The sequence below is a fragment of the Phocaeicola vulgatus ATCC 8482 genome (genome assembly GCF_000012825.1).
GTDB classification, from domain to species: Bacteria; Bacteroidota; Bacteroidia; order Bacteroidales; family Bacteroidaceae; genus Phocaeicola; species Phocaeicola vulgatus.
In genome coordinates, this window is the sequence record NC_009614.1 from 3,170,809 (window position 1) to 3,228,479 (window position 57,671).

Annotated in this window: 57 protein-coding genes (1 of these 57 running past the window's edge); 26 read left to right on the top strand and 31 right to left on the bottom strand. The window is 39.9% G+C overall.

What is annotated here, in order from left to right; translation table 11 throughout:
* Positions 1-493, bottom strand: partial view of a site-specific integrase gene (locus tag BVU_RS12430; protein ID WP_005677642.1) — the start only. The gene continues 800 nt to the left of window position 1, outside the view; the window shows 493 of its 1,293 coding nt (coding positions 1-493); it begins with the start codon at positions 491-493; the stop codon falls past the left edge of the window.
* Between the two features lie 447 nt (positions 494-940).
* Here BVU_RS12430 and BVU_RS12435 point away from each other — a divergent pair, with 447 nt between their 5' ends.
* The 4 genes from BVU_RS12435 (at position 941) to BVU_RS12450 (ending at position 4,452) form a co-directional block, all read left to right on the top strand.
* Entirely contained in the window at positions 941-2,179 is a 1,239-nt protein-coding gene (locus tag BVU_RS12435) for a site-specific integrase (RefSeq protein ID WP_005841796.1), read from the top strand.
* Positions 2,180-2,254: 75 nt separating this feature from the next.
* Entirely contained in the window at positions 2,255-2,797 is a 543-nt protein-coding gene (locus BVU_RS12440; protein ID WP_005841798.1) for an ORF6N domain-containing protein, read from the top strand.
* A gap of 258 nt (positions 2,798-3,055) precedes the next feature.
* A complete protein-coding gene (locus tag BVU_RS12445; protein ID WP_005841800.1) occupies positions 3,056-3,508 on the top strand; it encodes a JAB domain-containing protein in 453 nt (150 codons plus the stop codon).
* Positions 3,509-3,918: 410 nt separating this feature from the next.
* The gene (locus BVU_RS12450) at positions 3,919-4,452 is read left to right on the top strand and encodes an antirestriction protein ArdA (RefSeq protein WP_011965627.1); all 534 of its coding nucleotides are present in this window, start codon (positions 3,919-3,921) and stop codon (positions 4,450-4,452) included.
* Positions 4,453-5,058: 606 nt separating this feature from the next.
* Here the strand turns inward: BVU_RS12450 and BVU_RS12455 are convergent.
* From BVU_RS12455 to BVU_RS12490, 7 genes are all read right to left on the bottom strand, one after another.
* Positions 5,059-5,880, bottom strand: a complete 822-nt coding sequence (locus BVU_RS12455; RefSeq protein WP_005847388.1) for a hypothetical protein — start codon at positions 5,878-5,880, stop codon at positions 5,059-5,061.
* A gap of 8 nt (positions 5,881-5,888) precedes the next feature.
* Positions 5,889-7,226: an AAA family ATPase gene (locus BVU_RS12460; protein ID WP_005847390.1), complete on the bottom strand. Its 1,338-nt coding sequence runs from the start codon at positions 7,224-7,226 to the stop codon at positions 5,889-5,891.
* A 241-nt stretch (positions 7,227-7,467) separates the two neighbouring features.
* A complete protein-coding gene (locus BVU_RS12465) occupies positions 7,468-7,887 on the bottom strand; it encodes a helix-turn-helix domain-containing protein (protein ID WP_005847393.1) in 420 nt (139 codons plus the stop codon).
* On the bottom strand, positions 7,884-9,956 hold the full coding sequence (locus BVU_RS12470; RefSeq protein ID WP_011965628.1) for a toprim domain-containing protein: 2,073 nt from the start codon (positions 9,954-9,956) through the stop codon (positions 7,884-7,886). Before BVU_RS12470 ends, BVU_RS12465 begins: the two co-directional genes overlap by 4 nt.
* Positions 9,949-10,284, bottom strand: coding sequence for a helix-turn-helix domain-containing protein (locus tag BVU_RS12475; RefSeq protein ID WP_005847397.1), 336 nt, complete (start codon positions 10,282-10,284; stop codon positions 9,949-9,951). Before BVU_RS12475 ends, BVU_RS12470 begins: the two co-directional genes overlap by 8 nt.
* Before the next feature lie 1,052 nt (positions 10,285-11,336).
* The gene (locus BVU_RS12485; protein ID WP_005847401.1) at positions 11,337-11,780 is read right to left on the bottom strand and encodes a PH domain-containing protein; all 444 of its coding nucleotides are present in this window, start codon (positions 11,778-11,780) and stop codon (positions 11,337-11,339) included.
* Positions 11,781-11,948: 168 nt separating this feature from the next.
* The gene (locus BVU_RS12490) at positions 11,949-12,383 is read right to left on the bottom strand and encodes a hypothetical protein (protein WP_005847403.1); all 435 of its coding nucleotides are present in this window, start codon (positions 12,381-12,383) and stop codon (positions 11,949-11,951) included.
* Between the two features lie 528 nt (positions 12,384-12,911).
* Here BVU_RS12490 and BVU_RS12495 point away from each other — a divergent pair.
* The gene (locus tag BVU_RS12495; protein WP_005848304.1) at positions 12,912-13,475 is read left to right on the top strand and encodes a Crp/Fnr family transcriptional regulator; all 564 of its coding nucleotides are present in this window, start codon (positions 12,912-12,914) and stop codon (positions 13,473-13,475) included.
* A gap of 117 nt (positions 13,476-13,592) precedes the next feature.
* On the top strand, positions 13,593-14,744 hold the full coding sequence (locus BVU_RS12500; protein WP_008670498.1) for an acyltransferase family protein: 1,152 nt from the start codon (positions 13,593-13,595) through the stop codon (positions 14,742-14,744).
* A 172-nt stretch (positions 14,745-14,916) separates the two neighbouring features.
* Here the strand turns inward: BVU_RS12500 and BVU_RS12505 are convergent, their stop codons facing one another.
* Both BVU_RS12505 and BVU_RS12510 read right to left on the bottom strand, forming a co-directional pair.
* Entirely contained in the window at positions 14,917-15,342 is a 426-nt protein-coding gene (locus BVU_RS12505; RefSeq protein ID WP_005847410.1) for a Fur family transcriptional regulator, read from the bottom strand.
* Positions 15,343-15,355: 13 nt separating this feature from the next.
* Positions 15,356-17,074 carry a heavy metal translocating P-type ATPase gene (locus tag BVU_RS12510; RefSeq protein ID WP_005847412.1) on the bottom strand — a complete coding sequence of 573 codons (1,719 nt, stop codon included), beginning with the start codon at positions 17,072-17,074 and terminating at the stop codon, positions 15,356-15,358.
* 97 nt (positions 17,075-17,171) lie between these two features.
* Here BVU_RS12510 and BVU_RS12515 point away from each other — a divergent pair, with 97 nt between their 5' ends.
* On the top strand, positions 17,172-17,990 hold the full coding sequence (locus BVU_RS12515) for an alpha/beta hydrolase (protein ID WP_005847415.1): 819 nt from the start codon (positions 17,172-17,174) through the stop codon (positions 17,988-17,990).
* 4 nt (positions 17,991-17,994) lie between these two features.
* On the top strand, positions 17,995-18,753 hold the full coding sequence (locus BVU_RS12520) for an SDR family oxidoreductase (RefSeq protein ID WP_005848295.1): 759 nt from the start codon (positions 17,995-17,997) through the stop codon (positions 18,751-18,753).
* 95 nt (positions 18,754-18,848) lie between these two features.
* Here BVU_RS12520 and BVU_RS12525 read toward each other — a convergent pair whose 3' ends face one another.
* The 7 genes from BVU_RS12525 to BVU_RS12555 form a co-directional block, all read right to left on the bottom strand.
* Entirely contained in the window at positions 18,849-19,097 is a 249-nt protein-coding gene (locus BVU_RS12525) for a cyclomaltodextrinase C-terminal domain-containing protein (RefSeq protein ID WP_005848293.1), read from the bottom strand.
* 174 nt (positions 19,098-19,271) lie between these two features.
* Entirely contained in the window at positions 19,272-20,432 is a 1,161-nt protein-coding gene (locus BVU_RS12530) for a sodium ion-translocating decarboxylase subunit beta (protein WP_005848291.1), read from the bottom strand.
* A gap of 1 nt (position 20,433) precedes the next feature.
* Positions 20,434-20,865 carry an acetyl-CoA carboxylase biotin carboxyl carrier protein gene (locus tag BVU_RS12535; RefSeq protein WP_005848289.1) on the bottom strand — a complete coding sequence of 144 codons (432 nt, stop codon included), beginning with the start codon at positions 20,863-20,865 and terminating at the stop codon, positions 20,434-20,436.
* 23 nt (positions 20,866-20,888) lie between these two features.
* Positions 20,889-21,818 (bottom strand): OadG family transporter subunit, encoded by a 930-nt coding sequence (locus tag BVU_RS12540; protein WP_005847425.1) that lies wholly within the window; start codon positions 21,816-21,818, stop codon positions 20,889-20,891.
* Positions 21,819-21,845: 27 nt separating this feature from the next.
* On the bottom strand, positions 21,846-23,399 hold the full coding sequence (locus BVU_RS12545; RefSeq protein ID WP_005847426.1) for an acyl-CoA carboxylase subunit beta: 1,554 nt from the start codon (positions 23,397-23,399) through the stop codon (positions 21,846-21,848).
* A gap of 102 nt (positions 23,400-23,501) precedes the next feature.
* Positions 23,502-23,915, bottom strand: coding sequence for a methylmalonyl-CoA epimerase (gene mce / locus BVU_RS12550; RefSeq protein WP_005847427.1), 414 nt, complete (start codon positions 23,913-23,915; stop codon positions 23,502-23,504).
* Positions 23,916-24,071: 156 nt separating this feature from the next.
* Positions 24,072-25,094: a GNAT family N-acetyltransferase gene (locus tag BVU_RS12555; protein WP_011965629.1), complete on the bottom strand. Its 1,023-nt coding sequence runs from the start codon at positions 25,092-25,094 to the stop codon at positions 24,072-24,074.
* A 45-nt stretch (positions 25,095-25,139) separates the two neighbouring features.
* On the opposite strand from BVU_RS12555, the gene BVU_RS12560 reads away from it, so the two are divergent.
* From BVU_RS12560 to BVU_RS12585, 6 genes are all read left to right on the top strand, one after another.
* Complete coding sequence (locus BVU_RS12560; protein WP_005848283.1) at positions 25,140-25,676, top strand: nitroreductase family protein; 537 nt, start codon at positions 25,140-25,142, stop codon at positions 25,674-25,676.
* Between the two features lie 2 nt (positions 25,677-25,678).
* On the top strand, positions 25,679-26,005 hold the full coding sequence (locus BVU_RS12565; protein ID WP_011965630.1) for a hypothetical protein: 327 nt from the start codon (positions 25,679-25,681) through the stop codon (positions 26,003-26,005).
* Positions 26,005-26,811 (top strand): Rossmann-like and DUF2520 domain-containing protein, encoded by an 807-nt coding sequence (locus BVU_RS12570; protein WP_008670504.1) that lies wholly within the window; start codon positions 26,005-26,007, stop codon positions 26,809-26,811. The genes BVU_RS12565 and BVU_RS12570 overlap by 1 nt, the downstream gene beginning before the upstream one ends.
* A 5-nt stretch (positions 26,812-26,816) precedes the next feature.
* Positions 26,817-27,335 carry a KdsC family phosphatase gene (locus BVU_RS12575; protein ID WP_005847432.1) on the top strand — a complete coding sequence of 173 codons (519 nt, stop codon included), beginning with the start codon at positions 26,817-26,819 and terminating at the stop codon, positions 27,333-27,335.
* 17 nt (positions 27,336-27,352) lie between these two features.
* Entirely contained in the window at positions 27,353-27,934 is a 582-nt protein-coding gene (locus BVU_RS12580; RefSeq protein WP_005847433.1) for a Maf-like protein, read from the top strand.
* A gap of 66 nt (positions 27,935-28,000) precedes the next feature.
* A complete protein-coding gene (locus BVU_RS12585) occupies positions 28,001-29,008 on the top strand; it encodes a 2-hydroxyacid dehydrogenase (protein ID WP_005847434.1) in 1,008 nt (335 codons plus the stop codon).
* On the opposite strand, the gene BVU_RS12590 is transcribed toward BVU_RS12585, so the two are convergent.
* Positions 29,005-30,174: a DUF3843 family protein gene (locus BVU_RS12590; RefSeq protein WP_005847435.1), complete on the bottom strand. Its 1,170-nt coding sequence runs from the start codon at positions 30,172-30,174 to the stop codon at positions 29,005-29,007. The two genes, BVU_RS12585 and BVU_RS12590, sit on opposite strands and share 4 nt — an antisense overlap.
* Before the next feature lie 118 nt (positions 30,175-30,292).
* On the opposite strand from BVU_RS12590, the gene BVU_RS12595 reads away from it, so the two are divergent.
* Positions 30,293-30,682: a DUF2721 domain-containing protein gene (locus BVU_RS12595; protein ID WP_005848274.1), complete on the top strand. Its 390-nt coding sequence runs from the start codon at positions 30,293-30,295 to the stop codon at positions 30,680-30,682.
* Position 30,683: 1 nt separating this feature from the next.
* Here BVU_RS12595 and BVU_RS12600 read toward each other — a convergent pair whose 3' ends face one another.
* Positions 30,684-31,859: an MFS transporter gene (locus BVU_RS12600; protein ID WP_005847437.1), complete on the bottom strand. Its 1,176-nt coding sequence runs from the start codon at positions 31,857-31,859 to the stop codon at positions 30,684-30,686.
* A 65-nt stretch (positions 31,860-31,924) separates the two neighbouring features.
* Here BVU_RS12600 and BVU_RS12605 point away from each other — a divergent pair, with 65 nt between their 5' ends.
* On the top strand, positions 31,925-32,440 hold the full coding sequence (locus tag BVU_RS12605) for a TlpA family protein disulfide reductase (protein ID WP_032939199.1): 516 nt from the start codon (positions 31,925-31,927) through the stop codon (positions 32,438-32,440).
* Between the two features lie 133 nt (positions 32,441-32,573).
* Here the strand turns inward: BVU_RS12605 and BVU_RS12610 are convergent, their stop codons facing one another.
* A complete protein-coding gene (locus tag BVU_RS12610; RefSeq protein ID WP_005848268.1) occupies positions 32,574-32,936 on the bottom strand; it encodes a hypothetical protein in 363 nt (120 codons plus the stop codon).
* A gap of 99 nt (positions 32,937-33,035) precedes the next feature.
* The gene (locus tag BVU_RS12615) at positions 33,036-33,323 is read right to left on the bottom strand and encodes a hypothetical protein (protein WP_005847440.1); all 288 of its coding nucleotides are present in this window, start codon (positions 33,321-33,323) and stop codon (positions 33,036-33,038) included.
* Between the two features lie 454 nt (positions 33,324-33,777).
* Here BVU_RS12615 and BVU_RS12620 point away from each other — a divergent pair, with 454 nt between their 5' ends.
* Genes BVU_RS12620 through BVU_RS12655 form a run of 8 tightly spaced genes read left to right on the top strand, consistent with a single transcriptional unit; the run spans position 33,778 to position 43,173 of the window.
* Positions 33,778-36,513, top strand: coding sequence for a TonB-dependent receptor (locus BVU_RS12620; protein WP_008782093.1), 2,736 nt, complete (start codon positions 33,778-33,780; stop codon positions 36,511-36,513).
* A gap of 21 nt (positions 36,514-36,534) precedes the next feature.
* Positions 36,535-37,749: a DUF4876 domain-containing protein gene (locus tag BVU_RS12625; RefSeq protein WP_011965631.1), complete on the top strand. Its 1,215-nt coding sequence runs from the start codon at positions 36,535-36,537 to the stop codon at positions 37,747-37,749.
* Positions 37,750-37,787: 38 nt separating this feature from the next.
* Complete coding sequence (locus BVU_RS12630; protein ID WP_011965632.1) at positions 37,788-39,338, top strand: DUF6850 family outer membrane beta-barrel protein; 1,551 nt, start codon at positions 37,788-37,790, stop codon at positions 39,336-39,338.
* 20 nt (positions 39,339-39,358) lie between these two features.
* Positions 39,359-39,943: a hypothetical protein gene (locus BVU_RS12635; RefSeq protein ID WP_005847444.1), complete on the top strand. Its 585-nt coding sequence runs from the start codon at positions 39,359-39,361 to the stop codon at positions 39,941-39,943.
* On the top strand, positions 39,927-40,502 hold the full coding sequence (locus BVU_RS12640) for a PepSY-associated TM helix domain-containing protein (protein WP_005847445.1): 576 nt from the start codon (positions 39,927-39,929) through the stop codon (positions 40,500-40,502). The genes BVU_RS12635 and BVU_RS12640 overlap by 17 nt, the downstream gene beginning before the upstream one ends.
* Positions 40,503-40,529: 27 nt before the next feature.
* Positions 40,530-41,417 (top strand): ABC transporter ATP-binding protein, encoded by an 888-nt coding sequence (locus BVU_RS12645; RefSeq protein ID WP_005847446.1) that lies wholly within the window; start codon positions 40,530-40,532, stop codon positions 41,415-41,417.
* A 23-nt stretch (positions 41,418-41,440) separates the two neighbouring features.
* Complete coding sequence (locus tag BVU_RS12650) at positions 41,441-42,112, top strand: hypothetical protein (protein ID WP_005847447.1); 672 nt, start codon at positions 41,441-41,443, stop codon at positions 42,110-42,112.
* A gap of 32 nt (positions 42,113-42,144) precedes the next feature.
* Positions 42,145-43,173, top strand: a complete 1,029-nt coding sequence (locus BVU_RS12655; protein ID WP_005847448.1) for a DUF4857 domain-containing protein — start codon at positions 42,145-42,147, stop codon at positions 43,171-43,173.
* Between the two features lie 568 nt (positions 43,174-43,741).
* Here BVU_RS12655 and BVU_RS12660 read toward each other — a convergent pair.
* On the bottom strand, positions 43,742-44,752 hold the full coding sequence (locus BVU_RS12660) for a GGGtGRT protein (protein ID WP_005847449.1): 1,011 nt from the start codon (positions 44,750-44,752) through the stop codon (positions 43,742-43,744).
* 18 nt (positions 44,753-44,770) lie between these two features.
* Positions 44,771-45,472, bottom strand: coding sequence for an iron-sulfur cluster assembly scaffold protein (locus BVU_RS12665; protein ID WP_005847450.1), 702 nt, complete (start codon positions 45,470-45,472; stop codon positions 44,771-44,773).
* Positions 45,473-45,708: 236 nt separating this feature from the next.
* Between BVU_RS12665 and BVU_RS12670 the strand changes: the two genes are divergently transcribed.
* Positions 45,709-46,218: a DMP19 family protein gene (locus BVU_RS12670; protein ID WP_005847451.1), complete on the top strand. Its 510-nt coding sequence runs from the start codon at positions 45,709-45,711 to the stop codon at positions 46,216-46,218.
* 169 nt (positions 46,219-46,387) lie between these two features.
* Here the strand turns inward: BVU_RS12670 and BVU_RS12675 are convergent, their stop codons facing one another.
* Both BVU_RS12675 and BVU_RS12680 read right to left on the bottom strand, forming a co-directional pair.
* Positions 46,388-47,767, bottom strand: coding sequence for a sodium/glutamate symporter (locus BVU_RS12675; protein WP_005847452.1), 1,380 nt, complete (start codon positions 47,765-47,767; stop codon positions 46,388-46,390).
* A 214-nt stretch (positions 47,768-47,981) separates the two neighbouring features.
* Positions 47,982-48,596, bottom strand: a complete 615-nt coding sequence (locus BVU_RS12680) for a hypothetical protein (RefSeq protein WP_011965633.1) — start codon at positions 48,594-48,596, stop codon at positions 47,982-47,984.
* 347 nt (positions 48,597-48,943) lie between these two features.
* Here BVU_RS12680 and BVU_RS12685 point away from each other — a divergent pair, with 347 nt between their 5' ends.
* Complete coding sequence (locus BVU_RS12685) at positions 48,944-49,699, top strand: hypothetical protein (RefSeq protein ID WP_005847454.1); 756 nt, start codon at positions 48,944-48,946, stop codon at positions 49,697-49,699.
* Positions 49,700-49,974: 275 nt separating this feature from the next.
* On the opposite strand, the gene BVU_RS22800 is transcribed toward BVU_RS12685, so the two are convergent.
* The 6 genes from BVU_RS22800 to BVU_RS12715 form a co-directional block, all read right to left on the bottom strand.
* Positions 49,975-50,052 (bottom strand): hypothetical protein, encoded by a 78-nt coding sequence (locus BVU_RS22800; RefSeq protein WP_229035905.1) that lies wholly within the window; start codon positions 50,050-50,052, stop codon positions 49,975-49,977.
* Between the two features lie 349 nt (positions 50,053-50,401).
* Entirely contained in the window at positions 50,402-52,108 is a 1,707-nt protein-coding gene (locus tag BVU_RS12690) for a fimbrillin family protein (protein WP_011965634.1), read from the bottom strand.
* A gap of 65 nt (positions 52,109-52,173) precedes the next feature.
* Positions 52,174-53,244 (bottom strand): fimbrillin family protein, encoded by a 1,071-nt coding sequence (locus BVU_RS12695; protein ID WP_005847456.1) that lies wholly within the window; start codon positions 53,242-53,244, stop codon positions 52,174-52,176.
* Positions 53,245-53,373: 129 nt separating this feature from the next.
* On the bottom strand, positions 53,374-54,513 hold the full coding sequence (locus BVU_RS12700) for a fimbrillin family protein (RefSeq protein ID WP_005847458.1): 1,140 nt from the start codon (positions 54,511-54,513) through the stop codon (positions 53,374-53,376).
* 43 nt (positions 54,514-54,556) lie between these two features.
* A complete protein-coding gene (locus BVU_RS12705; RefSeq protein WP_005847459.1) occupies positions 54,557-55,564 on the bottom strand; it encodes a DUF5119 domain-containing protein in 1,008 nt (335 codons plus the stop codon).
* A gap of 727 nt (positions 55,565-56,291) precedes the next feature.
* Positions 56,292-57,380: a tyrosine-type recombinase/integrase gene (locus BVU_RS12715; protein ID WP_005847461.1), complete on the bottom strand. Its 1,089-nt coding sequence runs from the start codon at positions 57,378-57,380 to the stop codon at positions 56,292-56,294.
* Positions 57,381-57,671 lie beyond the last annotated feature (291 nt).

The following is a 57,671-nucleotide window of genomic DNA, read 5'->3' on the forward strand; positions in this document are numbered from 1 at the left end:
TGAACTCTTTCAGGTGGTTCTTTACCGCAGCGAATTTTTCGTAGGTTGCGTCTGTCCAGTCGTTCTGTTTCCCGCATTCCCTTACAAACTCCTCGAACGCCTCCCAAAAGCTGATTTTAGGTCCTTCGGCTGTTTCCTGCTCTGTGACTGGTGCATCCTTCATCCTTGCATTGAAGCTGTCCTTTATCTGTGCGGGTGTGGGTAGTACGTTCTGTACTTCAAACTCTTTGAAGATGTTCTGTATCTCCGTATACTGTCTTAGCAGGTCTGCATTGATTTCGGATGCGCTTAGCTTCAGTTTGTTTGTGCATCCGTTCTTTACCCTTTGTTTGTCCGTATCCCATTTGGTAGCGTCAATGCGGTAGCCCGTTGTAAACTCTATACGCTGGCTTGCGAATATCACACGCATACGGATAGGCACATTCTCTGTGATTGGCACACCGTTTTTCTTCCGGCTTTCCAGTGCGAAAATGATGTTTCTTTTGATATTCATAATTGGGTGTGTTTGAAAATTGACACCCAAAAATACACCCAAAAAGTGAGATATGCAAAGATATTAAGAGATATTTTATTTTCTGTTTGCTTTGTAATAACTTGGTAATTAACAAGATATTACGAGTTTGTGATATTGTTTGAAATGATAGGTGATAGAACCTGTCTCTCCGCTGAACTAACCGGACAAAACCGGACAGAAAGCAGACAAGTCCCACAAATTCAACGATTTGTGGGACTTTTTTTATCCCCTTATGTCTGCCCTACCGGACATCATTTAGCCCTTAAAAGACAAAGTTAGTAACCTAACTCGTACCCCCGACAACTGAAAGTCCAAAAGGGGTACACTTAGTCCGAAATTGGCGAACTTCTGTCGCTATTTGGCGAGCCTGTATAAACTTCACTTTGAGCTAATTAACGTAGTTTTGTAACCTAAAAAAGTGAGTTTATGAAGAGTACATTTTCCGTTCTTTTCTTTGTGAAAAAGGACAAGCAAAAAATCAATGGCAGTTACCCTATTTTCGTCCGTATCACGATTGACGGTGTGGCAAGCCGTTTCAATTCCAAGCTGGACGTTCAACCCAAACTTTGGGACGGTAAGGCAGGCAAAGCCGCCGGACGTTCTGCGGAAGCTACCCGCATCAACAGATTGCTGGATGATATAAACGCATCCCTTAATACCATCTATCACGAACTGCAACGGCGTGACAATTATGTTACCGCCGAAAAAGTGAAGAATGAATTTTTAGGGCATAGCGAGAACCACGATACCATCCTTAACCTTTTCCAAAAGCACAATGACGATGTGAAACAGTTGGTCGGCATATCCAAAACGATTGCCACTTATCGCAAATATGAAGTAACCCGCCGCCATCTTGCCGAGTTCATCCAAAGCAAATATAACCTGTCGGATATTTCTATAAAGGAAATAACCCCGATGTTCATTACAGACTTCGAGTTATATTTGCGTACCACCTGTAAATGTGGTTATAATACGACTGCCAAGTTCATGCAGTTCTTCAAACGCATTATCTTGATAGCCCGTAATAACGGCATCTTGATAGGCGACCCGTTCGCCAACTATAAAATACGTTTGGAGAAAGTGGATAGAGGGTATTTGACAGAGGACGAAATAAAAATCATCCTCAAAAAGAAGATGGTTTCCGAGCGATTGGAACAGGTGCGTGATGTTTTTATCTTTTCCTGTTTCAGTGGTTTGGCTTATGTGGATGTTGCAAACTTAAAGGAAGATAATATCCGCAAGTCCTTTGACGGTAATTTATGGATAATTACGAAACGCCAAAAAACAAATACAGACGTGAATGTTCCCTTGCTGGATATTCCTAAAATGATATTGGAAAAATACAAAGGTAAATTGCCGAATGGAAAGGTACTTCCTATTATCAGTAATCAGAAACTAAATGCGTATTTGAAAGAAATAGCGGATGTATGCGGAATTAAAAAGAACTTGACATTCCACCTTGCAAGACATACATTTGCCACGACAACCACACTTGCTAAAGGTGTGCCCATTGAAACAGTCAGCAAGATGTTGGGACACACCAATATAGAAACGACACAGATATACGCCCGCATTACCAATAACAAAATCAGTAACGATATGCAGGGGCTTGACAAGAAGTTTGTCGGCATTGAAAAAATTTACAAAGAAGTATCAATGAAATAGTTGTATAGGGGATTTATCGCAATTAGTGATAAGTCCCTTTATGCTTTTAATTATTCACCATTAAATAGTAACATTATGGATTTACAAATCATTCAGAGCAAGATTTATGAAATCAGGGGTTGCCGGGTTATGCTCGATAGTGACCTTGCGGCACTTTATCAGGTGGAAACAAAAGCCTTGAAACAGGCTGTCAAACGTAATATTGAACGTTTTCCAAGTGATTTTATGTTTGAACTGACAAAGGAAGAAGTAGAATGTTTAAGGTCACAAATTGTGACCTTAAAGAATAATCCCGATGAAACGGAAGAAGAAACCAGTTCAAAACGTGGCAAACATACTAAATATTTGCCCTATGTTTTCACGCAGGAGGGGGTAGCCGCCCTGTCCGGTGTGCTACGCAGCCCTATTGCCATACAGGTGAATATTTCCATCATGCGGGCATTTGTAGCCTTACGTCAAATGATAACAGGTTATCAAGAATTACTAAAGCGTATTGAAGAACTGGAAGAAAGTACGGATGCACAATTCAGCGAAGTGTACCAAGCACTTACCCAGTTATTAAGCAAACCCGAACCGAAGCCACGCAAACCGATAGGATATAGAACCTATGATGAATAACTGTTTAAGGTATTCGGTTGTCTAAGGGGTGTCACCAGTGATACCCCTTTTTCAGTTCCCTAAAATAATGTATCCCAATCACAAATTTTAGCAAAGTTACAGCCCGGCAGGGACAAATACCAAATCCGAGCCGTTCCGGTTTTCTAAAAAATCTCCACACCTACGGGTCGTGTTTTTTGAAAAGATATGGTTGAAGTCCCCGCCAAACTGTGGGTGTCCGGCAAAATTTCTTATTGTTTAATTTAAAATTCAGTAGTCATGAAAACAACAGAATTTACCATGCCGGAAATCACTATCTCTTATAAAGACAATGTAAAAGCATCCGAAAGGGTGAAAATACTCTCATCCGAAACGTCCTACTCTTACCTGAAACCGTTCTATATCGAATGTATGGAACACCACGAAGAAAGTTATGTAATGTTCCTCAACCGTGCTAACAAGGCTTTAGGCGTTTCCCTTATCTCTAAAGGCGGCATGGCTGAAACTGTAATGGACGTGAAAATCATCCTGCAAACCGCCCTGAAAGTCCATGCTTCGGGCATAATCCTCTCACATAACCACCCATCGGGTAACCTACGTCCGAGTGAACCGGACAAACAAATCACCTCAAAAATAAAAGAAGCCTGCAAGGTCTTGGATTTACACTTGTTAGACCATATCATCCTGACAGAAGAAAGCTATTATAGCTTTGCAGACGAGGGGCTTATCTAAGCCCTTTTTTTTGTTACTGGCAACAAAAACACAATATCCTACTTTTAAAATAAAACCATTTTCCCTATTTCTCTTATTGTAAATCTTCCTCTTAGGCAGTCCCCAGCCGGAGCAGTCATTATCGTATCACATAGGCAAAGGTATTTCCGTGTTCTTCAGGGCTTTGCAAGGTCAAGCCCTAAAGGGTTTAAATAAAAATCGTCCTGCTGTACTTCGTCCAGAGAGTATTTTTCTTTAAAACCTTGCAAAGCCTAAACACTACCCTTTAAAGCCTATATGAAACGAAAACGACCGCCCTGACCGGAAACGCATAAAAAAAAAAGTCAGATTTACGAGAAACAGGAAAAAAGGTTATGAAACTTCAACTCCCTTACCTCTCAAATCCGCATAAATTTAAAAATACAGAAGTCATGGAAGCAGTAACATTATCAGAAGCAAGAGTTTATGTAGGTACTTACAACAAGTATAACAACGGTTCACTTTTCGGCAAGTGGTTAGACCTTTCCGACTATTCGGATAAGGACGAGTTTTTGGAAGCCTGCCGGGAACTCCACAAGGACGAAGAAGATCCGGAACTAATGTTTCAGGACATCGAGAACATACCCGAAGCCCTGATTTCCGAAAGTTGGCTTTCTGATAAGTTCTTTGAGCTACGGGATGCCATCGAAAAACTAAGCGAAACCGAGCAGGAAGCGTTTTTCGTATGGTGCGACCATCACAACAGCGATATAAGCGAAGAAGATGCGGACGACCTTGTTTCTTCCTTTGAGGACGAATATCAGGGAGAATATAAAGACGAGGAAGATTACGCCTATGAAATCGTAGAGGAATGTTACGACCTGCCGGAGTTCGCAAAAACCTACTTTGATTATTCGGCTTTTGCCCGTGACCTGTTTATGACTGATTACTGGATGGATAACGGTTTTGTTTTCCGTTGTGCCTGATTACTAACCGGGTGGAGCAATCCACCCATAACACACCAAGACAATGAAAGTATATAATAAGATAACGACTTTTTTACGATGGTTTATACTTGCTTTTATCATCTATCAGGCAGCCACCAGCACCGCCGGAATGTGGATAACCCTAATCATAGGCTTTTTTATTATCCGATTTGTTATCCGGATGTTTATCCCCACTATATACCTGTTTGTGTTTATTTTCATGGTGCTACTTTTGCTTCATATTTTCTGATAGCCTATTATAATTTATGATATTATGGAAACATTAAACGAAAAACAGGGTAAGCATTGCCCAAACATTAAGAAAGGTGGTATGTTATGCTCTTGTGATTTCCCTTCGTATTTATCATTTCCGCATGGTCTGTTAGAAATGAAACGAGGATATTCTTCTTGTCCTGTCATATTCTATATTCAAAAGGTTAATGCACAAAGTTAATAAAAAAAATATTATAGATAAAATAATATAGTCGTAACTATGAGGTGTCTGTTCTTGCAGAACCCCAAAAATGATTTAGATTCTAAAAAACAACCGCCATACTTCATGTCCAAAGTGATGGCGGTTATTTTATCCGATTGTTTATAATTGAATTATGCTATCATTCTCTGAAAGTAATTATAAAACCAATGGTACTCGATCAATAATTTCCAATATAAGTCAATCCTTAGATTCTTTCTTTCAGAAATGTCAATATCAATATCATCAATGATGTTAATTCTAATATCATTATCAGTCAAAGCCTTATTTACCTGATTTAAACTAATATTATTTATAACAATCTTTGCCCATATCTTCCTCATGAAAATCAAGGTTGAATGCATTAAATTTAGAGAGCTGATGGTTGACTCGTATTTTTCAAAATAAGTTAATGTACCATCAATTTCATATCGTACAATCTCTGCTGCTCTCGGAATGAAAAATAGTGGAACAATTTTATCATTTCCCCTAAAGTTATTGCAGCATTTATGTAGTATATATTTTTCTCCACCTTCAAAGACCTTTCCTTGACAAGAAGCAACTAAATTTTCATGTGCAATGCAATGGGGATAGGGAGGAGTATGTAGTTTGGGAGATATGGGAATCTCTTTATCTGGGCAATAATATATTTTCCCCCTTTTTAATCGTCCAAACTTACTGTAATATTTTACCTCTTCCTTACGCTTTTTGTCCTCTAAATGATGTGGCATTACATGTTCTAAAGTCACCTCATTAAAAGGAATTTTTCTCATGCAATAACAACAAAATCCTTGTTGTTCTTTGAGCAGTAAATACTTAAACGCTTTAATTCTTTTAAGTTCGTTGTAGTTTAAATTTACATATCTTTGAATATCATTGTTCCACTTATCTTTAATGAAAGCCTTGATAATTCGGTGTCCTTTCCTCTTATATTTGAATTTATTGATAAATTGCATATTCTTTATTAGTATTTGTCCTCTGCCAGTTGAGAGTTTATTTTAGAGATAATATTTATGTATTGTTCCTCCGAAACCATAGATTTAAGTTCTTCTTTCCTTTTTTCTACTAATTCCGGCTTACCTCTTCTTGAAAGCCTTAAGATGGCTTCTATTTCTTCTTTAACCTCATTGTCTGCATAAGGAGTTCCCATAAAATCATAAACAGCAGCAGAATAATCCACGCCATATAAATTAGGCAATGCATTTGGTGTATCTTCGTCTGCCTGCATTCTATAAATCATATTTCCCGTATCTTTGACTTTAAGATTGGAGAGTACCATTGGAGAATGTGTAGATACAATAAATTGAATACTTGGAAATGTTTTTTTCAGACGAGCTAACACTTCTTGTTCCAAAGAAGGATGTAAATGGAGGTCTATTTCATCAATTATGGCAATACCTTTTGGGTCTTCCTCGTTTGTTTTCCGTAAAATATATAATCTATAAGCCAAATCAAAAGCAATGGAGTATAGTCTTTTATATCCAGCAGGTAAATTATCAAAGATAACGTCCCGTTCATTTTTTAATCGCAGATATAATGATAGCGTCTTATCATCTACAACCGGAAAGAAATCTTTTATTTCAAAATCATCCTTTTCTTCTAACGCAGAATTGATAGGTTCAGAAAAAGTGCGCAATTTATTTTTTATATATTCTACTTCCTTAGAATTTAACGGGTCACTATCATTAAGGGAAATTTGTTTTAGCATGGAATTAATGAATCTATTTTGCCAGATAGATGTACATGATACTTCTGAATTCCATTTGTAATAAGCAAAATTCCTGATAATATATCCTTGTTCCTTAATAGCTTTTTTTGCAAAATCGCTGGTTCTTGTATCTATATGTGGAAATGAATCAGAATAGAAAACAAACAGTGGAAGTTGGTCGCTATTATGATATTCTGCCATAAGTGTACGATATGCTTGTTGATACTTGGAAACGAATAACGAAGCACCTGATGTAGAACGCTTATAGTATTCCCAATTCAAAGGTATATCATTAAATTCAGCTTCCATGTTGATTGTTAAATCAACTGCTGGTAAATCCGCATTTTGGGCTCGATAAAAATCTGTAGCTAATGTTGAAATGACTTTTAAATCGGGATTACCTGATATAAGTAAATCATCTCCCATTGTGCTATCATTGGAAAAAAAGACACTTAATCCATAACGAATGGCATTTAGTAGAGAAGTTTTTCCTGCGCCATTTTTACCAATAAAAACAGTAATTCCTGGTGTTAAATCAACCTCATAGTTTTTAAAGCAACGGAAATTTTCAATTGTTATTTTTTTAAGTATCATATTATTTTCTTTTTTTCTGTCTATGGATATAATATTCACAAAGTTAGTGATTTTCTAATATAAAACTTCATAATCTGATTATTGTTTGCAAATTTAGACTCTAAATTCCTTTTCTCCAAAACATTGTAACTACTATATACACAAGTTTACATGTGAATCTTATCCTTTCATCACTATAGTACGGGATATGCACATAACGTCAGGGTATCGGCAGAATTTTCTATATGGAAATTATAACTCTCTAAGCATCTTCTGTGAGTTTACCTTCATCCACCGGCTTATCTTCTTCCATAGGTTCATCCTTATCATCGGACAACATGCCACCCTCTATACGTTCATCTCCGTTACATTCCTTCGTTTTGCCTTTTTCTACATTCTCCCCGTCAAAATACCGACGAATAAACTCGTGCAAATCCTTTTCACGATAGTACGTTTTATGCAAGATCGTGTAATACTTCAGCCCGTTGTCTCTGTACCGTTGTAGTGTTCGTTTGCTGATGTTCAGCAACAGACAAACATCCTGATTATCGTACAGCCGTTCACCATTCAGGTAATTTTGCGGCTTCTTATTCTTCTTGTCCAGTGCGCCTACGACCTTTTCCACTTGTTCGAGCAACCGTTCCATATACGCCTCGAATGTTTCTTTATCCAATGGTATCATAAGCTCGCCTGTTTTAAATTTCCGATGATATAATAACTTTGGTTTGACGGGTCTTTCAGTATGATTTCCTTCTCCCGCATGAACTTGATATAACTTTTCGCTGTACGTTCCTTTACGTCCAGTATCGCTTGAATTTGTTCTGCCAAATCCACATAAGTAATAAAGTCCTGCCGTCCGAAAATATCCCGTGCCACTGCCACGAGTTCATCCTCTTTCCGCTTCTCCTTTTCCTCTTTCGGCTTTTCCCCCAGATACACGTGCATCCTGACATCTTTATCCCATGCAAACTGCATGATAGGCACATCCAACGGACTGCCGTCGCGCACTTTCAGCGCCTTCACCACCGACACCGACGGATCAGTATCTTTCTCTATCGAGAGGATAGCCGCCGCCTTTCGTTGCAACTCACTGCCCAAATGCCCCCGCAATTTCAGCCCCGAAGGAATAAAATGCAGGATAGTAACGATACAAGTATTGTAAATCCCCGCCAGCCGATACAATTCCTCCACCACGGCAATACTTTCCGTTTCATCATTCGCACCCTTTATCAAGTCCGCAATCCCGTCGATCACCACCATGTGAATCCCCCGGAACTGATAATGAAACTTATCCATGCTTTGGATAATCGCCTGCAAGCGTTCTTTCCGGCTCATTCCCGTCAGGCAATACGCTTTCAGGTATTCCGGCATTGTTTCCCGTCCGCAACGCTTTAAAAGGTTTGTAATGTTCTTGTACGTCTGCACCTCCGACTGTTCCGTATCATAGAACAGAATCGCCTTCCGCTTGCTGTTTTCACTGACCGACACCCCCAACGTGTCCATCGCCTTATCCTTGTTCTTTTCGGATTGTCCGATGGCACCGGCTATTAACGCCGTCACATAATTACTTTTACCGGTTCCCTCACCACCGGTAATACAGAGGATATTCCCTTGCGTGCCTAATGGCACATCATTCACCGACACAACCATTTGTGCCACAGGTGGCGGATTATTAAAATCCACCTCACAAGATTTTAGAGCAGACATAGTTTCGCTGTATATTGTATCCAGATAATCCAGAAATAGTTTAATCAAATCCTCCCGGCTATTTCCCAAACGGAAAAAGTCCGAAATATCCTTTTCCACCTTCGTTCCCGCCAATGGCAGCAACAATCGTTTCACCCCGTAGTTCTTCAACGCCAGTTCTTGTTTTGCCGAACTGTCCAGCCCCGCTTTGTCCACATCATAGAGCAGTACAATATGTTTGAACCGGAAAGAGAGCCTATGAATAATTCCCACGGGAATAGTCACCGTTTCCGAATTGAAGCAGATAGCATGGAACCCGTGAACCGTCAGGCTCATCACGTCCTTCTCACTACCCGTAATAAAGAGTAAATCCCCCTTAGCAGGCAACTGCTCCAACCCGAAGCAATAATTCTCCCCAAAATCCCCGGCATATAAAAAGCGCATCTCCGAGTGCGGGCGGTACACCTTCACATATTGCTTTGCAGTATATCCGAACACCGGTTCTTTATCCGTCGCCGCAATGCTGAACGGTTTCCCTTCGTTATTCTCGCTGCTGAACTTCTTCAGTGAAACCACCCGGAATAATCTCAGTACCTCTTGCGTGATGCCGCTTTTTCCCCAGAAGGCAAGTTCCGCAGCCGTAAAGCTCTTTTGCGCCAACGTATAAGGTCTTGCCTTTTTCACTTTGGATGGCGATGTTGCTGCCGTGACAGCAGGACTGATGGGAGTAATAGTCTTCGTTTCAATATAATTTCCCGATGATAATCCCAAATGCAGGTCACGATCGATTATTTTCATTATCTGAATGAAGTCTTTAGAATCTTTACAATCTAGTCCATTCAATTTTCCCACGAATGCGAAACAGTCGCCTGAATAGTCGTCATTACCAAAGTCCTTCATTTTATAAGTATCACTTCTTCGCTCATAATAGATGTTACAGGAAGCGTGCTTATCCTCATAAAGCGGATTAAGGAAATTACGTCCTACACGAAATGGGGTAGGGAGGTAGTGCTTGAATATAGCCATTCCTCTATCTGTCAATCGCAGAATATCATCTTTATTCATAGTTCCCATTGAATAAGAAGTTTCTACGGAACTCATCCAGCGTATGTGGATCACAAACGATTATTTTCTCATTTAGTCCTCTTTCTATTTCTGATAATTTGTATCTGCATCTTCCTCGTAACATGGAATAGCTGATTAGATTTTCTTTTCTTAATCGTTGCAGTGTCTTGGTACTTATACGTAGCAAGTTGGCAACTTCTTGATTATCCAACCATATCTCTTCCTCCTCGTTTGGTTTACTCTCTTTTTTGAATACATAGTCTGCAATCTTTTCTATTTTGCGGATTAGTTCTTTATAGGCAGTCGCCTCCATTGTTATTACGTCCATACACTTATCTTTTAAAGTTTGGCACAAAGTTCATCGAATTAAATCGGGGCATTTGCCAACTTGTTACCAACTTGGCATAACTTTTTTTACATGACGATTGGAAATGAGTGGGATGGAGTCGGGTGCAAGATAAAGTCCGGTGCAAGGTGCAAGCCTATTCATATATATAGGCTCGCACCTTGCATTGGAATATAAAAAATAGATAATTAATAATCAAACATTTGGAAGATGTTCATATTTTCCATACTTTTGAACCCGAAAGCTATGGTAGACGAATAGCGGACAAAAGTGGTCATTAGGACAAAAGTTTAGGTCGTTACAAATTCGTTACAGGAAGCAAAATAATGAAAGCTAATAAGCTGATATATACGGAAATAAAGAGAAGAGGTTCAGAACCCTCCCTCTCCGCTGGAAAGAATTACAAAACAAAGAAAATCCCCTGTAAATTAATACTTTACGGCGGATTTTTGTTTTTGGTGCATAGCAAAAATAAGCATATTTTTTCATTAGAAAGTTCGGGGTATTTATACCCTCATGCCCTCACTGTATGTATAATGGGTTTATTATGAATGACTTATATGATAATGGTAAAAAAAATGCTCTCACTTATACTCTCATGCCCTCACTACGTTTTGAAGTTGATTTTCACATAATATGCTTGCTGTCAGCCATATATTCTTTTTTATAGACAGTTCCTGCCTGGTATAAAGTAGGGCGTTTTCAAGCCTTTTCCTCGTAAGAAATGCGCATGAAAGAGGAAACTTCCACGAAATGATAGCTTACGGATTCGCGGCAGCGGTAAAAAAGAACAAGACATTTTAAAAAAAGCTCTTGTTCTTTTAAAAAAAGGCGGTTATCTTTTTTAAAAAGCTCTTGATCTTTTTTTAAAACGCCCTTGTCTTTGATATGGAATTTTATTCTGGACTGAGGCATTTTACATATACATACGCATAAGCTCGTACGTACGTAGGTATAGCCTTGTATGGATGTATGTGCAAAAGCGTGTTTATACCCGTTCTCTTTGTATTTCTTTAAATGCTTTTCACTTATTCTTATTGAATTTGTGCATTGATTTCGTTTCTGAACTTTATAGGATTGGTGATAAAGTCAAATTTGTTGGTGACCCCGCCTGTAGTAACTACAATAGAACCAAAACCGAGCATACGTCCCATGAGGCTTTGATTAATCCGTATTCCTTCGCATTTGTTTAAAACCAATTCAAGGGCATCCCGGTTTAAAATACCGGATTTTAGAATGACTTTCTTGTTTGTGACAACATATTCAGCTCCCATCTTAAGAAGAATTCTTTTTATCAATTGGAATAATCCTGACAACAATAGAAATATGCTGACATAATAGAATAATCCGGTTTGTGCGGAAGAAAAGAAGGCGCTTAATAATAGTAGTATTACCGGATATGCAAATATATACCAGTGAATATCTGCTTTGTATTTAATTTCTTCACCAGCTTGTAGATTGTTTTGGATATAGCTCATCGTTTTTGTAAATTAATAAATTGCATAATTTTATTATCAAGAGACAAATATACAAATAATCAGAATGGTATGAAATAAATCTAGATTTATTTTAAGGCTGAAACTTAAAATAAAAACAATTCTTACTTGTTCTTATTCTTGTCAATCTCTCTCTTATTATCAAATATTTTATTCTTGTACTTGCTGTTTCAAGAATTTGTAATCCTTATAATTTTTTCCTCTCTTTATTCGGAAAGTTAGTTTATGCCATTCATCTTTTGTTAGGGGGATATCCACGTTCATGCAAAAATAGCAGGTTTCGTAGCCAATAAGAGGAGAAATCCATATTTTTCCTATACATTCTTTCTTGCCGGAGTTGGAATAATATAAAAGACAGCGTACTCTTCTTATTTGTATGCTGTCTTCATTGCATACTTTTACCTCTATACGTTTACCTTTTCCGATGTTGTAGAATTGGGGAGCAGACATTTTTATTTTGTTTAAAATACTATCTTTATCATTTACACTGACTACGACGAACTTCTCTATATTGTTTGGCGATTGGGAGAAAGTGCTTTTTGTGGCAAACAACAATATTAAAAGTAATGTTATAATTTTTTTCATGTGATTGGACTTGTTGGTTAAAGCAGTAGCAGATTATTAATTAAGAATTTATTCTTCCGATAATAAATACTTCATACTGCAAAGTAAATGTTTTTTGTTTTAAGGGTTATAATTGTTAAAATGCAAAAATAGCCTGCATCCGCTAATATGTCAAGGGCTGTTTTTCATAAAAAATGTTCAATTCTTTGGTATTTCTTTGGGGTTTTCTTGGTATGAAATTTCTGATAGATTATATGAAAAGTGATTTGGAGGCTATTGAAATTCTTTTAGAGTGGTGCATTAAGCGATGGGATGTTTTAAAAGTCTGGTTGGCATTTTAATGCTTTATCTTTGTAATTTGAACAAAAAGTAATAAATAAAAGAGGTATATGGACATTCTTGTATGGAGTGGTCTTGGAAACTCCGATTATTTGGAAAAATGATGTCGTTTTCCAATATATATTTGTACTTTTGGCTGAAAAGAAAAAAAGGTATATCCCGTGTTTATATCGGGTGTGTTTATATGTATTTTAAATGGACTACGGTTTTATGACAAACATTATAGATAATATGCTCTCTTTGTGTCCGGTTTCTGAAGATACGATACAAGAACTGAAAAAATGTATGATTTTATGTCGTTTCCCTAAGAAATATCAGTTAATAAAGGAGAATACATTTTGTAAATCAGCTTATTTCATAGAAAAAGGAATGACACGTTCTTTCTGGCTTGTAAATGGAGAAGAAATAACAACCTCCTTTTCATGGGAAGGAGGTATTGTTTTCAGTATGGACGAGTTGTACTATAATAAGCCGAGCGAGGAATTTGTGGAAACGCTTGAAGATGTAGTTGTTTACAAAATATCATTAGCTGATTTAACCAGACTGTTTCAGACTAATATTGAATTGGCTAATTGGGGGAGGATTATTCATCAAAATGAGTACAGGCGTTTGCATCGTTCTCACAAAGAACGGCTGACTTTGCCAGCAAAGGAAAGATATGAGGAGTTTAAACAACAGTTTCCTCAGATATGCCAACGGGTGAAGTTAAGGTATATTGCATCTTATTTGGGTATAACACTTCCCACACTTAGTCGTCTCCGAGCTAAGAAATAATTTATGTATTGCTGATTTTTTGTCATAGGACAAATTTAAAAGCCTTTAAGTTGTGTAACTTTGCAGCATTATTAGTAACAGTTAAAAAGAATCAATTATTAAATCTATTAATTTATTATGGAAAAAATCTCTTCTGCAGCATTTACTGATACAAAGCCTCATTATGATCTTCTTGATGGATTGAGAGGAGTTGCTGCTCTTATGGTAATATGGTATCATGTATTTGAAGGTTTTGCTTTTGCTAGTGCCGGCAATATCGAAACTCTCAACCACGGATATCTTGCTGTGGATTTCTTTTTTATTCTTTCGGGTTTTGTTATCGGTTATGCGTATGATGACCGTTGGGGGAAGAATTTCACTATGAAAGACTTTTTCAAACGCCGTTTGATCCGTCTTCATCCGATGGTAATTATGGGTGCTGTTTTGGGAGCTATTACGTTCTGTATTCAGGGTTGTGTGCAATGGGATGGAACGCATGTCGCTATTTCCATGATTATGTTGTCTTTACTTTGTACAATATTCTTTATTCCTGCCATGCCGGGTGTGGGATATGAAGTTCGTGGTAATGGTGAGATGTTTCCGTTGAACGGACCTTGCTGGTCCCTGTTTTTTGAGTATATAGGTAATATTCTTTATGCGTTGTTCATTCGTCGGTTATCTAATAAAGCATTGGCTGTGCTGGTTGTGATGCTGGGTATGGCATTAGCGTCATTCGCTGTTTTCAATGTGTCTGGTTATGGGAATATGGGAGTGGGATGGACACTCGACGGAGTGAATTTCTTAGGTGGAACTTTGCGTATGCTTTTCCCATTTTCATTGGGTATGTTGATGTCGCGTAACTTCAAGCCTATGAAGGTGAATGGGGCGTTTTGGATATGTACTATTATACTGATTGCGCTGTTCTCGGTTCCTTATCTGGAAGGATTGGAGCCGATTTGCATGAATGGTATTTATGAAGCTTTTTGTGTAATTGTGGTTTTTCCTTTTCTTGTGTGGCTGGGGGCGTCGGGTACTACTACGGATAAGCAGTCTACAAAGATATGCAAGTTCTTGGGAGATATATCCTATCCGGTTTATGTAGTACATTATCCGTTGATGTATTTGTTCTACGCATGGTTGATTGAGAATAAACTTTATACATTGGGAGAAACTTGGTATGTAGCTGTGGGTGTTTTTGTTTTGAGTGTCATTTTGGCTTGCCTGTGTCTGAAACTGTATGATGAGCCTGTGAGAAAATGGCTGACTAAGAAGTTTCTTGCTCCCAAATAAAAATACTGTATTTCTTGATTGATGTTCATTAAAAGGGCGGATACTATATAAGAAAATATTACAGCTTTGAATAACAGACAATTAGATGAATGGCATCCGATCAGTAAATTCGGATGCCTGCATTGGATTATATCAACTGGGCTTTGGGGTTGATTTCCTTTTCTGGCAATAGTTATATATGCTGATGAGAGCATTCCGAACATAGACCTTTCAGGACATAATTGATACTTTGTACGGTGAATCCGGGAGGTAGTGTCACGATGGGCACGTGGATACTTTTCATACAAAACGTGCGGTGACAGTTCTCACAGTAGAAGTGAGTGTGGAGGTCGTCTACCTCACAATTGCAATCATTGCTGCAAACTGCATATTTTAACGATCCTGTACCGTCATCAATGCCATGAATCAGATGATGGGCTAAAAAAAGGGTTATGGTGCGGTAGATGGTTGATTTGTCTACCGTATCCAATTCGTTTTCCAAATCCAACAGTGAAAATGCTTCTTTGTGCTGCATCATGGTTTTTAGAATAAGCAGACGTATGGCTGTCGGTTTGATTTCCCGCTGTTCCAGTTTTTTTAAATAGATTGTTTCATTCATAGGTCAAATCATTTTATTCTTTCCATTTCTGTATTCTCATTGCATTAAAAATGGCGAGTAAAGCTACGCCTACATCTGCAAATATGGCTTCCCACATAGTGGCCATTCCGCCGGCTCCCAATAGCAATACTAACAATTTCACTCCGAATGCCATTGATATATTTTGCCATACGATGCGATGGGTCTGTTTCCCTATTTTTATAGCTTCCGCCACTTTACTGGGTTGGTCTGTTTGTATCACTACATCCGCAGTTTCTATAGCAGCGTCACATCCTAGGCCACCCATGGCAATCCCAACATCGCTGAGTGCCAGTACGGGAGTATCATTGATACCGTCTCCTACAAAAGCTACACGATTTTCAGAATTTGCTTTTAATTGTTCTAAATGTGCTACCTTACCTTCGGGTAGTAAATCGCCGAAAGCCTGTGTGACACCTATCTTTTCGGCTAAATTAGAAACAATTGTCTGTTTGTCTCCCGATAATATTTGAATATTATTAATATTTAAGTCTTTCAGTTCGCGGATGGCTTGTACAGCATCTGGTTTTGGTGTATCCGCCAATGAAAGATATCCCAAATATTTGTTTTCCATTGCACATAACACGATTGTTTCTGTCATGTCGCTGATTTCATAGGGAAAAGAGATGCCGTATTTTGATAATAACCGTGTATTTCCTACATATACTTCTTTACCGTTTGTTACGGCTTTTATTCCATATCCGGCAAATTCGGTTATTTTCAGTGACGAGTTAAGGGATATACTTTGTTCTTCTGCATATTTGACAATGGCTTTTGCGATAGGATGATTGCTGAAACTCTCTATAGAGGCGATAAGTTGAAGCAGTTCTTTTTGCGAAACACCTTCGGCTGCCGATATTGCCTGGACACTGAATACACCTTGGGTGAGTGTTCCGGTTTTATCGAATACTACGGTGTTTATTTGGGTTATGGCATCTAGATAATTACCCCCTTTGAAAAGAATCCCTTTGTGAGATGCGGCACCAATACCTCCAAAGTATCCTAATGGAATGCTGACCACTAATGCGCAAGGACATGATATGACTAGGAATACTAAAGCCCGATAGAACCAATCATCAAAAACAAAAATGAATTCAGGTTTTATCAGAGAGTATAAATAGGGGAGTATGACAACTAGTATCGCCAGTCCTGTCACTATCGGTGTATAAATTCGTGCAAAACGGCGGATAAATAATTCGGCAGGGGCTTTTCTTTCTGCTGCATCTTGTACTAAAGTGAGGATACGTGCTAACGTACTTTGATCATACGGTTTGTTTACTTTGATCCGTACCACTTTATCTGAAGCGATCATTCCTGCTAAAACTTCTTCTTGTTTATATAGAGTCCGGGGAACACTTTCTCCGGTTAGGGCGGCCGTATTAAATGAAGCGGAATCTTCCAGCAAAAATCCGTCTAGAGGTACTTTTTCTCCAACTTTTACTTCAATGGTTTCTCCTGGCTGTACTTTTTCCGGTACTGTTATTTTATATGTGTTGTTATATATTACAGTGGCTGTTTCGGGACGTACATCCAATAATGCTTTGATGTCGCTGCGTGCTTTGTGTACAGCTTTGTGTTGGAACCATTCACCTATGAGATAGAACAGAATAACGGCAATACCTTCCCAGTATTCTCCTAGATAGAATGCTCCTGATACAGCTATTCCCATTAAAGTGAATTCATTGAAAACTGATTCTAATTTTATTTTTTTCATTGTTTCTTTTTATTTATGACAACAAAGATAGCGGAAAGAAGATGCAACTAAATTGCAAATTATATTGTACCTTTACATCGGGTAATTTTTTATATACATGAAAAAACGATATTGGGCTTTTTTGATAGGAAGCTGGTGTTTGTCTGTAGGAATGCAGGCAGCTAAGGTGGATACTTTGTCGGTACATAGCGATGCAATGAATAAAGAGGTTCAGGTAATTACCATCTGTCCGGATAAAGCCATGGCAGGTGAAAAATGTCCCGTACTTTATCTGCTTCACGGATATGGGGGCAATGCGGGAACATGGCTCGGGATAAAACCGGAATTACCTCGGATAGCTGATAAGGAAGGAATCATTTTTGTTTGTCCGGACGGGAAGAACAGTTGGTATTGGGACAGCCCTTTGAACAAGGAGTACCGTTATGAAACATTCGTGTCAAAAGAATTGGTGAACTATATTGATAAGAATTTTACTACGAAAGCGGAGAGAGGGGGACGTGCTGTCACCGGGTTAAGTATGGGTGGTCATGGAAGTTTATGGTTATCCATCCGTCATAAAGATGTCTTTGGAGGAGGAGGTAGTATGAGTGGAGGTTTAGATATCCGTCCGTTTCCCAATAATTGGGAGATGAAGAAGCAATTAGGTGAAGAAGCGAGCAACAAGCAGAGATGGGACGAACATACGGTAATTAATCAGTTGGATAAGATAAAGAATGGTGATTTGGCTGTTATAATAGATTGCGGTTGTGATGATTTTTTTCTGGAAGTGAATAAGGCTGTACACGAAAAACTGTTGAAGAAGAAAATAAATCATGACTTTATCATCCGTCCGGGTGGGCATACAGGCAGGTATTGGAATAATGCCATAGACTATCAAATACTATTTTTCAGTAAGTTCTTTAATAAATCGAAATAATAAAATGGATAAGATTGTTTTTATCACAGGAGCTTCCAGCGGTATCGGTGCCGGATGCGCTCGCAAGTTTGCTTCACAGGGAGCAAGTTTGATTTTAAATGCCCGTAACGTAAATAAACTGAGTGCATTGAAAGAAGAATTAGAAAAGCAATATGGTGCGAAAATATATTTGCTTCCTTTTGACGTGCGCGACCGTAAAGCGGCAACGTCTGCTTTGGAATCATTGCCCAAGGAATGGCAATCCATTGATATATTGGTGAATAATGCTGGGTTGGTTATCGGTACGGATAAAGAACAGGAAGGCAGTCTGGATGAGTGGGATATTGTCATAGATACTAATATTAAGGCTTTGCTGGCAATGACACGCCTGATCGTACCGGGAATGGTGGAACGTAAACGAGGACATATTATTAATATTGGTTCTATTGCCGGAGATGCTGCTTATCCGGGAGGTAGTGTGTATTGTGCTACAAAGGCTGCTGTGAAAGCTTTATCGGATGGACTGCGTATAGATTTAGTTGATACTCCATTGAGAGTGACTAATATCAAACCGGGGCTGGTGGAAACAAATTTTTCAGTTGTTCGTTTCCGGGGAGATAAGGAAAAGGCGGATAATGTATATAAAGGCATTCGTCCATTGACGGGAGATGATATTGCGGAAACGGTTTATTTTGCAGCTTCCGTACCGGAATATATGCAGATTGCAGAAATGTTGGTTATGCCTACTAATCAAGCTACAGGGACAATTGTTTCACGTAAATAAAAGAGGTGGACAGAGATATAAATAAAGGCGGCCCTTTAATAAAAGCCGCCTTTATTCTTACTTTCTCATTTTACCTTCTTACCTTAAAAAAACAATTATAATTCAATAATCAATGATTGACGTGCACCGACTGTCATATTTTTGGTAAGGTCAATTTTTTTGCCACTGATAAGTTCTTTACCGCTTTTTGAATCATTTGTCATTATGCGGTAGTGGTCATTTGCCACCACTTGTTCGGCATCGGTGCTGTTTAGGACAATGAGTTCAGTTTTCCCAGAATTAGTACGTGCGTACATATATATTCCGTGTTGGGGAATATGGTACTTAACTGTTTTCTTTTCCATCTTCGTTTAATTTAGTTTGGTTTTACGGCGGCAAATTTATATGTTTTTCAGCATATCTTATATAACTAATCGTTCAAAAATCATAATAAATCATTCATTTCTTAATCTATATCAATAAAAAATCCTCTTCCACATATTAGTTGAAGAGGATTTTATTTATTGTTGTTCAATGAATTACATCAAGAACCCAAGTAAAATACCGGCAGCTACGGCAGAACCGATTACACCGGCTACGTTGGGACCCATGGCATGCATCAGCAAGTAGTTGGTAGGATCATATTCCAGACCGATAACCTGAGAGATACGTGCCGAGTCAGGAACAGCAGATACACCGGCATTACCGATAAGCGGATTGATTTTGTTATCCTTACCTAATACCAAGTTGAATATCTTTACGAAGATAACTCCCGAAGCGGTAGCAATGATGAATGACAATGCACCCAGCGCGAAAATCAAAATCGAATCAATGGTAAGGAATTCTGAAGCTTGCGTGGAAGCACCTACTGTCAATCCTAATAAGATGGTAATGGTATCAATCAGCGGACCGCGGGCAGTTTCTGCCAAGCGACGGGTTACACCGCTTTCTTTCAATAAGTTACCAAAGAAAAGCATACCCAATAGAGGCAGACCCGACGGAACCAGAAAACAAGTAAGCAACAAACCAATGATAGGGAACATTACTTTTTCTGTATGAGAAACGACGCGTGGTGGTTTCATACGGATCAAACGTTCGTGCTTGGTAGTGAGCAGACGCATGATAGGCGGCTGGATAACCGGTACCAATGCCATGTATGAATAGGCAGATACCGCAATAGCTCCCATCAGGTTAGGCGCCAGTTTGGATGAAAGGAAGATTGCTGTCGGACCGTCCGCACCACCGATGATGCCGATAGCACCAGCCTGCATCGGATCAAAGCCCATTGCCAATGCAATCATGTATGCACCGAAAATACCAAACTGTGCGGCAGCACCAATCAACATCAGTTTAGGATTTGAAATCAATGCCGAGAAATCCGTCATTGCACCGATACCTAAAAAGATAAGTGGTGGATACCATCCGGAGGTAACTCCTTGATATAAAATATTAAGAACAGAACCTTCCTCATAGATGCCGACTTTCAGTCCGGCTTCCATGTTGAAAGGAATATTACCGATCAAGATACCGAAACCGATAGGAATGAGCAACATCGGCTCAAATTCCTTGGCCACGGCAAGGTATATGAAGAATAAACCTATCAGGATCATTACGATATGACCAACAGTAGCATTGGCAAAACCCGTATATGTCCAAAAGTCAGCTAGGTTATTCCCTAAAAAGTTGATAAATTCTCCCATATTATTCAATAATTACAAGGTCAGTACCTTCGAGAACGGATTCTCCTTTACTTACATTGATTGCGGTGATCTTGCCGTCTTTGTCTGCATTGATGTTATTTTCCATCTTCATAGCTTCAAGGATAATGATGGTTTGCCCCTTTTTTACGGTATCACCCACATTTACCTTGATATCAAGGATTACCCCCGGCAACGGAGATTTAACGCCCGATTTACCTGTAGAAGTTGCAGCAGGCTTTACTACTGTAGCTGGTGCCGGAGCAGGGCTGGTTGATACAGGACGAACTACCGGTTTCACTACAGCTTTCGGAGCTTTTTCCATTTCCACTTTGTAAGGAGTACCGTTCACTTCAACATGAGCGATATTGTCTTCTATATCTCCAATGGCAACTTTGTATACGTTACCGTTGATCTTATATTTATATTCTTTCATCATTTTATCTTTTTATTGGTGACTTACTTTTTGTGGGGAGTTTCACGCAAGGTATAAATCTTGGAACTCCACGGTGAATAACTACGTTTTACACGGGTAATGGTAAGAACGGTTTCTTCCACGTCATGTACATCGCTTTGCATTTCATGCATGGCCATGGCGATAGCGGCGAATACTTCGCCCGGAGCTTCACCCAATTTCTTTTCTTTGGCTTCTTGCTTGTCGGTAATACCTTTTACCTTCATGGCATTGCGCTTGCTCAGGTTTACAGAAATCTTACCTACACATTTGAAGAGAATGAAAAGTAAAAGAAGACCGCAGAATACAACGCTCATAGCAGAGATGGCCATACCGATACCACTACCGTCGTGTTCTTCGAATTTTTCCATCTTTGCATGACTGTTGATAGTCTTGTTATTGGTGCTCGGAGTCACATATTTGTCTGCGCTGGAACCTTTCACCTCCCATTCATTTGCTGCGTCGCTGACACGTGCGTATGATTGGTTTGCTTGCAATGTGCCTGCCGGAACAATAATCTGATCCAATAATTTTTTGCCTGAATCATACAATCCAATCCAATTGTCGGTTGCGGCATTCAGTGTGAAATTAGTGTGGAAAGTACCGCGGTTGGGTTCGCCGTCTGCCCAGAATAAAGCGTGCTGGCGAGGTTTGACCAAAGTCAATACATCACCTTTAGGGATAAAATAAGTAGCAGTATCTCCAGGCTGGCTGCTCACCTTCAGTAAACAACCGGCAAGGTCTGCGCTACCAAATGATCTGTTGAATATTTCAATCCATGCGCTGTGTACTCCGTAGTCATCCTGGAAATTGCTTTCATTTTCAATCAGCACTTCATTCAGTACCAGCTTGGTGTTCGATTTCTGTTCTCCACAAGAACATAACCCCACCATCAGCAGCAAAGAAAGGAATATTCCTATATTTAATTTCTTCATGTTCAATTCTCAGTTTTTAATTTTTAATTAAAGAGGAATATTACCATGCTTCTTAGCCGGATTGGTTAATTTCTTAGTCTGCAACTGTTGCAATGCACGGATGATGCGGAAACGGGTATTACGCGGTTCAATCACATCATCAATGTAACCATATTTGGCAGCATTGTAAGGATTGGCGAACAGCTTGGTGTATTCAGCTTCTTTTTCGGCTAGGAATGCGGCAGGATTTTCCTGTTCTTTGGCTTCGCGTGCGTATAATACTTCTACTGCACCTGCACCACCCATAACGGCGATTTCGGCAGTAGGCCATGCATAATTCATATCACCGCGAAGTTGTTTACAGCTCATTACAATGTGAGATCCGCCGTATGATTTACGCAGGGTAATTGTCACTTTGGGTACAGTCGCTTCGCCGTAAGCATACAGCAACTTGGCACCGTGGAGGATTACACCGTTGTATTCTTGTCCTGTACCCGGAAGGAATCCCGGAACATCTACCAATGAAACAAGAGGTATATTGAAAGCGTCGCAGAAACGTACAAAACGAGCACCTTTGCGTGACGCATTGCTGTCAAGCACACCCGCCAGGTATTTGGGCTGGTTGGCAACAATACCTACAGACTGGCCGTTGAAACGTGCGAAACCAATGATGATATTTTTAGCGTAGTGAGGTTGGACTTCCAAAAACTCACCATTATCTACGATGGCGCTGATCACCTCATACATATCGTATGGTTTGTTGGGGCTGTCGGGGATAATTTCGTTCAAAGAGTCTTCCAGACGGTCGATAGGATCGGTACAGTCTACATAGGGAGCTTCTTCCAGATTGTTCTGAGGAATATAGCTTAACAATTTGCGGATCATGGCTAACCCTTCTTCTTCCGTCTTGGCTGTAAAATGAGTAACACCGGATTTGGTTGAATGAACGCTTGCACCACCTAAGTTTTCCTGGCTTACATCTTCACCTGTAACAGTCTTTACCACTTTCGGTCCGGTAAGGAACATATATGATGTGCCTTCCATCATCAAGGTGAAGTCTGTCAGAGCAGGAGAGTAAACAGCTCCGCCTGCACAAGGACCGAAAATACCTGAGATCTGCGGAATAACACCTGAAGCAAGAATATTGCGTTGGAAAATTTCAGCATAACCGGCCAATGCATTGATACCTTCTTGAATACGTGCGCCACCCGAGTCGTTGATACCGATACAGGGAGCACCCATTTTCATAGCTTGATCCATTACTTTGCATATTTTCAGAGACATTGTTTCTGAAAGAGAACCGGCAGAAACAGTGAAATCCTGTGCAAAGATGTAAACTAAACGTCCTTCTATGGTACCACAACCTGTTACTACACCGTCGCCCGGATAATGTTTTTTCTCCATGCCGAAATTGGTGCATCTGTGTTCCACAAACATATCCATTTCTTCGAAACTGCCCTCATCCAGCAGCATGGCTATGCGTTCGCGGGCTGTATATTTTCCTTTATCATGCTGTTTTGCAATTGCTTTATCACCTCCACCCATGCGTGCTGTAGCCCGGCGTTCGATAAGCTCTTTTATTTTTTCAAGTTGATTGCTCATTTTACTTATGATTTTACAATTTACGATTAAAAAATAATTCTATTTACGCTTGAACCAGACTAAATATACTGACTTCAATCGTGAATAGTCAGATCTCGTGTTTTATGGTTTTTCGCAAAGCTCGGTCAGGACGCCCAAAGTTGATTTGGGATGTAAAAAAGCAATTTGCAAACCTTCGGCACCTTTACGCGGAGCTTTGTCAATGAGACGGATGCCGGTGGTTTCAGCTTCGGCTAACGCATTTGCCACACCATCTTCCACTGCAAAAGCCAAATGATGCATACCACCGTTGCCATTATTTTTTTCAATGAACTTTGCGATAGTGCTTTCGGGGCTTGTAGGTTCCAGCAGTTCTATTTTAACATCACCTACTTTCAGAAAAGCGGTTTTAACTTTCTGATCCTCTACTGTTTCGATATTGTAGCATTTCAGACCTAATACGTTTTCATAATACGGCAGGGCCTCTTCAATGCTCTTTACGGCAATGCCCAGGTGTTCAATGTGTGAGATTTTCATGATCTTATAATTTTAATAGTTTGGTTTTATACTCAAGTTTTCAGATAAAACTGCACAAAGAAAGTAATTTCGAGTTAAATAAAGAAATATTTCTTCAATTTTATTTCTTATTTGCAAGATGCTTCACAACACTTTAGACAAAAAGACAAAAATGAGTTAAATATAGAATTTGCACAAGAGTTTGTTCAGCCACTTCCAACTGAAGCGGAACCAGCGGCGTGTACTGCTCTGCTTGCCGCCAAAGCGGAGTATAAAGTCCCTGTAACCGTGCTTTTTGAACGGTAATCCTGCATCCATGAATTCCAAATGTGCATATCCTTTTTCGTAAGCATAGGTAATAGGTGCCCATACGGACAGAATACCGGGGTAAAGAAAAGCATAGGTTTTCCGCATACCTCCTGAGAACCACAGGTAGGCACTTTCTTTTGAGAAAAGACAGATAGAACCACCGATGATTTTGCCTTTATATTTCACAAGAAACACTTTGGCTAATTCTTTTTCCGGGTTCTGCCATGCTAATAACCGGAAAAAGCCGATGTCCGGGAAATGTTTTCTTATCTGTGAGGAATAGGCTTTTTTCAACATTCGTGAGAAATCTTGTATATCTTTCTCATTGTCGGCTATTTCCATGATGGCACCATTTCTCAGAGCTTTGTTTATTTGTCTTCTGCGAGACATGCTCAGCCGTTCGTAAGGAGCTTTACTGTGCAGTGAATTACGTACTCTTAGCCAATTAATGGCGAAATAGTTGTTCTTTCTGAAAGCTTTGTATCCGAATAGCGGATTTTCCAAGTTGCGGAACTCGATGAGGAACGATTTGCATAATACTTCGTTGGTGAGATGTTCCAATATTTCCCCGAACAGGTCTTCCTTATTCTGTTCTTCATCAAAATACTCGCCTGTGCCATAAATTTCGCATCGTTTGATGATTGCAGGGGGGAACAGGCGCACACTTTTCCGGATGACTGCCAGCAGTTTGCCTACAGGACGGTTTCCTATATAGGCTACGATAAGCAAAGGTTCGTATCCCCGGGTCATTTCAAAGACATGAAACAGCTCGGTAGAATGGAAAATGTTTGTTCCCGGCAGAGGGGGAATGGCATTTCCTTTGCGATATGTACTTAATCTGACAGGCATCTCTAATTGCAAATTTATTGTTTTTTGTTTATCAATCCACATTCTAGTTGTATATTTGTGCAGAAAAATAAATTAACAGGGTATATTATGGAACAATTTAGTGACTTAATAAAGAACAGACGCAGCATGCGTAAGTTCACGGATCAAGAGTTGACACAGGAAGAGGTAGTTGCTTTGTTGAAGGCTGCTTTGATGGCTCCGTCTTCTAAACGTAGTAATTGCTGGCAGTTTATTGTGGTAGATGATAAGGATATGTTGGAAAAACTTTCCCATTGTAAGGAGATGGGGGCGGCTTTCCTAGCGGATGCTGCTATGGCTGTAGTTGTGATGGCTGATCCGTTGGCTAGTGATGTCTGGATTGAAGATGCGTCAATTGCTTCCATAATGATCCAGTTGCAGGCAGAAGATTTGGGGTTGGGAAGTTGTTGGATACAGGTGCGTGAACGTTTTACCGCTACCGGGATGCCCTCGGGTGAATACGTGCATACGTTGCTTGATATTCCGTTGCAGTTGCAGGTGGTTTCCATTATAGCGGTAGGGCATAAGGGTATGGAACGCAAGCCTTTTAATGAGGAGCATTTACAATGGGAGAAAATTCACATTAATAAATATGGAGGCAAGTAAACGTGGCTGCTGTCAATCATAAGGATACGTATAAAGCTTCTGCGGTGTTTCTCATTGTGATGGGGATGCTTTATCTGATCGATAAGTTTATAGGATTTGCTTCACACGGGTTGCCATGGGTTATGCAGAAAGACAATCTGTTACTGTATGCAGCTGTTATTTTCCTTTGGTTCAAGGCTGATAAGTCAGTAGGAATTGTATTGACGGGTATATGGCTGATATTGAATATCGGTTTGGTGATAGCTTTGTTGGGACAGATGTCTGCTTATTTGTTGCCGGCGGCTTTGTTGCTGGTGGGAGTTATTTTATATTTAGTTTCGACCCGATGATGAAAATAGTTCTGATAGGAGCTGGCAATGTGGCAACCCATCTGGGAATTGCTTTACAAAAGGCGGGGTGTCTTATCTTGCAGGTATACAGCCGTACAGAGGAATCTGCTTCTGCATTGGCTGCCAGACTTTCAGTAGACTACACTATTGTGCCGGACGAGATACGTCGGGATGCCGATTTGTATATTGTAGCGCTGAAAGATGCAGTTTTGCGACAATTGGCTCCTGTATTGGTGAAAGGAAGGGAGCAGGCCTTGTTTGTACATACGGCGGGTAGTATGTCTATGGATTTATGGAAGGGATTGGTAAAACGCTATGGGGTACTTTATCCTATGCAGACTTTTAGCAAGCAGCGTGAAGTGGATTTCAATACTGTACCTTTTTTTATAGAAGCATCTGCTCCGGCAGAAGTGGAATTGCTGCGTATGGTGGCAGTTCGTCTCAGTCCTAAAGTGTATGAAGTGACTTCCGGGCAACGTAGGTATTTGCATCTGGCGGCAGTCTTTGCTTGTAATTTTGCAAACCATATGTATGCATTAAGTTCACATATACTGGAAAAGCAGGGGATTCCTTTTGAAGTGATGCTTCCGCTGATAGACGAAACTGCCGGCAAAGTACATGAACTTTCTCCCACACAGGCGCAGACAGGTCCGGCTGTACGCTACGATGAAAACGTAATAAGCAAACATTTGGAGATGTTGGCGGATGAGGAGTCTTTGCAGGAATTGTACGAAAAGATAAGTAAAAGTATTCATAATCTCCCTTTGTCTGTCATTCAGGCAAATAAAGAGGGAAAGAACTCATAAGTGGTATGATAAACTATGATTTAAAGAAAATAAAGGCATTGGTATTTGATGTAGATGGGGTATTGAGTGCGGAAACTATTTATTTGCACCCCAATGGTGAACCCATGCGTACGGTTAATATCAAGGATGGGTATGCATTGCAGTTGGCTGTGAAATGCGGGCTGCATGTTGCCATCATTACCGGTGGAAATACCGAGGCGGTGCGTAAGCGTTATGAGGGGCTGGGTATCAAAGATGTCTATCTGGCTGCTGCGGTGAAGACCCGGGAGTATGCCCATTTGAAGGAAAAATATGGATTGCAGGATGAGGAGATACTCTATATGGGCGATGATATTCCCGATTATGAAGTGATGCGTTTGTGTGGGCTGCCTTGTTGTCCTGCTGATGCGGCACCTGAGATAAAGGAAACAGCTGTTTATATTTCTCATCGTAACGGGGGATATGGATGTGGCCGTGACGTGGTGGAACAGGTCTTGAAGGCTCAAGGAAAATGGATGGCTCATGAAAAGGCCTTCGGGTGGTAATGAAATAAAGAAAAGTTATGTTGGAAAATTTAGAAAAATATAAAATAATCCTTGCTTCCAATTCTCCGCGCCGCAAAGAATTGTTATCCGGCTTAGGTATAAAATATGAAGTAAAAACACTACCCGGCATAGAGGAAACCTATCCGGATACATTGAAAGCAGAGGAAATCCCTTTGTATATAGCTTGCGAAAAGGCGGCTGCTTACCGGAATACCATGCATCCGGACGAATTGATTATTACTGCCGATACCATTGTATGGTTGGATGGTGTAGTCATGGGCAAGCCTCATAACGAGGATGATGCACGGCAAATGTTGTGGAAGCTTTCCGGCAAGACCCATCAGGTGATAACCGGAGTTTGTCTGACTACCGTCGGGGCTCAGCGAAGTTTTTCAGCTGTGACAGAAGTAACGTTTGCAGAATTGTCCGATGAGGAGATCGATTATTATATCCGGGTTTACAAGCCGATGGATAAGGCTGGTTCTTATGGTATACAAGAGTGGATAGGTTTCATTGGTGTCCGTGGTATTTCAGGTAGTTACTTCAATGTGATGGGGCTTCCTGTACAGCGCCTGTACACGGAACTGAAAAAACTATAAGTCAGTATGTGAACAGTAGGGGCCGTGTTTTTGTTATTTATATGAACTATAAATGGAAAAACAATTATGGCTTATAAAATAGCTTTTTACGACACGAAACCCTACGACGAACGCTCGTTTACGGAGGCTAATGAGAAGTTTGGCTTTGATATCAGGTATTACAAAGGCCATTTGAATATGAATAACGTGGTGTTGACCAAAGGAGTGGATGTGGTTTGTATCTTCGTAAACGATACGGCTGATGCCGAAGTTATCCGGGCAATGGCGGATAATGGTGTTAAACTGCTGGCTTTAAGATGCGCAGGTTATAATAATGTGGATTTAGCGGCAACGGCAGGTAAGATGAAAGTGGTACGGGTACCGGCTTATTCACCTTATGCCGTTGCCGAATTTACGGTGGCGTTGATGTTATCACTCAACCGCAAGATTCCCCGTGCTACAATGCGGACACGTGACGGGAATTTCTCCCTGCACGGGCTTATGGGATTTGATATGCATGGCAAGACTGCCGGAATTATCGGTACGGGTAAGATTGCCAAGATTTTAATTCAGATATTACGTGGATTCGGTATGAATGTTCTTGCATATGATCTTTATCCCGATTACAATTTTGCCCGTGAACATCAGGTGGTTTATTGTACTTTGGATGAACTTTATCATAGTTCGGATATCATCTCCCTGCATTGTCCTTTGACAGAACAGACAAAGTATCTGATTAATGATTATTCCATCAGTAAAATGAAAGACGGAGTGATGATTATCAATACGGGGCGTGGGCAGTTGATTCACACCAATGCCTTGATAGAGGGACTGAAGACTAAAAAGGTAGGATATGCCGGTCTGGATGTATACGAGGAAGAAGAGCCTTATTTTTATGAAGATAAGTCCGACAAGATTATTGATGATGACACTTTAGCCCGTCTTTTGTCTTTCAACAATGTGATTGTGACTTCTCATCAGGCATTCTTTACCAAAGAAGCAATGACGAATATTGCTCATACTACTCTGCAAAATGTGAAAGACTTTGCTGAAAGTAGATCTTTGGTGAACGAAGTAGCGGTGGGGAGAGTCTAATCTCCCCTGTAGTAATATAATAAGGAGTTGCGGGCTATAAAGTCCGCATTCTTTTGAACCAGTTCCCTTTCACCAAATTCGGGGAATTGTGCATCGGGGATATAGTGGTTGTTTATTACATATTCCATCAGGTCCGGTGGGCATTTGGTCGGGATAGTAAGCAGGCTGAATGCCTCTTGGGCAGCCGTTGCGGCATCATACATCGGGTTAAGAGGGTCACTGATGTATTTGCATATATCTTTCGCCAGTAGAATACCTTTTTCGGAATTCACCATCATGATGAAATCCTTATGTTCCTTCATTTGGGGCAAAGTGTGATTGGAATCGTCCGGCCATTGTAATACTTGGGTAAGGAAACGGTGTAGTTCCTTATATCCTTCCAGATATACGATACGGGCACCGTTTGTGCCTTGCGTGAACAATTGATAGGTATGGTGGTTCCTTTCCTTCATTTCATCCGATATTTCGGGAATGGCAGGGTATAGTCCTTCTATCTCTTCCCAACATTCGGTTTCTCCGTTGGTCAGCAGGTCAATCCATTCATGAAGAAACAGGGCAAGGGGGCCACATGGAATGATGAATTTGTCGGTTTCTGTAACCTGTGCAATATATTCTTGTACAGATGGTTCTGTGAGATAAGTATGTCCGAACAGCCAGCGTAGTTTATGGTTTGCGTTCTCTTTTCCTTTGAAGTCCATAAAGAAATCCTGTAACGTGTCATTGGCGGGAGCCGTTTCATACTCTTCATCCAATATCCGGAAAAATGAATGCGAGGTTTCTTCGATATTCCTGTCCATCGGATTGATATACGGATGTTTATATGGAGCCTTCTCTAAAGTGTTCCAAATGATGAAGCGGATATCTTCTTCATTGATCTCATCTTTTATATAATCCGGCCGGATGGTATAGAAAGGAAGTGACGTATCATATAGTTCCAGATGTTTTTTGATGAATGCTTGCCATAGACCTAAACCTGAAATGACATCTTCAAAATAGGCAGCGGTGTAAAGACATAATTTCTTTTTTATGGATTCGGGAATCTCTCTTATCGTACAAGTGGAGTATAATCGGTTAGCCAGATCGACAAAATATCTGTCTGTAGCCTGTTGTTGGATGTAAGGATGGATAGCCAACCAATCTTTTATGTATAATTTTATGGTTTGCATATTAGTTTATTTGAATTATTTTTATTGCAAAGATATTCCTTTCATTGTAAAAAGGAAGGAGAATATCGGGATATTTACTTTATCTTTGCAATATTCTAACTTTGAAATACCTATAAAAATGGAAATAGATTTAACAACTCCTGCTTTATTATTTTCTGCCATATCGCTGATTATGTTGGCATATACTAATCGTTTTCTTTCATACGCTCAATTAGTGCGTACGTTGAAGGACCAATATCGTGAGAATCATTCGGCTGTGACAGCAGCACAGATTGCTAATCTCCGCAAGCGTCTTTATCTGACACGTGCCATGCAGGTGACAGGTATCGGAAGTTTGTTGCTTTGTGTGGTCAGTATGTTTTTAATGTATATACAGTTCTACCTTATATCCGTATATATTTTTGGACTGGCGCTTGTGCTGCTCATTATTTCTTTGGGGATTTCTGTGCGCGAGATTTATATTTCGGTCAAGGCGCTGGAATTGCATCTAAGCGATATGGATTCCTGATTTATTTTTTTGAAAAGATATTTATCATAAAGGAACAGGTTGCCAGTGTGATACCTGTTCCTACTACTCCCTGCCATCCAAACCAGTGCCAAAATATTCCGGCAAGAAGTGTACCTATGGAACCGCCAATAAAATAGGTCGTCATAAAAATGGTGTTGATACGGTTGGCCGCCTTCGGGCTAAGAGAGAAAATCGTAGTCTGATTACTCAATTGGATGCATTGCATGCCTATATCTATGATAAAAATTCCGATGATGATTCCCACATAGGAGTTCTGACCGGAATAAAGCGAGAACCACGCTGAAAATATCAAACCACAACCGATGTAATTCAGTCGTTTGACTCCCAAAACCTGTACATAGTTTCCTATATACGAGGCGGTGAGAGCTCCTGCTATGCCGCATAATCCCAATAACCCTACAATGTTGTTTCCCGCAAAAAAAGGGGCTTGTTCCATCTTAAATGCCAATGAAGTCCATAGAGCAAGAAATGAGCCGAAAGCAATTCCGGCACGTAAGGAAGAAATACGCAACTGGGGGTATTCCATAACCAATGAAAACAAGGATTTCATCAGATCACTGTATCTGCCTTTGAAATTACACGGCATGTCGGGTAGTACACGCATGATGATGATGACACATATCACCATCATCCCGGCTGCCACAAAGAAAATGAACCGCCATCCTAAATATTCACCGATAATTCCGCTTACTACGCGCGAGGCCAGGATACCTGTCAGCAATCCCGATACAATCATACCTACATTTTTTCCCTTGGTTTCGGGAGTGGAAAATTGGGCAGCTATGGGGATAAAGATTTGTGGCATCACCGAACAAATGCCGGTCAGTAGAGAGGCAAATAAAATGAGATGGATATAGGGAGTCAGTGCGATGGTTAGTAATGAAACGACCAGGACTGTGAAATTGATTAGAATAATGGTTTTCCTTTTAAATAAATCTCCCAAAGGAATAATGAACAGCAATCCGATGGCATAACCTATTTGGGTAATCATTGCTATCAGGTTGGCGGTGAACTCGGATGTTTGGAGATCACGGCTGATGCGGTTTAATAAAGGTTGGTTATAATATAAATTGGCAACGGAGATTCCCGCAATAATTGCTAGCGTCCAAAGTAAGGAGGCAGGTAGTCCTTGGTTTTCTTTTAATTCTTGTTTCATGCTGCAAAAGTAGTAATTTCATGAAAATCATGTTATCTTTGTAAAGAAGAAAAATGGGAATGAAAATGAAGAATTGGATAAAAACGGTCTGTTTTCTGCTTTGGACCTGTGTAATGTGTACGGCGTGTATTGATGATGATGTGGAGGAAGGTACTGTTGATTTACAAACAGGAGAGAGCATTCCTGTTTTCTCTGTGGTAATGGATGATGGACAAATAATAACTTCCGAAACTCTGAAAGGAGAGGTTTCTTTGATTGTGTTTTTTCATACGGGGTGTCCGGACTGTCGGAAAGAACTTCCTGTGCTGCAAAAAATATATACGGATTACGGTCGAAGAATCCGGATGGTTTGTATTAGCAGGGAAGAGAGCTCGGCAGAGATTGTCCGTTATTGGGACGAAAATCATTTGACCTTGCCCTATTCGGCCCAAGAAAACCGCACGGTATACTATCAGTTTGCTAAATCGGGAATACCTCGTGTTTATGTCATAGATAAAGAGTTGGTTATCCGTAGTGTTTTCACGGATAACCCGTTGGCAAGTTATGAAGATTTGGCTGAGGCTATAACCGCCAGTTTGTAATTTTAGGCATGGTATTTTAATTTATATTATTTCTTTTGTGGATGGTGTATGTTTATAGCATACTTTTCCCTCTTCATCTTTAGGGATAATGAATGTGGTTGATGAAGATATTGGTGATGGAGTATCTTGATGTTTATTGTGTTGGCTTTTTGAAAAAAGTTCCTTTATTGTCTTTAATCTCTATCATTCCATTATCGGCATCAAATAGGAAAGGAGGAAAGCTGAAAAATATGTATATTTCAGTATCTTTTAATTTATAGAGTTTGGGAGTTATTTTTTTGCTGACACCAGATGGGAATACTTGGTCATCCATTTCGGTGAGGATATAATAATCTGCTCCCTCCCTCAATACATTTTTGCTAATCTTGGCTTCTGCTTTTGATTTGGCAATAATATAGAATCCCTCTATATCATATTTTTCCCAATTTTTATACTCTTGTCCAAGCACCATACTTATGTTTAAACATAAAACCAGTAGTAATAATATTCTTTTCATATCTATCTGTTTTTAAGGTTATTCCAAGTTGGTATCACAAATATAAGAATTCTTATTGGTTTTTTCAAGGAATAAGAAAGAAAAATAGAGAGTGGAATTTTAAAGAAAAGTAATTCCTATCCATATCAGAACTCCTGCTATTAGAACAATGCCTAACATGATTAATTTTATTTTGAAGAGCTGGTGGGTTTCCGCTTCTTCTTTTTCTTGCGTTTTTATTCTGATCTCTTCTAATTGCTCAAGGGATAGATGGGAGGAGTGCCCTTTTTTGTTCAAATCAATCAGTCGGTTTCTAGTTTCATTCAAGCGTTCCTTTCCTGCCTTTCGTAGTTCACGATTTTCTTTATCTCTTCTCATCATGTTATTGATGCAACCTAAAGTACCCATAATCTAACTGTTTAATTTGAATTCATTTTCACAAATATAGTGTTTTTTGCAGTTGCTTTTCTTCATTTGCTAATTTAATATTTGAAGGATAGATATTACTTAATAAACCTGATGTGCCTTGACTGCCGGATATAAATATTCTGCCAATGGATTTGTAATATAAAGTTGTATGCCATTATGCTTTCATACCATTGCTTATGGGGTAATATGTTGATAATGAACTGTATTTATATGGCGTGGCATTTTCCCCATTGAAATAGGTAAAAAGTAGATGTATTTATCTTATCATTGAAAAAAAATGTGAATATAAAGTTTAGGTGAAAGTGATTTTATTTGTAAATTGTATACCGTCATGTAGGTATCTCCGATCTATGTATAATTTAGTATATACCTAGAAATGGGGATTGTGCCGAGCTTTTATGAATTGTAATTTTGCAAACCAATAGAGAATGAAATGATTTGTAAGATTGCATATATTTTTTTATTTATAATTTGTAGCAATGTGTCTCTTTTATGGGGGCAGACATTTGTATTTCGGGGAACTGTACTGGATGAGCAGACTCATAAAGCGTTGGATTACGCTACAGTTCAATTGTTTGTGGATAAGCAGATTGTTTATGGGGGAATAACAGATGCGAATGGACATTTTGAACTTCTACATATCCATCCTGGAACTTATCGGGTTATTGTATCCTATTTAGGATATGATTCTACAGAAAAAGAAGTGAAGGTCATTGGGGATATTTCAGCAATCTTTTATTTAAAACCTTCGGTCATGGCGCTGAACGAGGTAGTGGTGACCGCTTCTGAATCAAAACGCGCTACCAGCGCTTCTATCGTTGACCGTACAGCCATGAAACATCTTCAGCCCAGCAGTTTCAGTGACTTGATGGAATTAGTACCTGGAGGAAAGTCGGCTGATCCTCAGATGGGGCAGGCCAATCTGATCCGGATACGTGAAACAGGTAAGACGGAGGATATCTCTTCATTGGGAGTTGGATTTTATATTGATGGTATCTCCCAGAATACGGATGCGAATCTGCAATATATGCCAAACAGTACTTCCGCAGTGAATGCAACGAGCACAATGTCAAAAGGGATAGATATGCGTACCATCTCAACCGATAATATTGAGAAGGTGGAAATCATTCGTGGCATTCCTTCCGTGGCTTATGGTAATGTGGCAAACGGTGCGGTAATCATTCAGCGTAAAATGAATGAGAGCCCCTTGTCTGCGCGTTTTAAGGCTGATAAAACCAGTAAACTGTTTTCTGTAGGCAAGGGAATTCGGCTGGATGGGAACGGGCGTTATGTGTTGAATGCTGATTTAAACTATTTGGAGTCCAAAATAGATCCGCGTAACAGTGTGAAAAATTACACTCGCCTTACTGCTTCCGCCCGCTTGGATGGCAAATGGTTATGGAATGAACGTAATATTCATTGGAATATCAGTTCCGATTATACCGGCTCGTTTGATGATGCGAAGAGGGATAAAGATGCGACAGTAAAGGAAGATTCTTATAAATCGGACTTTAACAGCCTGAAGATAGCGGGGAAATGGAGCATGAAGTTTCCGGCCCATTTATGGATTCGTGAGGTTGGTGTGGCTACTTCTGTCAGTCAGCAGTGGGAGAAGATGCGTGAAATAAAGTCCGTTTCTCTGAATCGTCCGGCAGCTATTGCTACTCAGACAGAAACCGGAGAGTTTGATGGCATCTATCTACCTTATAATTATGTGGCACAGATGGATATTGATGGTAAACCTTTATATGTTACGGCTTCCGCCCGTACGCGGTTGGCTTTCCCGTTGGGGGTATTACAGAATGCGATGAATATGGGGATGGAATGGAATTATCAGAAGAATTTGGGAGAAGGCCAGGTATTCGATGTGACACGGCCCATCAGTGAAAGTTTGAGTACACGGCCTCGCCGTTTTAAGGATATACCGGAGCTGCAACCTTTCGCCTTCTATGCCGAGGAGGTGTTGAATCTTCCTGTAAATAGACATAAATTGGCTTTTACGGCTGGTATCCGTTTGCAGTCTTTATTGGGGCTGGACACTAAATATAAGATGCAGGGCAAGATATATCCCGATCTTCGTCTGGACTTGCAATGGAGTTTACCGGTATCAAACGGATGGGATGTTTCCTTTTCGGGAGGTTTGGGCTGGATCAGCCGTATGCCGACCACCGCACAGCTATATCCGGATTTTAAGTATGTAGATTTGATTCAGTTGAATTATTACCATACCAATCCGGATTATCGCCGTATCAATATGATGACATATAAATGGGATAATACAAACTATCAATTGGAACCAGCACGTAACATGAAATGGGAAGTGCGGGCCGACGTCAGCTATAAGGGAAACCGCCTGTCGATAACTTATTTCCGCGAACGGATGAATAATGCTTTTGATGATATCACTTATTATAGGTCATTGGCATATAAACTATATGATCCTGCTAGTATCGACGGATCAGCATTGACGGCTCCTCCAGAACTTTCTCAGTTGACTTATACAAATGAATATAATCTGGATGTGTATTCCACACAAGGTAATGTAATGAAGGTGTGTAAAGAAGGAGTGGAGTTTCAGTTCGCTTCCAAACGAATAGAATCGCTCAAGACTCGCGTCACTATGTATGGAGCCTGGATAAAGACAATTTATAATTCGGATTCTCCTCAATATAAGGCCTCTTCTATATTGTTGGACAATAAACAGCTGAAATATGTGGGATTGTACAATGGGGACAACGGAACAGAAAGCCAGGCATTCAATACGAACTTTATGTTTGATACCTATATACAGCGTTTGGGACTTACTTTCTCTACGTCGGCACAATGCACTTGGTATACCAACAGACGGAACTTGTGGAATAATGGCGTGCCAGTAAGCTATATAGATCAATCCGGTGAAACGCATCCGTTTCGCGAAGAGGATAAAAACAATATTCAGTTACAGCATCTGGTGGAGAAATATTCAGCCACTTATTTTGAGCGTACTACCGTGCCTTTTTATATGGATATCAATTTGAAGGCGAGTAAACGGATCGGTAAGTATCTGAATCTGGCTTTTTATGTAAACCGGCTTTTGGGTATTTATCCTGATTATACGTTACGGGGCGTACTGCAACGGAGAACGTCCGAATCGCCTTATTTCGGTATGGAAATGAACTTAACCTTTTAGTAAATGAACAATAAAATAGAGATGAAGATGAAAAAGAATCAATTGACAATGTTAGTCCTTTTTGTGACAATGCTGGGATTTACCGCATGTAGTGATGATGACAAAGTGAGCATATCCACTGTAGGTATTACCACTACTGTAGATACAACTATCGAGGGGCTGCAACTGACCGGTGGAACCTATACTTTTGAAAATGTAAATACATCTGTCAAGACAGACATTACCTATCCGGCTCAGAGTATTGAACTGGCGGACGGGTTGTATAATGTAACTTTCATTGGTAAGGGAACTTACTCACAGAATGGAACTCCGGTGGAAGTCGATGTACAGGGAGTACAACAGAATGTGGCCGTATCTGGAGGGTCGTACAAGCTGGAACTGAAGGTTCATGTACTCAATACAGGTGATCCTGATTTTGTGATTGCCGAGATATTTATTCCCGGAACCTATAATGAAGCAGGTAAGCAATATAATGGCGACCAGTATATACGTATCTATAATAACTCGGATAAAGTTTTGTATGCGGATGGATTGATATTTATGGAATCACAATTCCAAACTACTCAGAAATATCAATCGGTAGATCCGGATATCATGGATGAAGCTATTGCGGTAGGCTCTGTTGTAGCAGTACCGGGCAGTGGAACAGATTATCCGGTACAACCGGGAGAATCCTTTATCCTTTGTGACAATGCGATCAATCATAAAGAGGCTAATCCGAATTCTATAGATTTAAGTAAAGCCAATTTTGAGTGGTATATTGAATCAAAGCAAGATGTGGATAATCCGGCTGTTCCCAATCTAGATGTTTATTATTGTTATTCCAAAACTATCTGGGTGTTGAATAAACAGGGAAATCGCGCTTATGCTATTGGCAGATTACCCAAAAGTATGACTAAAGAAAAGTATATTTCAGACTATGCATACAACTATACGTATATTATGCAAAATGGAACAGCCAGTAAACCGCAAAGCAAATATAAGTTCCCCAATGAATGGGTGATTGATGCTGTAAATGTAGGTGCTTCCAATGAATGGCAGTGGAATGTAACCTCTACCGGGCTGGATATGGGGCATACTTATATCGGTATGAACAATACCGTTGCAGAAAACATCGGAAAGTGCGTAATGCGTAAAGCCGCCTACAAGGATGGTGATCGGGAAGTATTGCAGGATACAAATAACTCTACCGTTGATTTCACACCTGCGGCTACTCCGAGCCTGTTTAACAAATAATTGAATCCGTCTTATTGATATATAAATCTTTATTATTCATGATGCTAATCCGAATTATCATTATGTTGCTGATTGCTTTATTTGTGGAGAGTCGGCAGGAAGCCTTCGGGCAGACTACCGACACACTCTCCCTGTCCGATAAGGTAATCCGTACCGCTTCATTTGCGACTGGATTTCGTGGCGAGATATGGCAGAATCCGGCACTTTATTATTACTATACTCCGTATATATGGACAAGGCTGGACGTAAATGGAGCTTATCATGATAAAGGAAAAGCATCTTTGAAACAGGAAGGTGATAAGGATACCCGTATCGGGGTAGATGTCAATTCCTTCGTTATTCTTTCGGAACGTGATCGTGTATTCGGTTCAGCAGGATACAGGAGTGAGAAGCAGGAGAATGTGTTATGGAATGAAAATATAGACTGGAAATTGATCGCTCCTTACGTGACTGGTGATTCCATTGGTGGTTTCCTGAAGGGAGAAACTTATTATTTCAATGGAGGTTACGCCAGTGAGTCAGGTTCCTGGACATGGGGAATCACCGGTGGTTACAGAGCGTCTCATAATTATCGGGATAAAGATCCGCGTCCACGTAATACAGCTTCCGATCTCTCTTTTGCTTTGGGAGCAGGATATCGTCTGGGGACATATCGTTTGGGAGTTTCCGCAGATTTCCGGCTTTATCAGCAGAAAAGTGAGATTTCATTCCTTGCAGATAAAGGCTCTACTTCGGTATACCATATGTTGGGATTGGGCATGGATTATGTGCGTTTCGCCGGAAACCAGACCGGGACGAAGCATCAAGGCATCCGGTGGGGAGGAAGCATAGGCATTCTGCCAGTTGATACGGAAAAGGGGATATCGGCCACAGTTTCAATTGACCGTATGTCAATGGACAAGAAATTGAGCAATGCCAATAATCTCACTTTGCTGGAATTGAATACGACTGATTTGAAAGGAAACGTGACCTGGATGCGGGAACTTCAGCAGGCAGAACACCTTGCTGTGAAACTGGATGCAGGCTATATAGTTCGTAAAGGAATGGAGAATATTTACGGAGAGGCGGGCGGAAGCTCCTATGGAGCATTAATTAGTACATCTCCGGGAATGAAGGTCACGAATAGTCGGATTGCCGTAAGTGGTTTGTGGGAGAAGCTTTTGACCGATAAAGGTGTATGGGGAGGAGCAATTGTCCCAAACATAATCTACCATCGGTTGGAAACGGATTACAACGCCGTATCCCGGTTTGTTCACTTGTCTGTTTTGGAGAGTTCTTTGCGTGCCCGTTTGCTGTATCAGAAGAGGCTGCTACGATTGACCGCAGAAGCTAACGGTGGATATTATGCCAATTTATCGGCTGAATATTCTTTACCGAGATTGAATACCGCGAAGTCGTCCGCCCAGACTTTATTGGCAAATATTGACTATTTATCTGATAGTTATAGTATGGTGGGGATTCGTCTGCAAGGGGATTATCCCATCATGAAACAATATAACCTGTCTTTGTCTGTTCAATGGCAGGCGGCATATTATAAAAAATGCGGAACGGCCCAGTATGCCGTTTGTTCATTGGGCATCTTTTTTTAAAAAATAAAAACAGTTAGCATATGAAAATTAAGTTTATGGTCGCTGCAACCTTAATGGCAGCTTTAGTAACTACTACTTCTTGTGGAAACAGTAACAAACAGAGCCAGTCTGAAAAAACGGAGCAGGCGGCTCCGGCGGCATTGAGCATCGATAATCTGCTGGTGCATGCCGATTCACTGGCCAACAAGGAGGTGACTATCGAAGGAATCTGCACACATACCTGCAAGCACGGAGCTACAAAAATATTCCTGATGGGTAGTGATGATACCAAAACGATTCGTGTGGAAGCCGGACCTTTGGGCTCGTTTGATACCAAATGCATCAACGCTATTGTCACAGTGACCGGAACGTTAAAGGAACAGCGGGTAGATGAAGCTTACTTGCAAAACTGGGAGGCTAAACTGAAAGCACAGACTGAAAAATCTCATGGAGAAACTGCTGCCGGGTGTGATTCGGAAAAAAAAGCACGCGGTGAAACAGCCAGCACCCCTGAAGCCCGTATTGCGGACTTTCGCGCAAAGATAGCAGAAAGAAAAGCTGCTACCGGAAAAGATTATCTGTCATTCTACTATATGGAAGCCAGTTCTTATGAAATCGCAGAATAAAGGTACTGCATTCCGCAAGTGGAGCCGGATCATCCATCGTGATCTGTCTTTCTTCTTTGCGGGAATGATTTTGATTTATGCTATTTCGGGTATCGTGATGAACCATAGGGATAGCATAAATCCCCATTATACAGTTACACGAACGGAATATAAAATAACAGAGGATCTGTCGGACAAGAGCAAAGTTAATGAGAAGATGATTTTGACTTTGTTGGAACCGCTGGGCGAAGCCGGAAATTTTACTAAATATTATTACCCGGAACCGGATCTGATTAAGGTTTTTCTGAAAGGAGGCTCAAGTCTGGTGATTAACACCCGGACAAAAGATGCTGTCTACGAGGGGGTGAAGCGCCGTCCGCTGATCTCTTCCATGGTACAACTCCATTTCAATCCGGGTAAGTGGTGGACTTGGTTTGCCGATGCTTTTGCTGTCTGTCTGATTATTATCACTGTCAGCGGTATAGTGATGATAAAAGGTCCTAAAGGATTGTGGGGCAGAGGAGGAATCGAGTTGGTGGCCGGTATCTTGATTCCTATTCTTTTCCTGGCGTGTTTCTAATAGCAAACGAAAAATGATTTATAAAGCATGAGTGCAATTATAGAATGTAAGAACCTGACCCATTATTACGGTCAACGCAAGATTTATGAGAACTTGAGTTTTGAAGTTCCTCAAGGGCGTATCTTGGGGTTGTTGGGTAAAAATGGTACAGGGAAAACGACAACCATTAATATATTGAGCGGTTATCTTCAGCCGCGTTCAGGCGAATGTCGCATCTTTGGTGAGAACATTCAGACCATGAATCCTGCTTTACGCAGGAATATCGGTTTATTGCTGGAAGGTCATGTTCAATATCAGTTTATGAATATCACACAAATAGAAAAGTTTTATGCTTCTTTTTATCCGGGACAATGGAAAAAGGAGGCTTATTATGACTTGATGAATAAATTGAAGGTAGCTCCGGGGCAACGTATCTCAAGAATGTCGAACGGACAGCGTTCGCAAGTGGCATTGGGACTGATCCTGGCACAAAATCCGGAGTTGTTGATTCTGGATGATTTCTCTTTAGGACTTGATCCGGGCTATCGCCGTCTTTTTGTGGATTATTTACGTGATTATGCCCGTTCCGAGAACAAGACTGTTTTCCTGACTTCCCATATTATTCAGGATATGGAGCGGTTGATTGATGATTGTATTATTATGGATTATGGCTCTATCCTTATTCAACAGCCTATTGAAACGTTGATGAAAGAGCTGAGAAGATATACTTGTACTGTGCCCGAGGGTTATCAGCCTCAGTTGCCGGCAACTTGCTATCATCCGGCTGTCATTCGTCAAACCTTGGAAACGTACTCCTTTTTGCCTCCCGTGGATGTGGAGAAACTGTTGAAGGAAAGTCAAGTTCCCTTTACTGGTTTGCAGCACGAAAATGTAAGTCTGGAAGATGCCTTTATCGGTCTTACCGGAAAGTATTAATATGTAAACTAAATAGAAGAAATATGATACAAGCCATATTTTATAAAGAGTGGATAAAAACGCGTTGGTATTGGTTGCTGGCAACTCTTTTTATGATAGGGATCACAGGATATTCCATGCTTCGTATTGGCCGTACCATTGCCATACAGGGAATCGATCATTTATGGGTAGTGATGGTCCAGAAGGATGCTATATTTATTGATTTGTTGCAATTTGTCCCTTTACTTATCGGTATCTTGCTTGCTGCCGTACAGTTTTTCCCCGAGATGCAACGTAAGTGTTTGAAGCTTACTTTGCATTTGCCTTATTCACAGAAGAAAATGGTCATGTCAATGTTGGCCTATGGCGTACTTGCACTGGTGACCTGTTTTGCTATGAGTTTTATTATGATGGGAGTTTATCTGCCACAACATTTTACAAGTGAGTTGGTGCAGCGTGTTTTATTATCTGCGGCTCCATGGTTTTTTGCCGGATTTGCCGGTTATCTGCTTGTTTCATGGATTTGCCTGGAACCCACATGGAAGCGCAGGGTTTTGAATCTGATTATTGCGGCATTGATTTTCCGTGTCTACTTTCTGGCTCCGGGAGCGGAGGCATATAATAGTTTCTTGCCCTGTCTGACACTTTATACGTTGCTTGCCGCTTCTCTTTCGTGGATTTCTGTGGTACGGTTCAAGGCCGGTAAGCAAGACTAATTGAATGTTTATTATTAAAAAATCAAACAAACATGATTCGATTCAGCAAAATATTTTTTTATATTACCGTAGCTGTCCTGCTTGTATGGCAGTTGCCTTGGTGTTATGCTTTTCTCACACTGAAGCCTGTCAAAACTCCTTTTACTATGTATAGTTCCGTACTTGGTGATTTTGTTATTACACAACTAGATGAGAATAAGCAACTTCACCGCTATGATACGAAAGGCAATACATATACACAACAGCAGGTAGACAGTTTGTTGCCTTCTCTCTATGTGCGCCAGCTTACGGCGGACGAACGTTTCCCTGATACCATTTGTGGTAAGGCAGTTAGTCCGAAAGATATTCAATTGACAAACTTTACTTTCAAGAGTGTGCCGTCAGCCATCAATGCTCCCCAGACAGGACTCTATTTTCTGATGGAGTCCATGTCCAAACGGGTGGATTTGAAAATGCCCGAAGATGCATTCCGTTTTACCGATAAAGGTATAGAATTTATTCGTATGGAAACGAATTGTATCGATGAGGCGAAAAGTAAATTGTTTACGGATATGCTGGTTCAGAAAGGGTTTGCTTTTCCTGCATGCTATGCTTCGGGCAATCCAACTACTCGTAAAGACTATGATGAGGGATATCTGGTTTTAGATGCCAACCATAAATTGTTCCATCTGAAGTGCACCAAAGGACGTCCGTATGTGAAAGCTATTCAGTTGCCTGAAGGAGTCTTGCCGGAATATGTGTTTATTACTGAATTCCGTAGCCGTCGGACTTTGGGGTATATGGTAGATAGCAAGCATCATTTTTATATTATCAATAGTGATGGAAGTTTGGTGAAATCAGCTCTCCCCGGTTTCGATCCGGCAAAAGATGAGTTGACCATCTTTGGAAATATGTTTGACTGGACTGTAAAGTTATCGACAGATAAAGATGATTATTACTATGCTTTGGATGCTACAGATTATTCACTGATTAAAGAACATGCCTATAAAGATATCCGCCGTTCTGTTCCGGGGTTGTCTTTTACATCTCCAGATGACAAATTTGTAAAACCTCGTTTTTGATGTGAATTTGGCAGGGGAAGTCTGATATTAAAATGTATATTAGTTCGAACAGACCGAAAACAACTAGGTAAAGGGGCTATCATGTTAGGCATCAGCTAACTCTACCTTCTGTGAGATACTGCAAATACGGGATTATATAATTGTGCGGACAGACAGGAGGGCGTGAAAACAGCCTTCCTTTTTTTGATAATATTTAAGATACAGGGATTTGATCTAGTTTTTCTTGCTCGTCAATTTTATATTATGATAATCGTTCTTTGAGTATATGCAGGATAAAACAGGTTGTTGAATTTTGCTTGTTTTTAAATTTTCAAAAATGCCAGATTGCATATAAATAATCTTCGTTTTGACCTCCTTTTATCCTAAACCAACTCTTAATTGTATAACCGATTTATGATTTAAAGAACCAATTTCATTCCGTAATTTTAGACAATTATTTGCAATACTTTTGATTGATATTGAAAAATAGGAGGGGGTGGGTCATCAGTTAAACGAATGAAATTACTGGAAATAAAAATCCCTATAACTGCAATGGTTACAGGGATTTATATATTAGCAATGTATTATATTACTTGCTCAAAGCAGTAGCCACGTCAACCGCACAAGCCACTGTACATCCTACCATCGGGTTGTTACCGATACCCAGGAATCCCATCATTTCCACGTGAGCAGGAACTGATGAAGAACCGGCGAACTGAGCGTCTGAGTGCATACGACCCATAGTGTCCGTCATACCGTAAGAAGCAGGACCGGCAGCCATGTTGTCCGGGTGAAGAGTACGACCTGTACCACCACCTGATGCAACTGAGAAATAAGGCTTACCTGCAAGAACACGTTCTTTCTTGTAAGTACCTGCAACCGGATGTTGGAAACGAGTCGGGTTAGTAGAGTTACCGGTGATAGATACGTCTACACCTTCTTTCCACATGATAGCTACACCTTCGCGAACATCATCGGCTCCGTAGCATTTTACTTTTGCACGAGGACCGTCAGAATAAGCGATTTCACGAACTACTTTCAGTTCACCTGTGAAATAATCGAATTCAGTCTGAACGTATGTAAATCCGTTGATACGAGAGATGATCTGTGCAGCGTCTTTGCCCAAACCGTTCAAGATACAACGCAGAGGTTCTTTACGTACTTTGTCTGCTTTTGCAGCGATTTTGATAGCACCTTCGGCAGCAGCGAATGATTCGTGACCTGCCAGGAATGCGAAACATTTAGTTTCTTCGCGCAGCAACATAGCAGCCAGGTTACCGTGACCGATACCTACTTTACGGTCGTCGGCTACAGAACCCGGAATACAGAATGCCTGCAGACCGATACCGATAGCTTCGGCAGCTTCGGCAGCGTTTTTGCAACCTTTCTTCAATGCAATGGCAGAACCTACTACGTAAGCCCACTTGGCATTTTCGAAACAGATAGGCTGAGTTTCTTCACAAGTTTTATAAGGATCAAGTCCGGCAGCTTCGCAGATTGCGTTAGCTTCTTCGATGTCTTTGATGCCGTTTTCGTTCAAAGCAGCAATGATCTGTTTGATACGACGGTCTTGGCTTTCGAATTTTACTTCTCTAATCATATTCTTTCCTCCTTATAATTATTCGTGACGTGGATCAATTTTCTTAACAGCTCCCTGTTCTTCAGTTACACGTCCGTAAGTACCTGTAACTTTCTTCAACGCTTCGTTAGCATCAGTACCCTTCTTGATTTCGTCCATGAACTTACCCATGTGAACGAATTCGTAACCGCAGATTTCGTCGTTCTTATCCAGGAATACGTTCTTGATGTAACCTTCAGCCATTTCAAGGTAACGGGGACCTTTAGCCAAAGTACCATACAAAGTACCTACCTGGCTGCGAAGACCTTTACCCAAGTCTTCCAGACCGGCACCGATAATCAGACCGCCTTCCGAGAAAGCTGACTGAGTACGTCCGTAAACGATTTGAAGGAATAGTTCGCGCATTGCTGTGTTGATAGCGTCACAAACCAAGTCGGTGTTCAATGCTTCCAATACAGTCTTTCCCGGAAGGATTTCAGCAGCCATGGCAGCCGAGTGAGTCATACCTGAGCAACCGATAGTTTCTACCAATGCTTCCTGGATGATACCTTCTTTTACGTTAAGGGTTAGTTTACAAGCACCCTGCTGAGGAGCACACCAGCCAATACCGTGTGTCAAACCAGAGATGTCTTTAATTTCTTTTGATTTTACCCACTTTCCTTCTTCAGGAATAGGAGCCGGTCCGTGATTGGGACCTTTCTTCACAACACACATGTGTTCTACTTCGTGTGAATAAGTCATATTCTTTACGTTTTTTGGTAATAAAATAAATATTCGTAACCACGTGAAAAGATTGGTTATTCTTTTCGCCTACAAAGTTAGTCGTTTTATTCTTTTCTGCAACTTGTTGCCCGTCACTTTTTATCTTTAAATAAAATAAATTTATTGCAGGACAGCATTTTGCAAACTAGAGTTGCCAAAATGTTTTTTCTTTCCGATGAAATTTCTATCTTTGTACCTATATTATAATGATAGGAATGGAAGCAAATAAAATAGCAATTACGGACGAAGCTTTGCGCCGAGGTGCGGAAGAGGGCATGGATGGTTTCTTGAAGGTGTTTATAGATAAATACTTGGAGGTGACAGGAGGTGTTGTCAATGCGGAAACAATGCCTTTGCTCAATGGTTACCAGCATTCATTGTTGGGGTATCATTTCTTGCGTGAAGAAATAAATGAAGGTGGTTTTGTACAATTGATACAGAATGGTTTTGGACCTTATATCTTTGATAATCCTTTTGCAAAAGCAATGCGGCAGTTTGGAGCGAAAGAATTTGCCAAATTGATTTATAGCGCGAAGAAAATATATGATGAGAACCGTGCTGATTTGGAAAAGGACAGGGATGATGAGGAATTTATGGCAATGTATGAGCAATACGAGGCCTTTGATGAGTTGGAAGAGCAGTTCATGGATATGGAAGAGTCGGTAACTGCCCGGATTGCAGAATATGTGGACAATCATATTGAGGAGTTTGCGGAGATTGTATGACAAGGACTTTTGCGTACTTTGTCGGGTATAAGCTCATGCGTTTTGATATAAAAAAAGTAAGTTGGCTTCAATAGCTAAGTAAGATACGTTCGTTGGCTGACGAACCTATGTTGCTTGGTCAAGCAAGTTAACTTACTTTTTTTGTCTTGTTATTCCGGTGTCATTCCATTTATTGTTTCCTGATAAACCAACCTTTGATATAGGCGGTTGCCAGTACGGCAAGTCCTGCCGCCAGGCAGATTCCCGTAAACACCAGTCCGTAACCGTTCAAGAAAGCTACCGGAGCGAAAGTTATCAGAGAAATCTCTACCGGGGCGATGAACAAGTAAGCCAGTGCATAGTTATCCAGGCATCGGCTGCGCATTTTGGGGTCTGCAACGCGGAGCAATGCGATGCCCATAGCCATAGTTCCTGTAAACCATCCCCATGTGAAGATAGCTTTCTCGAACCAACATTCTTTCATTAGTTTGCGGGCCATGACCAGAACATAAATCAGGGTTGCGATTAATCCTGAGACTAACAGAATTAATAAGGGTATGATGTACTCTATTACAACAGATATTTTAATGGAAGCAATTCCAAAAGCTACCAGAAAATCGGTAAAGGCTCCGCTGATGTGGCCTATGGTTTGCGGGCAGACATAATCACTGGTTCTTGTTTTGTCGAATATCTTTTTGATGAATATACCTACCACAAATGCACAACTGAATACCGGCAGTTCAAACCCCGGCATAAAGTGGGATACTGTTTTGCTGATGCAGTATCCGCCTAATGCTATCACTGCTACGATGATAAGATTGAAGGTCAGCGGGTCAATGGAGATGGAAGAGCAAGAACTTTCACCCATGCTTTCCCGTTTGTCGCCGGGCAACAGGCCTGTCTGTAATTCGTGAGGAAGGTCATCGTAATTGGCGAGGAAGGAGGTGTGCCCTTTCTTTGTCCCCCATTTTATGATGATCAGTCCGATAATGACTGCCGCTACGATACCGAAGGTGGCGGCAGTCATGGCCAAAGTTAGAATTTCGTCATATCCGAACTGGCTGAAAGCCTGTCCGATGGCTGCTGCTGTACCGTGCCCGCCGCAATAGCCGCTTGGCATAGTGATGCCGAAGGCAGGGTTCAAGGGCCATATCCGGTTCAGGACAAGCAATCCCAACAGTCCTCCAAAAGCCCATTGCAACAACATTCCTGCCTGTGAATATGCCCACATGCTGCCTATATTGTCTGCATCTCCTTTGGCTGCCTTTTGTGAGATGAGGGGGAGAGCGCCGAAAATGAAGGCTATCAATATGCCGGCATAAGTTCCTGTTTGGGTGGAAAGAGGTATGATGCCGAAACCGTGAGGTCCCAAGGACAGTCCTATAAACCCGGCCAACAGGCTGGGGGGGATGAACAGCCTTTGGATGAATCTTATTTTTACTCTCATGAGTTTGCCGAGCAGTAGCAGTACTGAGATGATGCCTGTATCGACAAAGAGTGTCCACGGGGTGAAATCGGTCATAAATCTAGGGCTTGTTTGGATGTATTCGTTGAAGAATACAGCGTTCATAAATAGTTTATTTTACCGAATCGGTTAGGAATGGAAATTGATCTTATCGGCAAAAATAATGTATAAGATCATGTAGATTGCATATTTAACTATATATTTATCCCGATTCTTTTAGTCATAGGCTGATTAAAAAAATGTTTTTGAAAAATATAGGATAGATGAGGATTGGTTATGCTGTAGTCTACTTCATTACCCTATATTAAATTCAAATGTTTCATTTTATATCTTTAAGAATATAAGTAACCTTGGAACCTTTATTGAATGCTCCTTTCCATTTGCCACTCATCTCTATAGTTTCTCCTTTGTCATTTTCAAAAATAGCCAAATAGGTTGCTGTATATTCTTTGATATATATTTTACATTCAGTCGTTACTTTTGTATGTGGAGAAAGTTTTAGTGTTTCTTTTGATTTATATAGAGGGGAAAGCACTGTTTCGTTAAGGGACAGAGGTGCATGTAAGTCGGATGATAATTTTCTATATTCAGAGCTCAAGGTACTGGCATTAGCTGTAATATCAACCAATATATTCTCTTTTAAAGTCAAAGAATTGAATAGTTCCGGGTCGTCACTGTAAAATTGTGATGTTTCTTTTATGTTTTCTTCAAATGAAAAAGTGATAGACATAGGTTCTTCTGTATTGTTGCTGGTTGTTTTAGGAGGCAACTCAATTGTATCGACTTTCTCGGCATCATCTGCACTAAGTTTCCATTGAATAGATTGCAACTGATAACTGTTGATATCCAGTTCATCATTGCTGCTGCAAGAGTATATAAACAATGTACATAGGGCGGTGATCAATGCTTTACATGATTTCTTGAGTATTAGCATAATATTCTAGATTTTATGGTTAATGGGTGTTTTGTTTCAAAGATAGGAAATAAAGTGGTACTATAGCCCAACTGCTTGTTCTTTTATGTATTAATTTTTATTAATGGGTTAATGGCGGATAGGCTACAAGTGAATTTCGGTGAAAAAAATAGTTAAAACAAAAGATAAAGCAAGTCTTATCAGAGGATGAAACATGAATAAAAAATAATGTTAAAAGACAAGTGGCGACGCAGTATTTAAGCCAATTTTTCATTTAATCATTAAAACAATAAAAAGAATTAAGTTTCTTTCTTGGAAACCGATTCTTTTATTTAATTTTGCAAACCCTAATAATTATAAAGAAGAAAATGAAAAAAATGAAATTGGCAGCAATATTTGCTGGGTTAGTATCGGTGTTTACTTTTAGTTCTTGTTTGAATGATGGTGATAGCGGCCCCAATTATGATCTTTATGAGATCGTTACTGTGGAAGATGGTAGTATTTTTGGTGGACCTGTCCTGAAAGGAGATGCATGGGGATATACTTATACTCCAGTGGCTTCAAGTGTATTGGCCGGTCTTAAGGCATCTGATGGCAGTTATTACAAGCGTGTGCAGGTAGGGATCAAACTGATGGAAGGAGAAGCGATTACAGAGGGGAAAAAGTCTTATAAGGTAAGTGAAGTTGGCCTAATAGCTATTTTGAATTATAAAGATTTTAATGTTCAGGCTGATACATTGAAAAATGAGTATGCACTAGTGTCATTGGAGGATTCTAATAATAAGATATGGGCTATAAATGGATATGTCAACGTACCTTTTACCTTTAAAACTAAAGAACAGCTGAACATGAATGATTTCCATTTATATGCTGTAGAAGCCAAGGAGGATACATTGGTGACAAGACTTCGACAGACCAAAGGGGCTGATGATGCTTATCAGACAGGAGGTGCTTTGATTAGTTTCCATATGCCTTTTAATGATATGGAATTTCGTGACATTTTCGATCAAGTAGTGCCTAAGAGTGATACTATTGTAGTTAAGGTGACTGCAAAGGGAGAAAATGACAAAGAACTTGTTTCTACAGTGAAATGTAGTGCTTCGAATATGCAAGGAAGTTATTAATAATACTTTATTATATAGTGAAATCCCCTTCAGTTACGGTTGAAGGGGATTTTTATTTAATGGAACTATGTGGTTCAATTTATAAGATAAGGGGGGGAAGAAATTTGACGGGGCCTACTTCTTATTTTCCTGTTCATATCTTTCTTTAGATTCAGTATATACCTTCTGCGTGTGAAAAGAGTTGACATGAATTTTTAAACGGTTCGATCTTTCTGCTGCCGTAATAACAACATATCACATTCGTTCCTGTTGCATAAGCCTTTTCTCTTCCCTGATTAAGCCTTTTTATACGGATGTATTCTATCTCCATAGCCTTTGGAGTTGTTTCCATAAGCTTTGGAGTTATCTCCCAAGGCTATGGAGTTAACTCCAAAGGCTTGCGGAGATAAAACAAACAGGAAGAAAACCCTTAACCATAGGGCAGGAAAGGTTTAGAGATATGGATAAGATCTTTTAAGGATGAATCTGATTATAAAGTTACGCATATGTATCAAAAACTTTGCAGGAACATGAAAGAAACGTCCTCTGATCATCTCCCGCAATGGGTGTAATTCCCTTTGGCAGACTTATTTTGGTCTGTCATACAAACCATCCCTAAAAAATGACGAGTGTTCATACAGGGTATCACAAACAACCGCATGAAAAAAATCTCCACTAAGTTTCTACTGCTCCGAAACAAGACTGTTTCAAGACGATAAATAATTAAAAAGCAAAAAACGGACGTACATTCCAATAAGCTTTTTTATCATATCCTTGCAAACAGACTCTATCCCAATTAGGATATTCAGGATCATCAATGTGCCAAAGTAACATCCAGCATCTGTCTTTATCATATTGGGAACTGCAACTGAAGCCAAGTCTGTAGGTATCACTAAACTGCGGTAACGAATTACCTACTTTAGATAACTGTATAGTCAATTTATCCAGTGTTTCTTGTCCCCATCCTGTGTCGTTTAGGCCGTTACTGGTTTCATTTCGAAAATCTCTTGGAGATTTTCCACAAATATTCACCAGCATATCAAACCATTGTCCGATACTCGGTACGAACCATGGACTGCGATTAAGTCCATCAGGAATTTTGTTACTGTTTCTATATTTTCTTATTGATTCAAAAGCACTGTAACTACCCTGTACATTAGCAGTATAATTCTTCAACATTTGTTCTGTTTCAGAATAACCGTTCATATTCTTCTCAATTTCATCATCTTTTGTCATTGGAGTAATCCCTTCTTCGATTCGTTCCATTCCCCCCCAACGACCGGTCCCTAAATTTTCAAACCCCATTACATAAGCATGATTCCAACCGTTTTCATTGCATTTTACATCTGTCATTTTTTTAGAATCGCAAGTAATGACCATTCCAATAGCATTCTGATAATCATATATTTTCCCGTTTTCTTCCAGCATGCCGTCTCCGGGATGTATCTCTATTCGTTTTTCGGTTTCATTCTGAAAGACAAAATCTCCGGGATAAAGTTTTCTTTCTGTGCTTCCTTTGCCGGGTACAGGGCTGATTACTTTCAGAGTATAGCATTTCCCAGAAGCAAAAGTGATGGAACTGCCCGAATAGTTTATCTTTGTATTCGTATTATTTCTGCCGTCGGCGGTTACATAGCTTCCGGTAATTCTGGCATTTTTTTGTGATGGGACAATGGCGCAGAATTTTACAGAATCGATCTGATATGGAGTAATGCCATTCAAGTTCACATTGATAGCTGCTGAGTCTGTTCCTAAAATTCTTGATTCTTTGTGGTAAACAAAACCTGCATTTTCGGGTGCAAAACAACCTATGTATGCTTGTGGTTGCAGCACAAGCAATGTAAATTGGTGTTTAAACTGCAGGTTCAGGATTATTCCGGAAGAATTGCCGGTAGTAGGTACGCCAGTAGCAATCAGCAGGTCGCTCACAGTATGCTTTTCTTTTGTGGATTGGTCTTTCGAAGGTTGCAGTTTCTCATTCCTGGTCAACGAAGCAATAGCTTCATCTGTATCCTTTGAAACATCTAGTGTGATATTCTTCCTATATGGATAGTATGCGATGTAACTCGCTCCATCATACCAATAGAGTGTCTTGCTGTTTTCAACCGGATTCCAACTATCATTTGACACGTTATAAACCAATGGGATATTGTTAATGTCATCCACTATTGTGCTATCTTTTATGGAGAATATACCAATAGAATCACCGTCTACAAATTCTGTTTTAAGATGTTCATCTGTCACAGAAGCACGTGTGGAAGGCTTTTCGGAACCGGGAACGTTTTCAAACCCGGTTGCTGTTGCTCGAACAGTGAGAGGAGTTCCATTGTAGCAGTCCGTTCTTTTTCCATTATTTGTTTCATTTTCGTCGGTGCATGCACTACAAATCAAGAGGATGCTCCAAAAGATTATGCCGGTGAAAGATTTCATTTTTCTTTGTTATTATCTTGTTTAAAATTAGCACCTTAGTACAAGGCTGATTTTTATTTGTCCCATTAATTCGTTATTTGTTTCTCTTCTGTTCCATTTACCGTTTCAGAATCCGTGCCTCCTTCCCATGATGCGATATCATTTTCTGACATCACGGAAATAGTTTTTCTTGAGATACCGATGGTATAACTTACAGAAGCTCCCGGATTCCAAGTGTCAGTAGAAGGTAAAGATTGATTTTCTATGCAGATAGCTTGAGTAATGGCATTATTATTTCCGTCTTTTGCCGCATATTGATAAGTGATGCTGAACTGACTTCCTTTTCCGGCAGGAAGCAGGAAAAAAGTAGCTAACAATTTCTTTTCTTCCGCAATAGTATTCGGTACAGGGAAATTGGTTATGTCAGCGGTAAAAGTTTCTTTCTTGTCAGGTGATGGAAATGCCCACAGCCAGCCTTTGTCGCTATCAGTCGTAGGAGTATAATAGGTCAGTATTCCGCTTTTTATTCCCGTAATGGAGAAAAAGGTTACGGACTTTTCCTCCGTATCATCATTACTTTTTACATAAACATTGATCTTGGTTAGTGTATGGCGCAGTTTAAAACTTACATTGCCATTGTTTTGATTCATAACCGGAGTTGCAGCGAGAAAATCTATCTGTTTGTTTTCGGCTGTGGGAACGGTATAACTCAACATCGGAAATCCATTTGAACTCTCTTTGTCTTGAACGAAAAAGTTGCTACTTGCTGTTTCATTTATATAAGGAGCATAAGCAAAGAAACTGATTTTATCTGTTGTTGAATTGTCCGGCCAGAACTTGACCGGACTATAAGACCATGTGCCGTCTGTTTGTTTACCAACAAGCTGGTTATACATGAAATTCGGTGTTGCGGCATCTTTATTGAAATTTCCGTGTGTGAAGTAGGCAAACACACCGATAGTTTCAAGATCACTTGTTGTGGTATACTCTTTAACAGATCTCATTACCGGAACGTTTCCTGAAAAGCTGATAGGGATATTTTCTTGGGGAAATTTGTTCGTACCCTCTTCCTGGGTACAAGCTCCCAATAACAAAGTTGCAGCAAGGAAAATGCCATACAATTGTTTCACCCTTATGCTTTCTGTTTTTCGATTCATGTTTCTTTTTCTATTTTATTGTACGTCCGTGCTTTTTTAACCGTAGTGACAGGGAAGAAACATTCAACCCTGTCCGGTCTGTTTTCTTTCCATAGCCAGTATGTATCATGTTTTGGCTGCAAAAGGAAATTATTTCTCTACATTAATATCAGAGTCGCTATCATCAGTCCAACCTTCCATATTATCCTCCACCGTAATCTTAATGGCATTCATCTTGATAGTCAATACGTAGGTATGTTTCGTTCCTTTCTTGAACGTATTTTTCGGTAGTGAAACTTCTTTGTTTGTTATGGTACTTGTCAGATTACTTGTGTCGGTCACTTTGGTTACGATGTCATAATTGATTTTCAGTTTTAAGTCACCTGCGTTGGTGGTACCGTTTTTGTTATTTACCGGAATAAAGTAAAGAGCTTCTGTATCTGAGAATAACGCGGTTGCATTCTGGTCATCACTTACATTGATAGAACTTTTATTATATCCCCATTGGTCGGTGGTTGTTTTATTTAAAAAATCACTCAGGTCTTGTTCTGTTGAAAAATAAGATGCGTCAGGAGATATGGCTTCCCAAGTGTCGTTATCGAATTTATAAACAGCCTTGTTGTAAAGTGTTGTACTTCCTGGATCTAACTTTAATCCCGTTACAAAAATTTTGGTATCAGTACCTAAGTTCACATCTGGCTTCACCTTGATATTGGCTATTTGGGTAAGTACGTGACTAAACTTGAACTGAACCGTCCCCTTATTACTTTCATTAGTTTGGTCTTGTATGGCAGTATGGCAGTCTGTTACCAAATCTATCATATCTTTCCAGTTATTAGAAGTCTTTACCTCAAAGGTGATTGTCGGAGCGCCTTTGGCATTCTGTCCTGATAAAGTTATTTTTTGGTCTGTTCCAACTTCCGGTTTGGATTCATAAGGCGCATAAGCAAAGAATGTTATTTTCTTATCATCTATTGGCCAAAAACGTAAATTAGTATATCCCCAACTATCAGAAGTCCATGTAGCATGTTCATTGTACATGAAATTAGGTGTTGTGTTTCCTTTTTCACTATTCCATCCCGCACTGCTTGTCTGATAGGCAAAAATACCGAAACCGGCATTTGCTTTCAATGTGGACGTTGTAGTTTCCGTTCCTCTGGTCTGTACTTCCGTATATACGTCCAACCCGATTGTCCGGTTCGTATCCGGATTCATTTCTGTCATTTCATTCTGTGAGCAACCAGCTATAGTCAGTGTTGCCATCACCATCAATAAACTTTTCACTTCCATTTTCTACTTTTTTTAAAATTAATATTATAACTACCCATATCTGTCATATATCTATATCGCTGTTCACTTCATCGTTCCATTTATCTACATCAGCGTCAAATCCTGAGCTACCTTCTGTTTTTACATTCGGCACGGTCTTTTCACATGCCATGTCAATAAAAACGCTCATAGTTCCGTCTTCTTCATCCAACCGTCTTATTGCCAAATCGTTAAAACTTTCTTCAAATATGGTCTTCCCGTCTACTAACTTTGCTTTCAGATGTAGGTTGTGTGGAATCTCTACATCGAAGCCGAACACACTAATAGTAGTGCTCAGCGTTCCTTCTGTTACCGAGCCGGAATCATAAATGGGATTGCTTAAGCGTAGCACTTGTGTTACTGTCTTTTCCGAATTTTGTTTCGAAACGAGAAATATGGATTCTGCAATGCCGTCTAATGTGCAGGTAGCTTTTCGTATGTTGTTCATTCCTTTGATACGGATTTTAACCGTTATTTTTTGAGTCAGTTTTTTGGGGGTGAAGCGTAAGTGACAACTATTTTCGTTCCTGGTGGAATTTCGGTTACTTTGTTGGGTAATGGCTGATGAATAGTTTTCCGGCATATCAGAAGTCACTTCAAAGCCTTCGATATAATCAGCGGCAAGTTCGTCAGGACTTTCCATAATAATTCTTTCAGAGGATGATTCGTTCCTTATTTCCATCTTCTTTACATAGGCTTCTAGCGTCTGGTAGTTTTCTTCTCCTCTGAAACAGAGGTTACCAAAATCATCGAATGAACGGTTGAAAAGGACGACGTTGTAACATCCTTCTTTCAAGCATAGGGTCTTGTATGTACGGTCACCCATCAGTGCTACAAAAGGAGTGCTGCCATCGGTAGGGTAGAATATGGCGGTAGCACCATAATCCTGCTCTTTTTCATTCAGTCCTGACTGACTCCAATCGGCACTGATTGTTATTGTTGCTTCGGGCGAATAAGTCAGTTCGCGTCGGTTACAGGCAACTAACAAGAAAACAAAAAGGTAAAGGATATATAATGTCGGGGATATTCTCATTTTGCACCTCCTTTCTTTGCCTTGTGTTTGAGTAGCCATACCAGTGTATGGTAATTCCTAGAAACGGATGTATAACGATAAGTGGCTATATTTATGGTTTGAAGTACGTTCAATAGGGATATTTGCAATAATGGGCGACTAAATTCATATGAGAAAAGGATTCTTGTTTCTTTGTTTGGTAAAAGGCGGATGAGTTGTACTTTTTCCAGCTTATTAAGTAAATCTTTCCATTCTTCGTTTTGAAGGAGGAATTTGACCGGTTGCAGAACTTTGCTAGAAGAAAGGTCATGCAGTACGGCGATGGCTATTTGTGCACGTGTATATACGGATAACATGATAAACTTACTTTGTTAAGTCATTACTTACCAAGTAATAGCTTATATTTTTCTCACAGGGTGAGGAAAAGCGTTTTCTTATTCTGTATTTAATAAGAAAAAACATTTCGTCGGATAGAAAAAGATGTAAGAAATATGATTCCGTTTTTGAGATGTCAAAAATGGAAAGAGGTGTCGTGTAATTTTGTAAATTAGTTAAAGTACTGACAGATGCAATATTGTGCTTGTGCTTATGTGTTTTTCTATAATTGAATAAAATATAGTGGATTAATACAGATTTATAAGCTTTTTCTTTGGATTTATGAGGAAATATTCCCTACTTTGTGAAAGTAATCATCCATTACTTGGTAAGTAATTCTTCTTTTATTTGAATGGCTGTCATATGATATTCCTCATGCCACTTCCTTTTCTCCATTATGTGCTACTACCGAGATTATCAGTTCGTCATTGGCTATATCTACCTTTTCGTTTTCAAATGGTTTCAAGTAAGTTTCTGTCACCTTAATGGAAGAGTGTCCCAATGCCTTGCAGATAATACCGATATTTACTCCTGCATGAAATGCTAATGTCGCCCATGTATGGCGCGGCGTGTATGAACTGAGCTTTACATCAGGCAGTAACAATGTCGCTATTTTTTCTAGCTTCAAGTTGAAGTTGCGCAGTACTCGGAGATAGTTCATATATAGCTCTTTATCTTTTTTTATTTTTCCATTTTTCTGACTCTGTTCCTTTGCTGCGTTTTTTTTGTCTAGAATCGGAAATAGATAAATGGAATCATAATTCATATTCTTGAACTTCTCTATCAGTTTCATTGCTTCTTTAGGAATGCGCACTGTTATCTGTCGTCCTGTTTTGTGACGGCTATATACAATATATTTTCCTTTCACATCTTGTTTTCGTAGATGGGCAAGGTCAATGAATGGCATTCCCCGGAATAGAAACATTAGTAAGAAATATGCCAATGCACATTGCATCTCTTTGGGCAATTTTTCTATATCGGTGTGCAGTAGTGTATTCATTTGTTTTGTATCCAGTGCTCGTTTGGTCTGTGATTCTACCTTTGTGTATACATTATCGAATAGCTTCGGGTTATAAGGCAATATTTTTTTATCGGCAAGTCGGTTATATACAGCTTTCAGGGTTCGCATATAGGTTGATATAGTATTCAAACTCAGGCCTTTCGGTACTCCATGTTTTCTATCTGACCTTTTCTTGTCGGTCTTTTTGTTTCTTGTTCCTTCCAGTCTCATCCATTCCTCATACTCTTTTAACCTGCCAGATGTGAAAGCTTCATCTATTGGCACAGGTGTTCCTTTTCCTCCGTAAAACTCCGTAACGGATTTCAGTGTATAAGTATATGTATGTACTGCTGACCATTTTTTGTCTATTTCCAACTGTTTGATTACTACTTGCATGTAAGATGCCAAGTCTGGTAATTTTATGGCTTTTGCCACTTCTGCATTTTTTTCTTTGTCATCCATAATACTTTGATTTTAATTTCGCATCGTGCATAATTTCTGTAACAGCTATGCCGATGGGAAAGTTTTGGGATGCGAAATTTTTATTTTGACCTAATGAATTTAGAATATCACTGGTTGAATATATCGAAAGATAAGCATATATTCTCCGGAAGTTATCTTTCTTTTTGATTAAGGTATAGAAGAATTTCTCTAAATGTATTATTATGAGATGAAATAATCTTCGAATCAAATAAAGAAAGTCTGAATCTATAATAAAAGTAGGCTTATTTTTTTGATTCCCCCAAGAGAAGT

What these genes read in the sequence shown, in the direction of transcription:
- BVU_RS12435 (WP_005841796.1), top strand. Translation starts at nt 941, where the DNA reads ATGAAGAGTACATTTTCCGTTCTTTTCTTTGTGAAAAAGGACAAGCAA.
- BVU_RS12440 (WP_005841798.1), top strand. Translation starts at nt 2,255, where the DNA reads ATGGATTTACAAATCATTCAGAGCAAGATTTATGAAATCAGGGGTTGC.
- BVU_RS12445 (WP_005841800.1), top strand. Translation starts at nt 3,056, where the DNA reads ATGAAAACAACAGAATTTACCATGCCGGAAATCACTATCTCTTATAAA.
- BVU_RS12450 (WP_011965627.1), top strand. Translation starts at nt 3,919, where the DNA reads ATGGAAGCAGTAACATTATCAGAAGCAAGAGTTTATGTAGGTACTTAC.
- BVU_RS12455 (WP_005847388.1), bottom strand. Translation starts at nt 5,880, where the DNA reads ATGCAATTTATCAATAAATTCAAATATAAGAGGAAAGGACACCGAATT.
- BVU_RS12460 (WP_005847390.1), bottom strand. Translation starts at nt 7,226, where the DNA reads ATGATACTTAAAAAAATAACAATTGAAAATTTCCGTTGCTTTAAAAAC.
- BVU_RS12465 (WP_005847393.1), bottom strand. Translation starts at nt 7,887, where the DNA reads ATGATACCATTGGATAAAGAAACATTCGAGGCGTATATGGAACGGTTG.
- BVU_RS12470 (WP_011965628.1), bottom strand. Translation starts at nt 9,956, where the DNA reads ATGAATAAAGATGATATTCTGCGATTGACAGATAGAGGAATGGCTATA.
- BVU_RS12475 (WP_005847397.1), bottom strand. Translation starts at nt 10,284, where the DNA reads ATGGACGTAATAACAATGGAGGCGACTGCCTATAAAGAACTAATCCGC.
- BVU_RS12485 (WP_005847401.1), bottom strand. Translation starts at nt 11,780, where the DNA reads ATGAGCTATATCCAAAACAATCTACAAGCTGGTGAAGAAATTAAATAC.
- BVU_RS12490 (WP_005847403.1), bottom strand. Translation starts at nt 12,383, where the DNA reads ATGAAAAAAATTATAACATTACTTTTAATATTGTTGTTTGCCACAAAA.
- BVU_RS12495 (WP_005848304.1), top strand. Translation starts at nt 12,912, where the DNA reads ATGACAAACATTATAGATAATATGCTCTCTTTGTGTCCGGTTTCTGAA.
- BVU_RS12500 (WP_008670498.1), top strand. Translation starts at nt 13,593, where the DNA reads ATGGAAAAAATCTCTTCTGCAGCATTTACTGATACAAAGCCTCATTAT.
- BVU_RS12505 (WP_005847410.1), bottom strand. Translation starts at nt 15,342, where the DNA reads ATGAATGAAACAATCTATTTAAAAAAACTGGAACAGCGGGAAATCAAA.
- BVU_RS12510 (WP_005847412.1), bottom strand. Translation starts at nt 17,074, where the DNA reads ATGAAAAAAATAAAATTAGAATCAGTTTTCAATGAATTCACTTTAATG.
- BVU_RS12515 (WP_005847415.1), top strand. Translation starts at nt 17,172, where the DNA reads ATGAAAAAACGATATTGGGCTTTTTTGATAGGAAGCTGGTGTTTGTCT.
- BVU_RS12520 (WP_005848295.1), top strand. Translation starts at nt 17,995, where the DNA reads ATGGATAAGATTGTTTTTATCACAGGAGCTTCCAGCGGTATCGGTGCC.
- BVU_RS12525 (WP_005848293.1), bottom strand. Translation starts at nt 19,097, where the DNA reads ATGGAAAAGAAAACAGTTAAGTACCATATTCCCCAACACGGAATATAT.
- BVU_RS12530 (WP_005848291.1), bottom strand. Translation starts at nt 20,432, where the DNA reads ATGGGAGAATTTATCAACTTTTTAGGGAATAACCTAGCTGACTTTTGG.
- BVU_RS12535 (WP_005848289.1), bottom strand. Translation starts at nt 20,865, where the DNA reads ATGAAAGAATATAAATATAAGATCAACGGTAACGTATACAAAGTTGCC.
- BVU_RS12540 (WP_005847425.1), bottom strand. Translation starts at nt 21,818, where the DNA reads ATGAAGAAATTAAATATAGGAATATTCCTTTCTTTGCTGCTGATGGTG.
- BVU_RS12545 (WP_005847426.1), bottom strand. Translation starts at nt 23,399, where the DNA reads ATGAGCAATCAACTTGAAAAAATAAAAGAGCTTATCGAACGCCGGGCT.
- mce (WP_005847427.1), bottom strand. Translation starts at nt 23,915, where the DNA reads ATGAAAATCTCACACATTGAACACCTGGGCATTGCCGTAAAGAGCATT.
- BVU_RS12555 (WP_011965629.1), bottom strand. Translation starts at nt 25,094, where the DNA reads ATGTGGATTGATAAACAAAAAACAATAAATTTGCAATTAGAGATGCCT.
- BVU_RS12560 (WP_005848283.1), top strand. Translation starts at nt 25,140, where the DNA reads ATGGAACAATTTAGTGACTTAATAAAGAACAGACGCAGCATGCGTAAG.
- BVU_RS12570 (WP_008670504.1), top strand. Translation starts at nt 26,005, where the DNA reads ATGAAAATAGTTCTGATAGGAGCTGGCAATGTGGCAACCCATCTGGGA.
- BVU_RS12575 (WP_005847432.1), top strand. Translation starts at nt 26,817, where the DNA reads ATGATAAACTATGATTTAAAGAAAATAAAGGCATTGGTATTTGATGTA.
- BVU_RS12580 (WP_005847433.1), top strand. Translation starts at nt 27,353, where the DNA reads ATGTTGGAAAATTTAGAAAAATATAAAATAATCCTTGCTTCCAATTCT.
- BVU_RS12585 (WP_005847434.1), top strand. Translation starts at nt 28,001, where the DNA reads ATGGCTTATAAAATAGCTTTTTACGACACGAAACCCTACGACGAACGC.
- BVU_RS12590 (WP_005847435.1), bottom strand. Translation starts at nt 30,174, where the DNA reads ATGCAAACCATAAAATTATACATAAAAGATTGGTTGGCTATCCATCCT.
- BVU_RS12595 (WP_005848274.1), top strand. Translation starts at nt 30,293, where the DNA reads ATGGAAATAGATTTAACAACTCCTGCTTTATTATTTTCTGCCATATCG.
- BVU_RS12600 (WP_005847437.1), bottom strand. Translation starts at nt 31,859, where the DNA reads ATGAAACAAGAATTAAAAGAAAACCAAGGACTACCTGCCTCCTTACTT.
- BVU_RS12605 (WP_032939199.1), top strand. Translation starts at nt 31,925, where the DNA reads ATGAAGAATTGGATAAAAACGGTCTGTTTTCTGCTTTGGACCTGTGTA.
- BVU_RS12610 (WP_005848268.1), bottom strand. Translation starts at nt 32,936, where the DNA reads ATGAAAAGAATATTATTACTACTGGTTTTATGTTTAAACATAAGTATG.
- BVU_RS12615 (WP_005847440.1), bottom strand. Translation starts at nt 33,323, where the DNA reads ATGGGTACTTTAGGTTGCATCAATAACATGATGAGAAGAGATAAAGAA.
- BVU_RS12620 (WP_008782093.1), top strand. Translation starts at nt 33,778, where the DNA reads ATGATTTGTAAGATTGCATATATTTTTTTATTTATAATTTGTAGCAAT.
- BVU_RS12625 (WP_011965631.1), top strand. Translation starts at nt 36,535, where the DNA reads ATGAAGATGAAAAAGAATCAATTGACAATGTTAGTCCTTTTTGTGACA.
- BVU_RS12630 (WP_011965632.1), top strand. Translation starts at nt 37,788, where the DNA reads ATGATGCTAATCCGAATTATCATTATGTTGCTGATTGCTTTATTTGTG.
- BVU_RS12635 (WP_005847444.1), top strand. Translation starts at nt 39,359, where the DNA reads ATGAAAATTAAGTTTATGGTCGCTGCAACCTTAATGGCAGCTTTAGTA.
- BVU_RS12640 (WP_005847445.1), top strand. Translation starts at nt 39,927, where the DNA reads ATGAAATCGCAGAATAAAGGTACTGCATTCCGCAAGTGGAGCCGGATC.
- BVU_RS12645 (WP_005847446.1), top strand. Translation starts at nt 40,530, where the DNA reads ATGAGTGCAATTATAGAATGTAAGAACCTGACCCATTATTACGGTCAA.
- BVU_RS12650 (WP_005847447.1), top strand. Translation starts at nt 41,441, where the DNA reads ATGATACAAGCCATATTTTATAAAGAGTGGATAAAAACGCGTTGGTAT.
- BVU_RS12655 (WP_005847448.1), top strand. Translation starts at nt 42,145, where the DNA reads ATGATTCGATTCAGCAAAATATTTTTTTATATTACCGTAGCTGTCCTG.
- BVU_RS12660 (WP_005847449.1), bottom strand. Translation starts at nt 44,752, where the DNA reads ATGATTAGAGAAGTAAAATTCGAAAGCCAAGACCGTCGTATCAAACAG.
- BVU_RS12665 (WP_005847450.1), bottom strand. Translation starts at nt 45,472, where the DNA reads ATGACTTATTCACACGAAGTAGAACACATGTGTGTTGTGAAGAAAGGT.
- BVU_RS12670 (WP_005847451.1), top strand. Translation starts at nt 45,709, where the DNA reads ATGGAAGCAAATAAAATAGCAATTACGGACGAAGCTTTGCGCCGAGGT.
- BVU_RS12675 (WP_005847452.1), bottom strand. Translation starts at nt 47,767, where the DNA reads ATGAACGCTGTATTCTTCAACGAATACATCCAAACAAGCCCTAGATTT.
- BVU_RS12680 (WP_011965633.1), bottom strand. Translation starts at nt 48,596, where the DNA reads ATGCTAATACTCAAGAAATCATGTAAAGCATTGATCACCGCCCTATGT.
- BVU_RS12685 (WP_005847454.1), top strand. Translation starts at nt 48,944, where the DNA reads ATGAAAAAAATGAAATTGGCAGCAATATTTGCTGGGTTAGTATCGGTG.
- BVU_RS12690 (WP_011965634.1), bottom strand. Translation starts at nt 52,108, where the DNA reads ATGAAATCTTTCACCGGCATAATCTTTTGGAGCATCCTCTTGATTTGT.
- BVU_RS12695 (WP_005847456.1), bottom strand. Translation starts at nt 53,244, where the DNA reads ATGAATCGAAAAACAGAAAGCATAAGGGTGAAACAATTGTATGGCATT.
- BVU_RS12700 (WP_005847458.1), bottom strand. Translation starts at nt 54,513, where the DNA reads ATGGAAGTGAAAAGTTTATTGATGGTGATGGCAACACTGACTATAGCT.
- BVU_RS12705 (WP_005847459.1), bottom strand. Translation starts at nt 55,564, where the DNA reads ATGAGAATATCCCCGACATTATATATCCTTTACCTTTTTGTTTTCTTG.
- BVU_RS12715 (WP_005847461.1), bottom strand. Translation starts at nt 57,380, where the DNA reads ATGGATGACAAAGAAAAAAATGCAGAAGTGGCAAAAGCCATAAAATTA.